Consider the following 57,314-nt stretch of genomic DNA (forward strand, 5'->3'; position numbering starts at 1 on the left):
CAGGACGCTGCGGAGGTCATGGCGAAGGAAGCCATCGACGCCGTGCTGGACCTTGAGAAGATGGGCCTGCCGTTCAACCGCACGCCTGAAGGCCGCATTGACCAGCGCCGTTTCGGCGGCCACACCCGCGATCACGGCAAGGCTCCGGTCCGCCGCGCCTGCTACGCCGCCGACCGTACCGGCCACATGATCCTGCAGACGCTGTACCAAAACTGCGTCAAGCACAATGTGGAGTTCTACAACGAGTACTACGTCCTGGACCTGCTGACGGTCGAGGAAGACGCTGTCCGCGAAGACGGCACGCCGTACAAGCAGAAGCGCGTTGCCGGCGTCGTGTCCTATGACCTCGCCTCCGGTGAACTGCACGTCTTCCAGGCCAAGTCCGTGGTGTTCGCGTCCGGCGGCGCGGGCAAGGTCTTCAAGACCACTTCCAACGCCCACACCCTCACCGGTGACGGCATGGGAATCGCCTTCCGCCGCGGAATCCCGCTGGAGGACATGGAATTTTTCCAGTTCCACCCGACAGGCCTTGCCGGCCTGGGCATCCTGCTGTCCGAAGCAGCCCGCGGTGAGGGCGCCATCCTGCGCAACTCCGAGGGTGAGCGCTTCATGGAGCGCTACGCCCCCACCATTAAGGACCTCGCACCGCGTGACATCGTGGCCCGTTCCATGGCCAACGAAGTCCGCGAAGGCCGCGGTTGTGGCCCGAACAAGGACTATGTCCTCCTGGACCTGACCCACCTGGAGCCGGCGCACATCGACGCCAAGCTGCCGGACATCACCGAGTTCGCCCGCACCTACCTTGGTGTGGAGCCGTACACGGAGCCGGTGCCCGTGTTCCCGACGGCGCACTACGCCATGGGCGGCATTCCCACCAACATCAGCGCCGAGGTCCTGCAGGACAACGACACCGTGATTCCTGGCCTTTACGCCGCCGGTGAAGTGGCCTGCGTTTCCGTCCACGGCTCCAACCGACTGGGCACCAACTCCCTGCTGGACATCAACGTGTTCGGCAAGCGCGCCGGCATTGCAGCGGCCGAGTACTCCAAGACCGCCGACTTCGTGGAACTCCCCGAAGACCCGGAGGCATACACCATCGATCTGCTGAACATTGCCCGCAACGGCACCGGCGACGAAAAGGTGGCCCTGATCCGCAAGGACCTGCAGGACACCATGGACGCCAACATGCAGGTGTTCCGCACCGCGGACACGCTGAACCAGGTCCTGCGCGACATCGAGTCCTTCGAAGCGCGCTACAAGAACATCAGTGTCCAGGACAAGGGCAAGCGCTTCAACCTGGACCTGCTTGAGGCCGTTGAGCTCGGCTTCCTGCTGGAGCTGGCGAAGGTCATGACGGTAGCGGCACTGCACCGTGAGGAATCCCGCGGCGGACACTTCCGCGAGGACTTCCCGGACCGGAACGACGAGAAATTCATGAAGCACTCCATGGCGTACAAGGACGACCACGCACCGGCGGACGGTTCCGCTGAGTCGATCGCGGGCATCCGACTTGCCACCAAACCGGTGGTCTTTACGCGCTACGAGCCGATGGTGAGGAAGTACTAAGATGAGCGCTGAACTCGCTGAGCCAGCATCCAAGATCGAACTGCCCGCCGGCGTCGGCGGGGGCGGGGACATCCCTTCCTTCGACGTCACGCTGCGTGTGCGCCGCTACAACCCCGAGGTGTCCGAGGACGCCACCTGGGATGACTTCAAGGTGACCATGTACGGCACCGACCGCGTGCTGGATGCCCTGCACAAGGTCAAATGGGAAATCGACGGCAGCGTCTCCTTCCGACGTTCCTGCGCCCACGGCGTCTGCGGTTCCGATGCCATGCGCATCAACGGCCGCAACCGCCTCGCCTGCAAGACCCTCCTGAAGGACCTGGACACGTCCAAGCCCATCACCGTTGAGCCCATCAAGGGCCTGCCGGTGGAAAAGGACCTGATCGTGGACATGGAACCGTTCTTCCAGTCCTTCCGCGAAGTCATGCCGTTCCTGATCAACAAGGGCCACGAGCCCACCAAGGAACGCCTGCAGTCCGCCGAGGACCGTGAGCGGTTCGACGACACCACCAAGTGCATCCTGTGCGCCGCGTGCACGTCGTCCTGCCCCGTGTTCTGGACTGACGGCCAGTACTTCGGCCCCGCCGCGATCGTCAACGCACACCGCTTCATCTTCGATTCCCGCGATGATGCCGGCGACATGCGCCTGGAGATCCTCAACGACAAGGAAGGCGTGTGGCGCTGCCGCACCACCTTCAACTGCTCCGAAGCGTGCCCCCGCGGCATCCAGGTGACCCAGGCCATCGCCGAGGTCAAGCAGGCAATCCTCTCCCGCAAGATCTAATTTCAGTTTTTTGCGTACGACGGCGTCCCTCACCTTTATGGTGATAGGCGCCGTCGTTGTTTAACCCCCTGACGGCACCCACGAAAGCAGCACGCGATGTCCCGTTCCGAAAAAGTCAGCTTCGAAGGCTCCACCGGCGAAATCCTGTCCGGCATCATCGACGTGCCGGAGGGACCGGTGCGGGGCTGGGGTTTGTTCTCGCACGGCTTCACGCTGGGCAAGGACAGCCCCTCGGCCTCGCGGATGTGCAAGGCCCTGGCTGACACCGGGATAGGCATGCTGCGCTTCGACAACCTGGGGCTGGGCGAATCCGCAGGCCACTGGTCCGAGGGCTCCTTCAGCCACAAGGTGGCGGACACGGTCAAGGCAGCAGAGTTCATGCGCGCCCAGGGCAAGGCCATTTCCCTGCTGGTGGGCCACTCCTTTGGCGGGGCGGCCGTGCTGTCCGCCGCCAGGCAGATACCCGAGCTCGACGCCGTCGCTACCGTGGGTGCGCCGTTCTCGCCCAAGCACGTGGCGCACGTGTTCGACGCTGCCCTCGACAAGATCCTCAGCGAAGGCAGCGCGGAGGTGGACCTCGGCGGGAAGCGGGTGGAAATCCGCAAGCATTTTGTGGAGGACCTTGAGAACGCGGACCTCACGGACTGCATCCGCCAGCTGCACAAGCCGCTGATGGTGCTGCACTCCCCCACGGACAACACGGTGGGCATCGAAAACGCCAGCACCATCTTCCAAACCGCACGCCACCCGCGGAATTTCATCTCGCTCGAAGGCAGCGACCACCTCCTGACCGGCAAAGGCCAGGCGGCCCGCGCCGCCCGGATTATTTCTGCCTGGGCCGACCAGTACCTCGACGCCGGGCACTAGTCCGAAGACCGCCATCGTGCTCCACGGGAGTCTTGCCGGGCTGGATGTGGCGGGCGCCCCACAGCCCCTTCTCGTGGCCGGCAGGCGCGCTCTTGAGGTCCTCATCGCGGATTGCTGACCAGGCTGCCGATACCAGGTAGACCTGGCTGACCAGGTTGAACCAGATCAGCAGCCCGATGATGATGGCGAACGGTGCCAGGATGGGGTTACGGCCGGCGCCGGCGAGCAGTTCGGTGCTGAACACCTGCAGGATGGTGGTGCCCACCGCCGCCAGGACGGTCCCCTCAAGCAGGGCCCGCCGGGACAGCTTGAGCCCGCCCGCGAGCCGGAACATCACGACGGCGGTCACCCAGCTCAGGACCAGCGGCACACCAATCTTGATCAGCGTGGTCAGCGGACCGGCGACGGCAGGGTCCAGCCGCAGGAAGTCACTGACCCAGCCAGCTGCCGTGCCGAACACCAGGGACGCTCCGGCACTGATGACCAGGGCCACTCCCAGGAGCAGCAGGGTGCCGGCGTCCCGCAGCTTCATCAGGATGATGTTCATTTTCAGCGGCGGCAGTTCCACCACGCCGCGAAGCCCGTCGCGGAGCCCGGCGATCCACCCCAGGGACGTGATGATAGTAACCACAGCCGCAATCACGGCTGTCCACCCCAGGCCGTCCGGGTTCAGCAGGTCCTTGGGATCAACCAGGCCCGCCCCGCCGTTGACTTTCAGCAGGCCGGGCGCGCTTTGTGCCACGCTGCTGATGATGGTGTCCAGCAGGGCAGGCTGGCCGCGCAGCACCAGGCCGGCGATGGAGAACCCGGTGGCCAGCAGGCCGGTGATGGAGAAGAACATGTTGAAGCCGATGCCGGCGCTCATCAGGGGGCCGTGCTGGAGCGTGTAGTGCTGAAACGCGCGCATCGGCCGGAAGGCATTGAGCCGGGCGAGCAGCCACTGGACCATGGCCAGGAGGCTGGCCAGCGGGCCGCCGTCGGATCTTCTGGCTTTGCCCCAATCGATCCTCTTTTGGATGACGGCCAGCTTCAGGCGGGCCTGTTCAGTGGGAAGCGGTGGCTCCGTTTGCGTCGGCGTCCGTTTTGGTGCCGCGGGTCCCGCCGTCGTCGTCAGTTTCGGTCCCAAAGTCCAACTCTTCCCGTAGCTGCCAGATGCCGTCAGCATCGTGCTCGTAGAGTCCCATGCTAACCACAGGGAAGGTGGCCTTGTAGCTTTCGAGCACCGTTTCGGCCTCATCGAGGCTCTCCGGGGCAACATCGTGGGCGATGGTGACATGGGGGTGGTAGGAGAACGGCAGTTCCCGTTGGAGTGGACCGGTTTGGAGTTTCTCGTGCAGGTCCACGCAGGCGTCGAAGCCCTCTTCAACCTTGATGTAGACCACCGGGGAGACTGGCCGGAAGGTCCCCGTGCCGGAGATGGTCACCATGAACGGGGCCTGGTTGCGCGCCACCTCGTGGACGTGGGCGCGGGTGGCTTCCCAGTCGTCGGTGGGGGTGGTGGTGACCAGCGTGATGTGGGCAGGGACCACCCCGGCCATCGGATCACCGAACGAAGCCCGCCACCGCTGCAGTTCCGCCGCGATGGCAGGCGGGAACCCCAGAATGACACCGACGCTCATTCCTTCGCTGACAGTCCTCGCGGCCCGCATCGCTCTAACGGACTCCGGCAAGGCGCAGCGAGGGCAGGAAACCCATCCGCTCGTAGACCTGGCTGAGCGTCACCGAGGCGATCTCGCGGGCACGTTCTGCGCCCCGGGCCAGCAGCCGGTCCAGCTCGGCCGGATCCGCCATCAGCTCGTTGGTGCGGTTCCGCAACGGCGTGATGAAGTCCACCATCACCTCGGCGAGGTCCACCTTCAGGTGGCCATACATCTTGCCCTGGTATTCGGCCTCGAGCTCCGCCACCGACTTGCCGGTCAGGGAGGAGTAGATGGTCAGCAGGTTGGAGACGCCCGGCTTCTGTTCGAGATCAAAGCGGATCTCCGTCCCGGTATCCGTCACCGCCGACTTGATGCGCTTGGCAGCGATCTTGGGGTCCTCCAGGAGCTGGATGGAGCCGTTGGGCGATTCCCCCGTTTTCGACATCTTGGCGGTGGGGTTCTGCAGGTCGTAGATCTTCGCGCTTTCCTTGAGGATGGTGGCCTCGGGCACGGTGAAGGTCTCGCCGAAGCGGGTGTTGAACCGCTGGGCCAGGTTCCGGGTCAGCTCCAGGTGCTGGCGCTGGTCCTCACCCACCGGCACCAGGTCGGTCTGGTACAACAGGATATCGGCGGCCATCAGGGTGGGGTACGCGAACAGTCCCAGTGTGGCGGCGTCGGCGCCGGCCTTCTGGGTCTTGTCCTTGAACTGGGTCATGCGGGAGGCTTCGCCGAACCCCGTGATGCAGTTCAGCGCCCACGCCAGCTGCGCATGCTCCGGGACGTGGGACTGGACGAAGAAAATGCTTTTGTCCGGGTCAATGCCCGCGGCGATGTACTGCGCCGCCACCACACGGGTGCGGTTGCTCAGTTCCGCCGGGTCGAAGTCCACGGTGATGGCGTGGAGGTCGGGGATGAAGAAGACGGCGTCGTAGGCGGACTGCATGTCCACCCAGTTGCGGACCGCGCCGATGTAGTTGCCCAGGTGCAGGGAGTCCGCTGTGGGCTTGGCGCCGGACAGGATGCGCTTGCGGCCGTGTGAGGGTGAGCTGGTCATTCGTTCGAACCTTAAGATTTAGAGCCGGTAGTCCACTACCAGCGGGGCATGGTCAGAGAAGCGCGTGTCCCACGAGGGCGCCCGGTCCACAACTGCCGAGAACGCGGCAGCGGCGAGGTCCGGGGTGGCCAGGTGGTAATCAATGCGCCAGCCGGTGTCGTTGTCGAACGCCTGGCCACGCTGTGACCACCAGGTGTAGGGGCCGTCCACGTCGCCTGCCAGGCCCCGGTGGACATCCTTCCAACCGATGTCCTCGCCGAAGAAGCGGTCAAAATAGGCGCGTTCGTCCGGCAGGAAGCCTGCCTTCTTGACGTTGCCCTTCCAGTTCCTGATGTCCCGTTCGGTGTGGCCAACGTTGAGGTCGCCAACCACCAGGGCGTGATCGCTGTGCTTGGTGAGCTCCGGCAGGCGGGTGCTCATGACATCCAGGAACCGGTACTTGTCCACCTGCTTGGGGGTTCCGACTTCGCCGGAGTGCACGTAGGCGCTGGCAACGGTCAGCTGGACGGGTTCTCCGCTGGCGTCCGTCAGCCGGAAATCGGCTTCCACCCAGCGGCCGGCGGTGGCGAAATAGTCATCGCCGATGCCGTTGCGGGTGTACAGGGGTTCTTCGCGGGACGCAATGGCGACGCCGGCGCGGCCTTTGGCTTCCGCCTCGGCGTGCAGGATGTGCCAGCCGTCGCCGAGCAACTGGCGGACAATCGCGTCAGGTGCCCGGACCTCCTGGAGGCAGAGAATGTCCACGTCGCGAGGCTCCAGCCAGGCCGCCATGCCGTTCTTATAGGCAGCCCGGAGGCCGTTGACGTTGACTGATGCGATGCGAAGGTGATCCTTCTTCAATGCCGAACTCACCCGCACCACTCTAGTCGATGATGGTTCCGCTGACCGGGTCCCCGGTGCTCCCGGCGGAGCGGATCATGTCCCGGGCGTTCGTTGCGGTGATTTCGATGGTCTCCAGCGCCCGGCGGATCGTGTCCTGGTCCGCGGCCTCCCCCTTGGCCCGTTCCTGCTCCACCACCCGGATCTGCACCTGCACGATCTTGAAGGAGTGGTCCAGCTTGAGGTCCCGGACCTCGTCCGCCCCGGTCCGCTCGGACACCACCCGGGTGCCGCCGTGGTCAGCAGAGGCCGACGACGGTGCGCGGCCGGCGGCGCTGTTAAAGGCGTTCTGGGCTTCCGTCAGTTTGGCGCCAGCCTTTTTGGCGGCCTTCTGGATGCTGAACACCACAAAGGCTGCCAGCGCGAGCCAGAAGCCGGCGATGACCGCCACAACCCAGCCCACGACGTCGTTCTGGTTGGCGGCGAAAATCACGGCAACCAGGAAGGCGATGATAAAAACCATCATCCCCGGGCCGCTGATCCGGAGCATGGAGAAGCCGCCCTTGGACCGGCCGGACGGAGAGTGAGGGTTACCCAGAGATCGCATGGGTCCATTGTCTCAAACGCCGCGGCACCCTTTGCGCACCTTCCACCCCCGGCGAACACCTCCCCTCCCCCAACTAAGTAGCAGCAGATGTCGTTTTGGGCGCTCAAAACGACATCTACTGCTACCCAGTTGGGCAGGGGCTACTTCAGGAACAGCTTCCGCAGCCGCACGGTGGTGAGCAGCATGCCCAGTGCGATCATCAGCAGGTAGTAGCCGACATGGATCGCGGTGGCCGGGGTAAACACGCCCACGCTGATCTGGCGCAGCAGCTCCACGCCGTGCCAGAGCGGCATGGCCTGGATGAGCCACTGGATGTACTGCGGGTAGACGCTGAGCGGGTAGAAGGTGGCGCTGAAGAGGAACATCGGCAGCATGATGAAGTTGATCCAGTCCATCTGCTGGAAGGTCTTCAGGAAGCTGGTGATGCCCATCCCCAGGCTGGCGAATCCGAAGGCGATGAGTAAGGATGCCGGAATCATCAGGATGGCCCAGGGCGTGGTGATCAAACCCATCAGCCCCATCACCGCGGTGAACCCGGCGGCATACATCAGGCCGCGCAGGAGCGCCAGGAAGATCTCGCCAAGTGCCACGTCGAGCGGGCCCAGGGACGTGTACAGCATGCCCTGGTAGAGCTTGGCGAAATTCATCTTGAAGAACACGTTCCAGGTGGAGTCGTACACCGCACCGTTCATGGCCGAGACGGCCAGCAGCGCCGGCGCGATGTAGGCGGCGTAGCTGATTTCCGTTCCGTCGGGCCCCTGTACGGCGCCCACAATGGCGCCCAGGCCCACGCCCATGGAGATCAGGAACAGCACAGGCTCAAAGAAGCCGGACAGCATGACCAGCCAGTTGGTGCTCCTGGTGGCCATCAGCCCGCGCGAGATCACGGCTTGGGCGTTGCGGGAATACAGCGGCCCGAACCTCCTGTTCCGCGCCTCCTCCGTGACGCTGTGGCCGGTGACGGTGCTCATTGGCCCAGCCTCCGGATGAACTGGCGCTTCGTGAGGACCCAGCCGAGTACCGTGAGGGCCACGAGCACCACAATGTGCACCAGGGTGAGGACCGGCGGTTCCTGGTAGCCGTAGCTGAAGACCCGGCCCAGTTCGGTGCCGTGCCAGATGGGTGAGATCCAGCCGATCCAGCGGACGGCCAGGGGCAGCGTGTCCAGCGGGAAGAACGTTCCGGAGAAGAGGAAGAGCGGCATCACGATGAAGCGCATCACCAGCGCGAACTGGCCCTTCTCATCCTTGATCGACGCCGAGTAGGCCATCAGCGGCAGGCCGAAGGCCAGCCCGGCGAGAGTGGCCACCGCGATGCCCACCCAGCCCCAGCCGGACGGCGAGGCGCCGAACCATGCCACGGCCGCGAAGTAGACGGCGGACTGCAGCAGCAGGCGGAGCGTCACAGCGATGATCTGCCCGGCGGCAATCTGTTGCGGGGTGAGCGGGGACGCGTGCGGCCCGTAATAGGTCCGGCGCCATTTGAACCCGTCCATCACGGGGAAGGTGAACTCGTTGGCAGCGGACATGACCGCGGCTGAAACCAGCAACGCCGGCGCAATGAAGGCCAGATAGCTGACCCCGCCGAAGGCTCCCGCATCCTCCGCGTCCACCAGCGCGGCCAGCCCCACACCCATGGCAAAGAGGTAGGCCACGGGTTGACCCACGCTGTACATGAGGATTGACCAGCCGTAGCCCTTCATGACGCGGAGGACCTGTTCGGCGTAGTAGAACGCACCCCAGCGGCGCGCCCTCGCCGCGGAGACCTCCGGTGCGTGAGCCCGCTCAGTCAACCAGGCTCCGGCCGGTAAGGCGCAGGAACACGTCCTCCAAAGACGACCGGCGCACCAAGGATGTCACCGGCCGGAGGCCACGGGAGGAAACCTGCTCAAGGGCGGCCTCGCCGTCGTGCGCGTAAATCAGCACCCGGTCCGGGAGTGCCTCGAGGCGTTCGCCGATCCCCTGGAGCTCCGGGCCGATGATGGCGTTTCGTTCGGAGCCGAACCGCAGCTCGAGCACTTCCCTGGTGGAGTGCTCGCGGATGAGCTGGGCGGGTGATCCCTCGGCCATGATCCTGCCCTTGTCCACCACGATCAGCCGATCGCACAGCTGCTCGGCTTCATCCATGTAGTGCGTGGTCAGGATCAGCGTGACGCCCTGCTCCTTGAGGCGGAACAGGCGGTCCCACAGGGTGTGCCGGGCCTGCGGGTCCAACCCGGTGGTGGGTTCGTCCAGCAGCAGGATGCGCGGTTCGTTGATGAGCGACCGCGCAATGGTCAGGCGCCGTTTCATGCCGCCGGACAGCGCGTCCACCTTGGACTTGGCCTTGTCCGTGAGCTGGGCGAACTCCAGCAGCTCGTCGGCCTTCGGCCGGAGATAGCTCATGGGCAGGCCGAAGTAACGGCCATAGACCAGCAGGTTGTCGCGGACCCTGAGCTCCTCGTCCAGGTTGTCCTGCTGCGGCACCACGCCCAGGAGCGCGCGGACTTCCGGCCCATGGCTGTCCGGGTCCAAACCCATGATGCTGAGTTTCCCGGACGTGCGCTGCGTGACCGCGCCGATCATCTTCATGGTGGTGGATTTGCCGGCCCCGTTCGGGCCGAGCAGGCCGAAGGACTCCCCTGCCGGCACGCTGAACGAAATCCCGTCGACGGCGGCGACGTCGCCGTAGGTCTTGCGCAGGTCCTCCGCGGCGATGACCGTTGCCTGCCGGGCGGGGAGGCCGTCGGAAGGTGTGGAGGACACGATGGCTTTGTTGCGCACCCTCCGCAGACTAGTCCGTCGTCGGATTCTGCGCCATCATTCCCGGCCGCACGCCCCGAAGCCGTGTGGTTCCGCGGCCCAGGGGTTTTTCCAGCCGAATGGTGGCGAAGAATCCGTCGGGCTGCTTGTCACCGCTGCTTGTCACCGCTGACTGTCACCGCTGCGCAGGACCTCAAGGCGCTGGCGGAACTCGGTTTCGTCGATCTCGCCGCGCGCGTACCGCTCCCGCACCACGCTTTCGGCTCCCTGGGTGGCAGTCCATTGGTGGTTCCGCCGCCAGGTCCGGCGGGCCACAAATATGAGCAGTCCGATGACCAGGAGCCAGAACAGCGGGAACAGCAGGAACCACGGCGAAAAACCGCCGTGCCACGGGCCATACACCACGGTGTCCGCCGGGACCTGTACGGCCGCGGTGGCCATCACACTGGTAAAGGAAGTCAACATCTCGATACTCCAGACTCTTCGTCGGAGCCGTCCTTCGGCTCCTTATCGAGTCTCGCTTCGCCGCCCCCGGAATGCGTCCGACGGCGGGAGTCACCTGGGTTGGGTTCCGTACTCCCCCGGGAGACCGGCGGATGCGCCGGAGGCGGCTTTCAGCCCGCCCAGCCCGGCCGCACCAGGCCGGACTCGTACGCCAGCACCACCAGCTGCACGCGGTCCCTGACCATCAGTTTGGTCATGATCCGCGATACGTGGGTTTTGGCGGTCAGCGGCGTGATGAAAAGGCGGTCCGCTATTTCGGCGTTGTTCAGGCCCTCGCCCACCAGTTGCAGCACTTCCCGTTCCCGCCCGGTGATGCCGTCCAGCACGGCGGGCCGCTCGGCCGCCCGTGAATGAACTGCCAGCTGGGCCATGATCCGCCGGGTGACGGACGGGGACAGGAGGGCGTCGCCGTCGTGCACCACACGGACGGCGCGCAGCAACTCGGCCGGCTCGGTGTCCTTGACCAGGAACCCGGCGGCGCCCGCCCGGACGGCCTCGGCAATGTATTCATCGAGCTCAAAAGTGGTGAGGATGACCACCCGCGTCCCCGCCAGCGAGGGATTGGCCAGGATCTGCCGTGTTGCCGCGAGGCCGTCGCCACCGGGCATGCGGATGTCCATCAGGACCACGTCCGGCCGGTGCTGCCCGGCGAGGCGAACGGCATCCTGGCCAGTGCCGCATTCGGCCACGACCTCCATGTCCGGTTCGGCGTCCAGCAGGGCCCGGAAGCCGGCGCGGATGAGTGTCTGGTCGTCGGCCAGCAGGACGTTGATCATACCGGTCCGCCGTTACCCCCGGCAGGGAGCGGGAAAACCGCGCGGACCCGCCAGCCCGCCCCGGCCGCACGCCCCGCTTCCAGCCTGCCCAGTTCCAGCCTGCCGCCCAACGCCGCCGCCCTCTCCCGCATCCCCGTGATGCCGTTGCCTTCCGGCACTCCGGCTGCGCCCGCACCGTCGTCGTCGATTGTCACTGACAGTTCCCCCTCCCCTAAGCGGATCACGACGGCGGCTGTCACCGCCCCGGAATGCCTCACCACATTCGTCAGCGCCTCCTGCACAATCCTGTACGCGGCCTCCTGGAGCTGGGGCGGCGCTTCCTCCGCGGCGGGGTCTATATCCAGGCGGACGTCCGGCCCTGCCCGGCGGGCGTTATCGGCCAGGGCCGGCATGCGGGAAATGGTGGGCCGCTGGGTAGGGCTGAGTGGAACATCCTCCCGGAGGACGCCGAGCAGCTGGCGGACCTCCGCCAGCGACTCCTTGCTCGCGGCTTTGATGGTTTCCAGGGCAGGCCGGAACTGCCCTGGGTCCTTCTCCCCCAGGTGCAGCGCGACAGAAGCCCGGACGTTGATCAGGGACAGCGAATGCGCCACCACGTCATGGATATCCCGGGCAAGGCCCAGCCGGTATTCGTCACGGGCAGCCTGTTCGGCGGCCTCACGCTGGCGGTGCCGTTCGGCCACCCGCTCACTTCGCAGACGGATGCCCTCACCGAACAGGACCAGGATGGCGAGCCAGGCGGCACCGGCGAAGGCCCGCAGCAGGCTGGCTTCATCGCCACTCAGGACCGCACCCAGCGTCACGGCACCAGCGCCCAGGCCAACAACTGTCCAGGCGAGTATCCGCTGTCCCGCCGATGCAGTGAGGACCAGGGCGACGGCGAAGGACAGGACCACCGGGCCCCACGCGTAGCCAAGGGCCAGGTACACCGCGGCGGCCGCCAGCGCGACCGGAAGCATTACCAGCGGCGCACGCCGGCGGAGGGTCAGGGAGGCCGGTCCCAGCAGCAGCAAGGCGAAGGCGAGGAGATCCAGGGGCCGGTGGTCCGGCTGACGGGCCGACGCAAAGACGGTGCCCACCACCTGGATCATGGCCACCAACACCACAATGACGGCGGTGGGTGGCCCCCGGAAACGGCGCTGCATGCTCCGAGCTTATGCCCCCGGCTGAGGAACGTCGTCTGCCTGACGACGTAGGGCGCCTACTCCTGGTGGAGTAGGCGCCCTACGGTGTACGCAACGGAGATCAGGCGATGCCCGGGCCGTCTTTCTGGGCCAATTGGCGTTCCGCGGCCTCGACCACGTTGGTCATCAGCAGCGCCACAGTCATGGGACCGACGCCGCCCGGGTTCGGCGAAATCCAGCCGGCCACCTCGGCGGCAGCAGGTTCGATGTCGCCGTGGACCTTGCTCTTGCCCGTCTCAGAATCGGTTTCACGCGTGACACCAACGTCGAGCAGGGCAGCACCCGGCTTGACGTCCGCGGCCTTGACGATGTGCTTGACACCCGCGGCGCCCACAATGACGTCCGCCTGCCGCAGCAGCTCGGAAAGGTTCTTGGTACCCGTGTGCGTCAGCGTTACGGTGGCGTTCACGGACCGGCGGGTGAGCAGCAGGCCGATGGTCCGGCCGACCGTGACACCGCGCCCGACCACCACGACGTGCTTGCCGGCGAGGCTGTAGCCATTGCGTTCCAGGAGCTCGATGACGCCGCGGGGCGTGCACGGCAACGGCGAGGTGATCTCGCCGCTGACGTTGAGAACCAGCCGGCCAAGGTTGGTCGGGTGCAGGCCGTCGGCATCCTTGGCGGGGTCAATCCGCTCCAGGATGGCGTCCGTATCCAGATGCTTGGGCAGCGGCAGCTGCACAATGTATCCGTGGCAGGCAGGGTCCGCATTGAGTTCGTCAATGAGCGCCTCAACCTGGGCCTGGGTGGCATCCGCGGGCAGCTCACGCTGGATCGAGTTCATCCCGATCGCCACGGATTGCTTGTGCTTCATGGACACGTACAGCTGGGAAGCCGGGTCCGCGCCCACAAGCACGGTAGCTATGCCGGGAGTAACGCCACGGGCATTCAGTACGGCGACACGCTCGGCGAGCTCGGACTTGATGGCGGCGGCGGCCGCCTTGCCGTCAAGGATCTTGGCGGTCTCAGTCGCTTTTGCAGTCACGGATCACCACTGCTCGTGCTGCGGGTACAGCGGGAAGTCGGCGGCGAGCTTGTCCACGCGGGACTGCAGGGCCTCTACGTCCGTGGCGGAACCGGCCTTCAGGGCGGTGGCGATGATCTCGGCCACCTCGGTGAATTCCGCTGCGCCGAAGCCGCGGGTGGCCAGGGCGGGGGTGCCGATGCGCAGGCCGGAGGTGACCATCGGCGGACGCGGGTCGAACGGAACGGCGTTGCGGTTGACCGTGATGCCCACGGAGTGCAGGAGGTCTTCTGCCTGCTGGCCGTCGAGCTGCGAGTTGCGCAGGTCAACCAGGACCAGGTGGACGTCGGTTCCGCCGGTGAGGACCGAGACGCCGGCTTCGGCGACGTCGGCCTGGTTGAGCCGGTCCGCGATGATCTTGGCGCCTTCGAGGACGCGCTCCTGGCGTTCCCTGAACTCCTCGGTGCCCGCAATCTTGAACGCCACGGCCTTGGCTGCGATGACGTGCATCAGCGGGCCGCCCTGCTGGCCCGGGAAGACGTTGGAGTTGATCTTCTTGGCCCACTCCTGCTTCGCCAGGATCACACCGGAGCGCGGACCGGCGAGGGTCTTGTGCACGGTGGAGGTGACGACGTCGGAGTGCGGCACCGGGCTCGGGTGCAGGCCTGCTGCGACCAGGCCGGCGAAGTGCGCCATATCGGTCCAGAGCAGCGCACCCACCTCGTCGGCGATGGAGCGGAAGGCTGCGAAGTCCAGGTGGCGGGGGTACGCTGACCAGCCGGCGATGATGACCTGCGGCTTCTCGGCGATGGCCTGCTCGCGCAGCTTGTCCATGTCCACGCGGAAGTTGTCTTCCTCCACCTGGTAGGCAGCCACGTTGTACAGCTTGCCGGAGAAGTTCAGCTTCATGCCGTGGGTCAGGTGGCCGCCGTGGGCCAGGGACAGGCCCAGGATCTTGTCGCCCGGGGTGATCATGGCGGACAGTGCTGCGGCGTTGGCCTGCGCACCGGAGTGCGGCTGGACGTTGGCGTATTCGGCACCGAACAGTGCCTTGACGCGGTCGATGGCCAACTGCTCGGCGATGTCCACATATTCGCAGCCACCGTAGTAGCGGCGGCCCGGGTAACCCTCGGCGTACTTGTTGGTCAGGACCGAGCCCTGGGCTTCCATCACGGCGCGCGGCGCGAAGTTTTCGGAGGCGATCATTTCCAGGGTGCCGCGCTGGCGGCCAAGTTCCTGGTCGAGGACTGCAGCGATTTCGGGATCCAGCTCGGCCAGCGACTGGTTGCTGACGGCGGCTGTTGTGGTGGCGGTAGTAGTCACGAAAACTCCTGGCTAGGGATACGGGCACTGCTAAGGTCAGGCTACCGGCTGGCGCGCACAACCGCCCCTAAATGACAGGGCGTGAAAGTGCGGGAAAGTGGCTGTTTCCCTCAGGGTTGCAGCACTTGTCCGGCAAGACATGACCCTCGGCCCAGGCGTACGATCCGTGGTCTTCGTGATTGCCGCTCCCTGGTGGTTAAGCCACCCAACGCCAGTTGCGACCTGCCAAGACTACCAAAACCTTCGGTGGCGCGCGGGTAGGCTGGTAAGCGTGAGTGATGAGCAGCTGAACCAGTCGTATGTTGTAACCCTGTCCTGCCCGGACCGCCCCGGAATCGTCCACGCCGTGGCCGGCGCCCTGCTGGTAGCCGGCTGTAATATTTTGGACTCACAGCAGTACGGCAGCCCCGCCACCGGCAACTTCTTTATGCGCGTGGAAGCCACGACGACGGCCTCCCGGGCCGAGCTCAAGGCCGCCCTTGAACCGGTGGTGGCGGCCTTCGGCATGCAGTGGAGCCTGAACGCCGTCGGCCAGAAAGTGCGGACCCTGCTGATGGCCAGCACCTCGGCGCACTGCCTCAACGACATCCTCTTCCAGCAGCGCTCCGGCACCCTGCCGATCGAAATCCCCGCCATCGTCTCGAACCACCGGGACCTCGCCGGCCTTGCCGAGTTCTACCGCATTCCGTTCCACTACATCCCGGTCACGCCGCAGACCAAGGCGGAAGCCGAGGACAAACTTCGTGCCCTCATGGCCGAACACGACATCGAACTCACCGTGCTGGCCCGCTACATGCAGATCATTTCCGATGACCTCTGCGCGGAGCTGACCGGCAAGGCCATCAACATTCACCACTCGTTCCTGCCCTCCTTCAAGGGCGCCAAGCCGTACCACCAGGCCCATGCGCGCGGGGTGAAGCTGATAGGCGCCACCGCCCATTACGTCACGGCCGCCCTGGACGAGGGCCCCATCATTGAGCAGGAAGTCATCCGGGTGGACCACGCCCGGACCCCGGAACAGTTTGTGCAAATGGGCCGGGACGTCGAGGGCCGGACACTGACCCAGGCAGTCCAGTGGCACGCCGAGCACCGGGTGCTGCTGGATGGCAACCGGACCGTGGTCTTCAACTAGCAGCCACCTCCTGACCCGGTGCGGCGCAACGACATGGAGCATCCGGCGGCACCCGGGCGGGACGCGGAGCGCGGCCGGTTCATCAGCCTCCTCAAGGCGGAAGGCCGGCACAACGTCCTGGAAGTCGACGCCGGCCAGGGCCTTGACGGTGTGCAGTTTGTCCGCGCCGGCATCCATTACACGGGAGTGGACCCCTCCGAAGAGAACGTCCATCTGGCCCGCGCCAGGGACCTGGACGTCACCGTGGCAGATGCGCGGGACCTGCCCTTCGCGGACGGAACGTTCTCTTCCGCCTGGACCACAAGCACGCTGCTGCACAGTCCCGGTACCGACATCGACGCCGTCCTGCGCGAACTGGTTCGCGTGACGGCACCCGGGGCGCCCATCGCCGTCGTACTTTCGTCAGGTGGGGATGACGACCCTGCCCGGACGCCGCACCACCACTTCCTGCTTCTCCGCACCCCCTCCTCCCCAACGTAGCTCGATGTCCTAGGCTTGGCCGTATGGCTCCTCTTCACACTTTCGCCGGCCATGCTCCGGCCGTCCACGAAACCGCGTTCATCGCCCCCACCGCGTCCATCATCGGCAACGCCTCCCTCGCCCAGGACTCCAGCGCCTTCTACGGGGTATCCGTCCGGGCCGACACGGCGGCGATCATGGTGGGCCGGGGCAGCAACCTGCAGGACAACGTGGTGCTGCATGCTGACCCGGGATTCCCCTGCACCATCGGCGCCGGGGTCAGCGTGGGGCACGCGGCGGTGGTGCATGGCTGCACCGTGGAGGATGACTGCCTGATCGGCATGGGCGCCACGGTACTGAACGGCGCGATCATCGGCACCGGCTCGCTGGTGGCGGCCGGCGCCGTGGTTCTGGAGGGGACTGTTGTGCCGCCCCGCTCGCTGGTGGCAGGTGTCCCGGCCAAGGTGCGGCGCGAACTCACCGACGAGGAGTTCGAGGGCGTGAAACAGAACGCCGCGCGCTACGTGGAACTGGCCCGCGCTCACCGGGACCTGCATGGCTAGGTTACTCCTACTTGCGTTAACTTCTTGACCGCAACTGCCAGAGTAGGGCAATCTTCTTTCTATGTCCCCCACACCGCGCTCGACGAAGAGCAGGCCAAAAAATCCGGGGTCCCAGTCCGCCCTCAGGCAGCTGAACCAGCAGCGGATCATCGAGACCCTGATGAGCGGCCCGTCAACCCAGGCCGAGCTAGCCCGGCAGACCGGGCTGTCCACCGCCACGGTCTCCAACATCGTCAAAATCATGCAGGACGCAGGTCTGGCGTCCACCGAGCCGACCACCAGCTCCGGCCGCCGGGCGCTCAACGTCCGGCTCAACAGCAACGGCGCCGTGGCGGTGGGGATCGACTTCGGGCGGCGACATCTCCGGGTAGTCCTTGCATCGCTGAGCTACCACGTCATCGCGGAAGAATCAGTACTGCTTCCCCTCGGCCACCAATCTGATGAAGGCATCCGGGCTGCTGTCCTGCTGCTGGACAAACTCCTGGCGGAAAGCGGCGTGGACCGCACCGCCGTGGTGGGTGCCGGCGTCGGGATCCCTGGCCCCATCGACCGCCGGACGGGCACCGTGGCCCAGGGTGCCATCCTCCCGGAATGGGTGGGCATCAACATCCTCCAGCACCTGGAGGAAACTCTTGAGATGCCCGTATTCGTTGACAACGACGCCAATCTGGGCGCCTGGTCCGAGGTGACGTGGGGACCCCATACGGGGATCAGCAACCTAATGTTCCTCAAGATCGGATCGGGCATCGGCGCGGGCCTGATCCTCAACGGGGCCCCCTATTACGGCACGGTGGGAATCACCGGCGAAATAGGCCACGCCACCATCCACGAGCACGGCCTCGTCTGCCGGTGCGGTAACCGCGGCTGCCTGGAGACCATCGCCTCCACCACCACAATGATCGAACTGCTGGGCCGTGGGGAGGACCCGCCCCTGAGCCCTGCGGACATCGTGCGGAAGGCCCTTGCACGGGACTCCGCCACACTGCGCGTGGTGGACGACGCCGGCCTGGCCGTGGGGCGCGCCCTGGGCAACGTGGCCAACCTGATCAACCCGGAAGTGATCGTGGTGGGTGGCCCACTCGCGGGGCTTGGCGAGTTGCTGCTTGATCCGATCAGGCGGGGCCTGATCCGGCACGCCGTGCCCGTGGTCGGTGAGACCACCACCTTGACAATGTCCTCACTGGGGGACCGTGCGGAAGCCCTGGGTGCCGCCGCACTGGTGTTCCAACACGCGGGGATCCGCCGCAGCTAGACCAATCTGTTATCCATCCAATTGCGTTAAAGACTTGACGACAACCGCCGTGATCAAGTTTACTTTTTCATCAGACGCCCCTGCGTTTTGCCGGGCGGACAAAGAAGTCATGCATTGGAGGCGTAAGGGCAAATGACGTCCCACACCACGCAAACTGACCCGCCGGTTATTCTGGAGATGCGTTCCATCACCAAGGAATTTCCCGGCGTCAAAGCACTGTCCGAAGTAAGCCTCCTGGTCAAGGCCGGTGAGATCCACGCCATCTGCGGCGAAAACGGTGCCGGCAAGTCCACACTGATGAAGGTGCTCTCCGGGGTCTACCCCTATGGCACCTACGACGGCGACATCATCTATCAGAATGAGGTCCAGCAGTTTAAGGACATCCGGGCCAGCGAGGCCGCCGGAATCGTGATCATCCACCAGGAGCTGGCACTGATCCCGGAGCTGTCCATCATGGAGAACATCTTCCTGGGCAACGAACCCACCAAACGCGGCGTCATCAACTGGGGCGAGGCGCGCCTGAGGTCCACCGAGCTGCTGGCGAGGGTGGGTCTCCGCGAGGATCCGGACACCCCCATCAAGGAAATCGGCGTCGGCAAGCAGCAGCTCGTGGAAATCGCCAAAGCGCTGAACAAGTCCGTGAAGTTGCTCATCTTGGACGAGCCCACTGCCGCCCTGAACGAATCCGACTCGCAGCACCTGCTGGATTTGATGCTCGGCCTGAAAGGCAAGGGCATCACCTCGATCATCATTTCCCACAAACTCAATGAGATCGAACAGATCGCGGACGAGATCACCATCATCCGCGATGGAAAATCCGTTGAAACGCTCAACATCGTCAAGGACGGTGTGGACGAGGACCGGATCATTAAGGGGATGGTCGGCCGCTCGCTCGAGTCGCGCTTCCCCGAGCACGTCCCAGAGATCGGCGACGTGCTTTTCGAAGTCCGAAACTGGACAGTCGGGCACCCCCAGGTCGCAGACCGGCTGGTCTGCAAGAACTCGAACTTCACGGTCCGGCGTGGTGAGATTGTCGGTTTCGCCGGGCTGATGGGCGCAGGCCGGACGGAACTGGCCCGCTCACTGTTTGGGCGCTCCTACGGGAACTTCATTTCCGGCCAGGTCTTCAAGAACGGCAAGGAAATCCACATCCGGAACGTTCCCCAAGCCATCAAAGCCGGACTGGCCTACGTCACCGAAGACCGCAAGAGCCTGGGCTTGAACCTCCTGGACGACATCAAGACCACCACAGTCTCGGCCAATCTTAAGGCCATCACCAAGGGCCTCGTGGTGGACAAACGCAAGGAATTCACGGTGGCCGAGGGGTACCGCAAGAGCCTGCGCACCAAGGCACCCACGGTCAACGAAGGCGTGGCCAAGCTCTCCGGCGGAAACCAGCAGAAAGTAGTGCTGGCCAAATGGATGTTTACGGATCCTGACCTGCTGATCCTGGACGAACCCACTCGTGGAATTGACGTCGGCGCCAAGTACGAGATCTACGGCATCATCCAGCAGCTGGCCCAGCAAGGAAAGGGAGTCATCGTGATCTCCTCCGAGCTGCCCGAGCTGCTCGGGCTTTCGGACCGGATCTACACCATCTTCGAAGGTGCCATAACTGGCGTGCTGGACAAAGAACACGCAAGCCAGGAAAGCCTGATGCGCCTGATGACTTCAGCCAACCGCAACGGCACCCCTGCCGCCCCCACTGCACAAACCGCATAAGCCCGAGGACGGAACACTATGAATGCACTCAAAAGGATTTTCGGCGGTGACACCCGCCAGTTCGGCATGATCATTGCCCTCGTGGCACTTGTGCTGTTCTTCCAGCTATTTACGGGCGGCAAGGTCCTGACGCCGACCAACATGATCAACCTGTTCAACGGCAACTCCTACATCCTGGTCCTGGCCATTGGCATGGTGCTGGTCATTATCGCCGGCCACATCGACCTTTCCGTGGGCTCCGTCGCGGCGGCGGTGGGCATCGTGGTGGCAATCGCCATGCGGGACTGGGGAATCCCTTGGTACCTGGGCATCGTCCTAGGCTTGGTATTGGGCGCCGTGATCGGAGCCTGGCAAGGCTTCTGGGTTGCCTACGTAGGAATTCCCGCCTTCATCGTCACCCTGGCCGGCATGCTGCTGTTCCGTGGGGCCAACCAGTTTGTGGGCAAGTCCCTCACCGTTCCCGTGCCGGAGGAATTCCGTGCCATGGGTGCAGGCTTCCTGCCGGAAATTGGCGATTTCGCCCGCTACAACGCCCCCACGGTCATTCTCGGCTTCCTGTTGATCGCGTTCGTGGTCTTCTCTGAGTTCCGCAACCGCCGCATCGAGGCGCGCACAGGTGCGACGCCGGATCCGATCTGGGTGCCAATCACCCGGCTCGTACTGCTGGCAGGCGCCGTCCTCTATGTCACGTGGCTCTTCTCGACCGGCCGCTACGGAACCTCGTTCCCTGTCTCCGGCCTGATCCTGGTGGGGCTGGTGGCGATCTACGTCTTCATTACCACCAAAACCGTCCTTGGCCGCCACGTCTATGCCGTGGGTGGCAATCGCCATGCCGCAGAACTCTCTGGCGTGCAATCCAAGAAGGTCAACTTCCTGGTCATGATGAACATGTCCATCCTCGCGGCACTGGCCGGCATGATGTTCGTTGCCCGGTCCACCAGTTCCGGCCCGGCCGACGGTGTTGGCTGGGAGCTTGACGCCATTGCTGCCGTCTTCATTGGTGGCGCCGCCGTCAGCGGCGGCGTCGGCACCGTCATCGGCTCCATTGTGGGTGGCCTCGTGATGGCCGTCCTGAACAACGGTCTCCAGCTGCTCAGTGTCGGAGCTGACATGCAGTCGATCATCAAGGGCCTGGTCCTCCTGATCGCGGTCGCCATCGACGTCTACAACAAGAGCCAGGGACGCCGGTCCCTCATCGGGATGATGATGAACGGACTCCGTACCAACCAGCCGCCCACCACGGACAAGGAAATCTCCAAAACCTCCGAGATCATCACGCCGGCAGAACCTGCCGAAACCTCCAAATAGACCGCGACGGCGGCCGGCTCCCCCGGCCGCCTAGGACCCAGAAAGAGAAAATCACATGCGAAAAATCGCAAAGACCCTGACCGTCCTCGCGGCCGTCGCAACACTCTCCCTGACAGGGTGCGGCAGGTCCGACGTCGACGCTGAAGCGGCCAAGGCGGGCACGGCCCTGTCTGGCTTCCCACAGGACTCCGTGATCGGCGTTGCCCTCCCCAAGAAAACCAGCGAAAACTGGACGCTAGCAGAGAAACTGTTCAACGATGGCCTCACCGCCTCGGGATTCAAGGCAAACGTGCAGTTCGCCAACAACGGTGTTTCAGAGCAGCAGAACCAGATCTCCACGATGATCACCTCCGGTGCCAAGGTGATTGTGGTGGGCGCGGTGGACGGTGCCCAGCTGGGCACGCAGCTCCAGCAGGCCAAGGACGCCGGTGCGGTCATCATCGCGTACGACCGCATGTTGACCAATACCAAGGCCATTGACTATTACGTCGCCTACGACAACTTCAAGGTTGGCGAGCTGCAAGGCCAGGCATTGCTGGAAGGAATGCAGGCGAAGAAGGCAGGTCCGTACAACGTGGAACTCTTCGCAGGTTCGCCGGACGATGCCAACTCGAAGGTGTTCTTTGACGGCGCCATGAGCGTCCTGCAGCCGAAGATCGACGACGGCACGCTGAAGGTTGTTTCAGGCCAGGCTGACTTCCAGAGGGCGGTAACGCAGGACTGGAAGCCGGAAAACGCCCAGCGCCGCATGGATGCCCTGCTCTCCGGCAGCTACGCGTCCTCTGAACTGGACGGCGTCCTGTCCCCGAACGACACGCTGGCGCGGGCCGTCATCACCTCCATCAAGAGTGCCGGCAAGTCCGTCCCTGTTGTAACCGGGCAGGACTCCGAGGTGGAATCCGTGAAGTCCATCATGGCCGGTGAGCAGTACTCCACCATCAACAAGGACACCCGCAAGATCGTTGAGCACACCATCACCATGGTTAAGGACCTCCAGCAGGGCCTTGCTCTGGAAATCAACGACAACCGCAACTACAAGAACGAGTTCAAGCGGGTTCCGGCGTACCTGTTGCCGCCGGCCATCGTCACCGCGGCCAATGTGAAGACGGCCTACGTGGACGATCCGGTCCTCGGCCCGATCACCAAGTAGGCCCGTTCACCAAGTAGGACCGTTCACCAAGTAACCTGCACCAAGTAACCTGCACCACCGGGCCCCGGCCCGCCGGCAACGGCGGACCGGGGCCTTTTGCTGTCCCCTCCAGACGCTCTCTCACTTAATGCACGTTTTCCGGCAACGCTCTCTCACTTAATGCGGGAAATTTTCGAACGCTCTCGCACTCGTGGATTCACAGCCCACGCATAGGAACGCCACCGCAGGTGCACAGCAGCGCTCAGCAGTGTGGGAGCAGAGGCCCGCACCAGGCAGGCCATGTCCCGAGGAGTACAGTGAGCGTCCTTGCCCGGAGTGTTGGCAACGCCTTTAGAAACAAAGTCCGAACAGCTGCGGTGGTAGCGGTCCTGGCCGTTGCCATCGGACTTGCGCTGTCCATGCTGGTGGCCAATCAGGCCGTCGGCGCGAAAGTCCAGGAGCTGAATGCCTCCGTGGGAACCGTCCTGACCGTCAACCCCGCTGGCGGCCAGGGCTTCGAAGGCGGCGGCGAACCGCTGACGGCCGGGCAGGCCGCAACCGCAGCCGCCGTCCCCAACGTGAGCTCCGTCGTCGGGACCAGCTCCCTGCGGCTGCGGAACGGCACCGAGGCGGCGGCGCAGGCAGCCGCGCAGGCGGCAACCGGCACGCAGACCGGCCCCGGCGGCGGGCAGGGAGGCGCGGGCGGCCCCGGCGGCGCATCCGCGGCCACCCTGACCACCAGCCTCACCGCCGCCATTGATGCCGGCACGCTGGGCGGCCGGAACCAGGCCGCCAACGGCACCACGGGGTCCACCGGCACCACCGCGGCGCAGCCGGCCCGCTCGCTTCCCATCACCGCCACCGGCACCGGCGGCGAAGTGGACAGCACCGGCAAGGCCCTGACCATCACCGAGGGCACCGGCCTGGGCGACTACACGGCTGAATCCGCCAACGCCCTCCTGGGCACCACCCTGGCCGAGAAGAACAGCCTCACCGTCGGGTCCACTTTCACCATCAATAACCAGACGTTTACCGTGGCTGGCCTGTTCGACGCCGGAACCACGTTTGGCAACAACGCCCTCTACGTCACCCTGCCCACGGCCCAGACCCTCGCGGAACTCCCCGGCGAACTGTCCTCCATGATCGTCACGGTCAACAGCCTGGACAACGTCGAATCCGCCAAAACCGCGCTCCAGTCGGCACTTGGCACGGACACCGCCGACGTCACCCAGGGCCAGAACCTCGAATCCGCCGTCAGCTCCCTCGGCAGTGTCAAGAACATCTCATTCATCGCCTTCGTCGCGGCCCTCGGCACCGCCGGACTGATCATCCTGCTGATCATGGTGATGCTGGTCCGCGAGCGCCGGCGCGAAATCGGCGTCCTGAAGGCGATCGGCGCACCCAACCGCACCATCGGCCTGCAGTTTGTGCTGGAAGCGCTGGTACTCGTGGCCATGGGCAGCGTGGTGGGTGCCGCCGTCGCGTCCTTTGCCAGCGGTGGCATCGCTTCCGCGCTGATCAGCACCAACACGAGTACGACGACGGCGACCACCGTCGGTCGCGCGGCTGGCGGTCCGGGCGGAGCCGGCTTCCCCGCCGGCGGAGCGGGAATGCCTGGCGGCGGCGGGTTCCCCGGCGGGAATCCGCTGGGCGGGGCGTCACAGTTGCTGACCTCGGTCACGGCGAGCGTCTCCCCCGGCGTCATCGCCGCCGGCATCGCCGCGGTGTTCGGTGTGGCCATCATCGGCGCGCTGGTCCCGGCGCTGCTCACCGCGCGCATCCGTCCCATCGAAGTCCTGCGAGGAGAATAACCATGATTGAAGTCAAGAACCTGGTCCGCACTTTCAACTCCGGCGACCGCACCATCAAACCCGTCAACGACGTCAGTTTTGTCCTTGAGCAGGGCACCCTGGCGTCCATTGTGGGCAAGAGCGGCAGCGGCAAAAGCACCCTGTTGTCCCTCCTCGGTGCGCTGGACAAACCCACCAGCGGAGACGTCGTCGTAAACGGCGTAAGCCTGGCCCGAATGCCGGACGGCAAGCTGACCGAGTACCGGCGCCGGGACATTGGTTTTGTGTTCCAGCAGTTCAACCTCATCCCGAACCTCTCCGCGGTGGACAACGTGATGCTCCCCATGGAGTTCGCCGGCGTCCGCAAGGCCGAGCGGCTGCAGCGGGCAAAGGATCTGCTGGAGCAGGTCCAGCTGGACCCGGAGAAGCAGGCGCGGCGCATCAACCGGCTCTCCGGCGGCGAGCAGCAGCGCGTGGCGATTGCCCGTGCGCTGGCCAACGAACCGAAGCTGATCCTCGCGGACGAGCCCACCGGCAACCTCGATGAGCAGACGGGTGACCACATCATCGCGCTGCTCAGCGCGCTCAGCCGTGACCACAACACCACCATCCTGGTGGTGACGCACGACAGGGCACTGGCCAACAAGACGGACCGTCGCTTCAGGCTCCAGCAAGGCAGGCTCACGGAAGAACCGGTCCGGGCCATGGTCTGACGTATGGGCTGTTCGGGGTGAGAGGATGGGCACCATGAGCGCGCCAATTGCCACGCCGTGGTTGTCCAGCCAGCCTGACCAGGACCCCCGGTCCGCCACCGGAAAGCCGTTGCGCTGGGGCGTCATCGCCACCGGCGGTATTGCCCGTTCGGTGTCGCGGGACCTGGCGCTGCTGGCGGACGCCGAGCTCTACGCCGTCAGTTCCCGCGGCCGGGACACGGCGGAGAGCTTCGCCGCCGCTTACGATTTCGCCCGGGCCTACTGGGACGACGGCGGCGTCTCCGGCTACCATCATTTGCTGGCCGACGATACGGTGGACGTCGTCTACGTCGCCACGCCGCACGCACAGCACCACCAGATCGTGCTTGCGGCGCTGAATGCCGGCAAGCACGTCCTGTGCGAAAAGGCCTTCACCATCAACGCACGTGAGGCCAGCGAGCTTGTGGCCGTGGCGCGTGAGCGGAAGCTCTTCCTGATGGAGGCCATCTGGAGCCGGTTCCTGCCGGGGATGCAGCGGGTCTTCGAGATCGCCGCATCCGGCGAACTGGGTGATGTTCACTGGGTGACTGCCGACCTGGGCTTCCCCGCCCCGTACTCCCCGACCTCACGGCTGTGGGCGCGGCAGGACGGCGGCGGTGCCCTCCTGGACATCTCGGTGTACCCGTTGCTGTGGGCCGTGGGGACGCTGGGGTTCCCCCAAACGGTCAGTGCCACAGGGTTCATTAACGACGACGGCGTGGACGCCCAGAATGCGTTGACGCTCGGCTACAACCACGGTGCCCAGGCCCAGCTGACGTCCTCGCTCCTGGCGTTTGGCCCCCGGACTGCCACAGTGGCGGGAGGCCTGGGCTACCTGCAGAGCGTGGGCTCCATCAACAATCCGCGGGAACTGGTGATCGGCGTCGGCCTTGGCGAGCTGCGCACGGAACCGTTCGACGTCGTGGGCCTCGGCTACACCTACGAGCTCCGCGAGGTGACGCGCTGCATCCAGCACGGCCTCACTGAAAGTCCGGTCATGCCGTTGGAGGATTCGCTCAAGACCATGCGTCTCTTTGACGGGGTCCGCGGGCAGCTGGGGGTCAGCTACCCGAACGATGCCCACTAACCGAGGGTCAGCTGGCAACACGGCAGATTAGTAAGTTTGCTTTATTTATTTTCCGGTTTCCCTAGACTCGCTGCAAGGTGCGGTCTTAGGCTGTAGCCATCGTTCGGTCTCAACGGTATGTACTGGGGGTGGTACGCGTGGCAAAGGTTCGTTCGCCATGGCGTCTGCTCCGGCCGCTTTTCCTCGCAGGAGCGGTCACCGCCACCTGGCTGACACTTTCTTCGTCCGCGGCAATGGCGGACACTTCCACGGAATCCGGCTCCGTGCTGGGCGGGGTCACGTCCTCCGTCTCATCGCTGACGGCCCCGCTGACCGGTGTCACTCCCCCCGTCGACGCCAAGTCCCCCGTTGCCTTTGCTGCTCCCGCCGCGCCGGCGGCCACGCCCACCGGACTCCTGCAGCCGTTGGCTGGCAGCCTGGCAAACACCACTGATCAGGTCGCGGCAGCCGTCCCCGTTGTGGGAAGCATTGTTCCTTCAGGAACAGTCTCCACTGTGGCCGTTCCCCTTGCCGCCGCTGCCGATGGCGCCGTGACCGGCCTTGTCGACGTGGCCGTGCCTCCGCTCGTCGAAGCCGTTCCCGTTCTTGAACCCGTTGTGCAGCCTGTTGCCGACCTCGTAACGGGCGCAACTCCCCTGCCTGCTGTGCTGCCCGGTGTTCCGGATGCTTCAGGCGATCTGCCCGAGGCGTTGGCGTTGGACACGGCAGCGCCAACTACGGGCTCTGCTGTGACGCGCTCTGCTGTATCGGCGCACGCCGTTCCGGACCATGCCGCAACTGCCGTCGATGCGGTCATAGGTTCTTCACGAGCATCGCTGGCCCATACAGGTTCCCCCGCCGCAGGAACACCCGGCGCATCTCTTCATCAAGCTGCCACGCATGCACCGGTGACTGAGGACCCGTCGCCCTCGAGGGTTCCGGCACCGGCAGCTCCTGGTTCGGGCGCGGGAGGCGGCGCATCGCCGTCCGGCCCGTCAGGCGCTGCCGCCTGGCTCAATGACTTTGAACTTAACCTGCCGTTCTCGGGCACCCACCCGATCACTGGAACATCCGAGCATGCCCCCGCACCGGTGTCATTCGACCCCGGTTCCTCTCCTGACTAGTTGAGCCCCTCTGCCTTCTTCATGGCAGAACACGGCCATCGGGTTGCTGCAATGCCGCCCACATCAACTTTTCAGGAGACAACCATCATGCATTCCAACCTTCGCAGAGGGCTGCTTGGCACCCTCTTTGCCGGCGGGCTCTTAGCCTTCGGCGCCACCGCAGCCAGCGCAGCGGACACAACCAGCGGACAGGACCTTACGGCCTCCGCACTGGTCTCAGCGGCGACATCCGCAAACACGACGACGTTGGGCCTGCTGGGTGGCTCAACGCAGTCGGACACCACGGATGTCGCCGCTGCGCTCGACGTCAACCTGAACCTCGGGGACGGCCTCCTCGGTGGCACCAACGGCACCACCACTGACAACGGCGGCACCACCGCCGATGTCGCAGCCGCAGCCGACGTCAGCATTGGCGGCACCGACGGCACCACTGACGGCGGCACCACCGCCGACGTCGCGGCCGCAGTCGACGTCAACCTCGGCGGCACCAACGGCCTCCTCGGCAACAGTGATACCGCTGCCGACGTCGCAGCCGCAGTCGACGTCAACCTCGGCGGCACCAACGGCCTCCTCGGCAACAGTGATACCGCTGCCGACGTCACGGCCGCAGTCGACGTCAACCTCGGCGGCACCAACGGCCTCGCCAGCGGCACCAGCAGCACCACCGACGGCGGCACCACCGCCGTCGTCGCGGCCGCAGTCGACGTCAACCTCGGCGGCACCAACGGCACAACCGACGGTGGAACCACCACCGACGGCGGCACCACCGCCGACGTCGCGGCCGCAGTCGACGTCAACCTCGGCGGCCCCAACAGCACCACCGACGGCGGCACCACCGCGGACGTCGCGGCCGCAGTCGACGTCAACCTCGGCGGCACCAACGGCCTCCTCGGCAACACCAACAGCACCACCGACGGCGGAACCACCACCGACGTCGCGGCCGCAGTCGACGTCAACCTCGGCGGCACCAACGGCCTCCTCGGCAACACCGATGGCGGCTTGGATGCCGCAGTCGATCTCGGTCTGGGCCTGGACGCCTCCGGGCCTTTGAATGACTCTGGCGTGGGTGTCGGTGGTTCGGTAATCATCGGCGGATCCACGGATGGCGCCGAGACTCCGGGCACGACGGATCCGGGCACCACAGACCCGGGCACCACGGATCCCGGCACAGGCACGACGGGTGGCACGGACACCCCGGCTGACGGAACGGATACCCCGGGCAACGGAACGAACACAGCTGACACTTCAGGGTCGGCAACAACGGGCATCACCGTAGCTCCTGCCGGAACCATCACCGGTGTCGCAACAACGGGAGAAGCAGCAGCCGCAGGTGCTGCGGCAGCAAGCTCACCCACGCAGGGTGGCAGCGAAACGCTGGCCAAGACAGGTCTTGACGCCTCACTGATCCCGGTCGCGCTGATCCTCCTGGTGGCCGGCGTGCTGCTGCTGCTCAGGCGCCGCCGGACCTCCTAAGGTCCTTCCCCCAGAGGAACCTGGGACACACGAACCGATCCCTTCGCCGAATGACCGTTCGCGCTACACGTGAGCGGCCCTGAAAGGAGGTGGGCCACCGCAGAGCCCCATTACCAGCACTCATCCTTGTTACCGAGGGTCCGGCTGGGAAGTCCCTACAACTTCCCAACCGGGCCGTCGGTGTGCGCCGCGAGCAATGCACAGTAGCCTTAGCTTCACGGTTCGCCGGTATAATTTGTCGTACAACAGTGCCGCAGCGCACACCGGGAGGAACGGGTCATGGGGGCGGAATCGCCTAGCTCCATCAAGGATGAAGTGGTCGGCGGACGGTACCGTTTGGGTGAGGTGATTGGCCGCGGCGGCATGTCCACCGTCTACTGTGCCCATGACGAAAACCTAGGCCGGGACGTGGCCCTGAAGCTTTTTGCTCCGCAAGCCCCCGATGCAGACGAGCTGAAACGCCAGGAAGCGGAAGTCCAACTTCTCGCCACGCTCAACCATCCAAGCCTGGTCACCCTGTTCGACGCCGGAATCGACACCCGGCTGCCGGACGAACCGAGGCCGTTCCTGACCATGGAACTGGTGGACGGGCAGGACCTTCGCAGCCGCATCAGGCATAGCCCCGTCCCCCTCGATGAGCTCGCCGTGATCGGGGCCGGCATTGCCGACGCACTGGCCTACGTTCACGGCTTGGGCATCATCCACCGCGACATCAAGCCCGGCAACATCCTGTTGGTACAGATCCGACCGGGCGAACCCCTGCGGCCCAAGCTGACAGACTTCGGCATAGCCAGGATCGAGGACTCAACACGACTCACCGCCACCGGAACCATGGTGGGCACCGCGGCGTACCTCAGCCCGGAGCAGGCCCTGGGCTCGCCGCTGACTCCCGCCACGGACATCTACTCCTTCGGGCTCGTCCTGCTGGAGTGCATCAAGCAAACAGTGGAGTTCCCGGGCAACGCTGTCGAGTCTGCCGTGGCAAGGCTGCACCGAGCGCCCGAAATACCGGACGATCTCCCTTCCGAATGGGCTGACCTGATCCGCTCCATGACGGCAATCGAACCCCTGGAGCGTCCTGCCGCTGCCGACGTCGAAACTGTGCTCCGCCAGGCATTGGTCTCGCCGGCATCCACTCCCGGGGAACTCGCGCCGGAGACCACCCGCGTGCTCCCGGCCATGCCTTTCAGGCCGCCCTCCATCGCCGTCACCGCCGAATCTGAGCTGCCCCGCGTGCACAGCCGGGGAAGGCGTTTCTGGCTCGCCGTTATTGTGGGGCTTCTCGCCGTCGTGGCTGCCGCGACGGCACTGACCGTCAGCCTCGCCGCACAGCAAACGCCCGACGTCGTCCCCTACCGCACAGTCACCGGCAGCTTGGGCGACCATCTCCAGGAACTGCAGAAAAGCGTGGAACCATGACAGTAGAGCGGAACCCCGGCCGGGGCCGCGGCGCCTTCCGCTGCATGTCAGCGGCAGCGGCGGCCCTCATGCTGTCGGGCTCCCTGGCAGCATGCGGCCCTGCGGACTCGGGCCTGAAACAGGACACCGCGGCGCAACTCCAGCAGCGCGTCCTCACCGTCAGCCAGGCGGCCGCGGGCAATGACCCCACCGGCGCCCTGACCGCTTTGGCAGCCCTCGAGGCGGACCTGGCAGCAGCGACCAGCAACGGGAAGGTGTCCGACGACCGCCGGCGGTCGATAGTAACCGCGGTTGCGGCCGTCCGCGCAGACCTGAATGAAGCCGTGGCAACGGCCGCAGCCGCCGCGAAAAGTGCCGAAGATGCCGCCGCGGCGCAACGGCAGGCCGAAGCGGATGCCGCCGCTGCAGAGGCCAACAGCGTCGCCCCGGCCCCCGTGGCACCTGCCCCGGCGCCCGCCGACAACAAAGACAACAAAGGCAACAACGGAAAGGGCAAGGGCAAGGACGGCTAGGGTCACCATGCTTGATCCTGCACCCGCATCCTGGACCCGCCAACAACAAAGCGCGGCGCCCCGGTTTCCCGGGGCGCCGCGCTTGTGTTCCGCGCCTCTGGGGCGCGGTGCCTCTTAGTTCAGGGTCGCGATGACCTTGTTCAGCGTGGCCGAGGGGCGCATGACTGCCGAGGCCTTGGCCTCGTCCGGACGGTAGTAACCGCCGATGTCCACCGGTGAACCCTGGACCGCGGCGAGTTCGCCAACGATGGTCTCCTCGTTGGACACCAGCTCGCCGGCCACAGCGGAGAACGATGCTGCAAGCTCAGCGTCCTCGGTCTGCTGTGCCAGTTCCTCGGCCCAGTAGCGGGCCAGGAAGTAGTGGCTGCCGCGGTTGTCCAGCTCGCCTGCGCGGCGGCTAGGGGACTTGTTTTCCAGCAGGAAGGTTCCCGTTGCCTTGTCCAGGGTGTCAGCCAGCACTTGGGCGCGGGCGTTGTCCGTGGTGGTGGCCAGGTGCTCGAAGCTCACTGCGAGGGCGAGGAACTCGCCCAGGCTGTCCCAGCGGAGGTGGTTTTCCTTGAGCAGCTGCTGGACGTGCTTGGGGGCGGATCCGCCGGCGCCGGTCTCGAAGAGTCCGCCGCCGTTCATCAGGGGAACAACGGAGAGCATCTTGGCACTGGTGCCCAGTTCCAGGATGGGGAACAGGTCCGTCAGGTAGTCACGGAGCACGTTGCCGGACACGGAGATGGTGTCCTCACCCTTGCGGATGCGCTCCAGGGTGAAGGCCGTTGCCTTCTCCGGGGACATGATCTCGATCTGCAGGCCCTCGGTGTCGTGGTCCTTGAGGTACTCGTTGACCTTGGCGATGAGGTTGGCGTCGTGGGCGCGGGTCTCGTCAAGCCAGAACACGGCGGGGGTCTTGGAGGCACGCGCGCGGGTCACGGCCAGCTTGACCCAGTCGCGGATGGGAGCGTCCTTGGTCTGGCAGGCCCGCCAGATGTCACCGGGGGCAACGTCGTGTTCGATCAGCACCTTGCCGGAACCGTCTACGATCTGCACCGTGCCGGCTTCCTGGATTTCGAACGTCTTGTCGTGGCTGCCGTATTCCTCGGCCGCCTGGGCCATCAGGCCAACGTTGGGAACTGTGCCCATGGTGGTGGGATCGAAGGCTCCGTTGGCGCGGCAGTCGTCCACCACAACCTGGTAGATGCCGGCGTAGGAGCTGTCCGGGAGCACTGCCAGCGTGTCGGCTTCCTTGCCGTCCGGACCCCACATGTGGCCGGAGGAGCGGATCATGGCCGGCATGGAGGCGTCCACGATGATATCGGACGGCACGTTGAGGCTGGTGATGCCCTTGTCAGAGTCCACCATGGCCAGGGCGGGACCTTCTTCGAGGCCCTTCTTGATGAGGTTCTGCACGCCGTCGCGCACGTCCTCGGGAAGGTCCTCCAAACTGCTGAGGATGGCGGCCAGGCCGTTATTGGGGCTGATGCCCGCGGCGGCGAGCTGCTTGCCGTAGGTCTCGAAAAGCTCGGAGAAGTAGGCCTTCACCACGTGGCCGAAGATGATGGGGTCCGAGACCTTCATCATGGTGGCCTTCAGGTGTGCGGAGAAGAGGACGCCTTCTTCCTTGGCGCGTGCAACCTGGGCCGTCAGGAACTCGTCAAGGGCAGCCGCGCGCATGACGGTGCCGTCGATGACCTCGCCGGCCAGGACCGGGAAGGCCTTCTTCAGGACCTTCACGGAACCGTCTTCGCGGACCAGCTGGATGGCGATGGTGCCCTCGGACTCGATGACAACGGACTTCTCGTTGGAGCGGAAGTCGTCCTTGCCCATGGTGGCCACGTTGGTTTTGGAGTCCGCGGACCAGGCGCCCATGGAGTGCGGGTTCTGGCGGGCGTAGTTCTTCACGGACAGCGGCGCACGGCGGTCCGAGTTGCCTTCACGCAGGACCGGGTTCACTGCGGAGCCCTTGATCTTGTCGTAGCGGGAGCGGACGGCGGTCTCTTCGTCGGAGGAGGGGTTGTCCGGGTAATCCGGCAGGTTGTAGCCCTGGCCCTGAAGCTCGGCAATGGCGGCCTTCAGCTGCGGGATGGATGCGCTGATGTTCGGCAGCTTGATGATGTTGGCTTCCGGCGTCTTCGCCAGTTCACCGAGTTCGGCAAGGGCGTCACCGGTCTGCTGCTCCGGGGTGAGGTAGTCACCGAAGACGGAGATGATGCGGCCTGCGAGCGAAATGTCACGGGTCTCCACCTCCACACCTGCAGTCGAAGCGAACGCCTCGATGATCGGCAAGAACGAATAAGTAGCCAGCATCGGCGCTTCGTCGGTGTGGGTATAGATAATCTTGGACATGCGCGGGCGTCTCCCTAGAGGTCGGCTGTGGAAATTTGGTCTATTTCACCACGCCTAACTTACCCGAGGACACGGCTTTGAGCCCTACCCGGGACGGCCGAAGGCCCCGTATTACCGCAGGTTTGGGGAGTACCGGACAGGGCACGACGGCGGCAGGCACCTCGGTGGGGCCCGTCGCCGTCGTGCATTACTTCCGGCAGCAGCCGCCGAAGGTGACTGTTAGTCAGCGCCGCTTGTGGGGAATGTCACTCGGCCAGAGCGGCACGTATTTGGGGTCCTGGCGGCGCAGCTCTTCGGTGGCGGTGAACGTATGGACCGGGTCGACGTCCCGCAGCTGGAGAGCCGCGGTGAAGGCCTCCATATCGGGAACAGCGGCCACTGCTCGCTGTTCGGCAGCAAGCTGCCTGCCGTTGGCTGCGGTTTTTTTGGCGGACTTCCAGAAAGCAAGCACGATGGGGCCCCAACTTCGCTCGGAGTCCGGAGCCCAGATCGGACAAGTCATTGATAAGAGAAAAGTACCCGCTGACCTCAGCTTTTACCAGAGTGACGCGCCACTCGAGACGGTACTACTATTTACAAAAGTCGTGTTGCATCGGTAGGTTCTACTGGTCACGGGCGGGCTCTCCGAGGCCGCCCTCTACCCGTTCAGACAGGACAATCATGACGCGTACCAGGTCCCTGGCGGCCAGTCTCCTTAGCCTTTCGGCGGCTGCCGCGTTGGCGCTGGTTGGCGCCGGTACCGCGACTGCTGCTCCGGCGGCGTCGGAAGATAATTCATCCCCCGTGGTTGCCAGCGCCAGGGTGGACAGCACAGGTGCAGCGGAATACTGGACGGCGGACCGCATGCGCGCCGCGCTTCCCGGCGATGCCCTGGCGGGCGCCACGCCCGAACGCCTTACTACTGCCAGTGACACCGTGGAGAAGGGGAACAACACCAAGGTCAAGCCCAGCAAGGCAAAAAAAGCCAACAGCAGCGGCCCTAAGTTAGCCCGTGAGGCGGACACGGTGGACCACATCGGCAAGGTCTTCTTCACGATGGGCGGGTTCAACTATGTGTGTTCCGGCAACGCGGTCACCTCTGTGAATGAAAGCACCGTGGCCACAGCAGGCCACTGCGTCAACGAAGGTCCGGGCGCGTACGCCACCAACTTCATCTTTGTTCCCGGCTATGACAATGGCGACGAACCCAACGGCAAGTGGACGGCCAAGGCCCTGCACACCACCCCGCAGTGGAAGGACCGGGGAGACATCGCCTTTGACACCGGCTTTGCGGTCATGAACCTTAATGCGGCGGGCGAGACCCTCACCGACGTGGTTGGGGGCTCCGGCGTTGAATTCGGTGCCGCCCGCGGCGTGCAGTACACCGCTTATGGCTACCCTGCCTCCTTGCCCTATAACGGCGAACAGCTGTGGAGTTGCAAGGGCAAGGCATCGAATGACAACACACACCCTGAGTTCAATACTCAGGGAATCCCGTGCACCATGAACGGCGGCTCCTCGGGCGGCCCGTGGCTCCTCGGCAACGGCCTGCAGAACTCGATCAACAGCTATGGCTACACCGGCTCCAACGTGATGTACGGCCCATACTGGGGCGCTGACATCCAGAACACTTACAACATTGCCCAGGCAGCCTAAAAAGTCGCCTGCCCCGGCGCCCCGCCCTGGCAAGGAGCCGGCCAAAGGTTCCGCCAGCCACAGCGAATCGGACCAGACGCAGGAGGAGATCCTCGCGTACTGGACCCCGCAGCGGATGGCGGAGGCAAAGCCCCGGGAGATCCGGCTTCCGGAACCCGCTTCAAGTCCGAAGGACGACAACGACCCGGCACCGAATAATTCCTGAATACCCGATAACGAACGACGGCGCCTCTCCCCTCTGCGGGGACAGGCGCCGTCGGGCGTTCCAAGACTCATCGACTGATCCCCACCGGCCCCCTCGCCTCGCAAGCTCGGCCAGGGAACCCTGCCGGAGTGGGCCCTGCGCCGTTTTCAGTCATGAAAAGGGCCCTGCTGGAGCAATCGATGAAAGGGTCAGTGGAAGAAGTGGCGGGCACCCGTGAAGTACATGGTGATGCCGGCCGCGTTGGCTGCGGCGATGACTTCCTCGTCCCGGACGGAGCCGCCCGGCTGGACCACGGCGCGCACGCCGGCGTCGATCAGGATCTGCAGGCCGTCGGCGAACGGGAAGAACGCGTCTGAAGAAGCCACGGCGCCGCGTGCACGCTGGGGTGCGCCGCTCACGCCTGATTCTGTTGTTCCGACGTTGGACGCACCGCCGGCGCCGTCGACGTCGGACTCCACCGTGACGCCGAGGGTGTTGGCCCGCTCCACGGCGAGGCGGCAGGAGTCCAGGCGGTTGACCTGGCCCATGCCGATGCCCACGGCAGCGCCGTTGTCGGCGAGCAGGATGGCGTTGGACTTGGCGGCGCGGCAGGCGGTCCAGGCGAAGGAGAGGTCCGCGAGGGTCTTTTCGTCCGCGGCCTCACCGGCGGCGAGGGTCCAGTTGGCGGGGTTGTCGCCGTCGGCGTCCACCTTGTCGGTCGCCTGGACCAGCATGCCGCCGGAGACCTGGCGGAACTCCGTGGGGTACCGGCCGTAGCCCTCGGGGAGGGCCAGCAGGCGGATGTTTTTCTTCTTGGAGAGGATTTCCACGGCTTCGGGTTCGAAGGCCGGGGCGATGACCACCTCGGTGAAGATGCCGGCGACGGTGCGGGCCATGCCGGCCGTCACGGTGCTGTTGGCAGCGATGACGCCACCGAATGCGGAGACCGGATCGCAGGCATGGGCTTTGGCGTGGGCGTCGGCGATCGGGTCTTCAGCATCGGCCGACCCCACGGCCACACCGCACGGGTTGGCGTGCTTGATGATGGCGACGGCGGGCTCGGCGAAGTCGAACGCGGCGCGCAGGGCGGCGTCGGCGTCGACGAAGTTGTTGTAGCTCATGGCCTTGCCGTGCAGCTGGTCGGCCTGGGCGATGCCGGCGGGAGCGGCCTTGTCCACGTAGAGTGCGGCCTGCTGGTGCGGGTTTTCGCCGTAGCGGAGGACCTCGGAGCGTTCCAGGGACAGCCCGGCGTAGGCGGGCCAGTCGATGATGCCGTCGCCGTCCTCATCCTTGAACTGGCTGGCCGTCCACGTGGCAACCGCGTTGTCGTACGCGGCGGTGTGTGCGAACGCCTTGGCGGCCAGCCGGCGTCGGGTCTTCAGGTCAAAGCCGCCTTCAGCCGCGGCGGTGACCACCTGGCCGTAGAAGCCGGGGTCCACCACAATGGCGACGGCGGCGTGGTTCTTCGCTGCCGAACGCACCATGGCGGGGCCGCCGATGTCGATCTGCTCCACCACGTCATCCTGCGCGGCGCCGGACTTGACCGTCTCCACGAACGGGTAGAGGTTCACCACCACGAGGTCGAAGGTCTCGATCTCCATGCCGGCGAGGGTTTCCATGTGTGCCGGGACGCGGCGGTCCGCCAGGATGCCGCCGTGGACGCGGGGGTGCAGGGTCTTGACGCGGCCGTCGAGCATCTCCGGGGAGCCGGTGACTTCCTCGACTCCCTGGACGGGGATGCCGGCCGCGGCGATCTTCTTGGCTGTTGAGCCGGTGGAGACAATCTTCACGCCTGCTGCGTGCAGCCCTTTGGCGAGCTCCTCCAGACCGGTCTTGTCGTAGACCGAGATCAGGGCCCGGCGGATGGGAACACGGTCGATGGATACACGTTCAGGCTGCGTGAAGCTCACAAAAAGTCTCCGTCTTATGTCGCGGACCAGTGCCGCGGGTGGGCCGCGGGTGGTGGGGATAGGGTCAGTTTATCGTGTTGTACCTTGCCTCCGTTTGCGCGGCGGCTTCTTCCGGCCGCAGACGCACGAATCGGTTCAAAGCGGGCCGCCCGCAACTTCGCATGCCTCTAAGATTTAGGCAGGAGGCTGCGATGAATATCTACACCACTGTGCCCAGCGGCGAACAGGTGGTCCAGGAACTGCCGTGGCGGTGGAAGGTCCAGGGCCGGATCTTCGTGATCGGCGGCCTCGGCTTTATGTTTGACGCGTGGGACGTGACGCTCAACGGCATCCTCATCCCGTTACTCTCCACCCACTGGGCCCTGTCGGCCGGTGAAGTCGCCTGGGTTGGTGCGGCCAACCTGATCGGCATGGCGCTGGGCGCTTTTGTGTGGGGAACCATTGCGGACACCATCGGGCGGAAAAAGGCGTTTACGGCCACGCTGCTGATCTTCTCGCTGTTCACCGTGCTGGGCGCCTTCTCCCCCGACTTCGTCTGGTTCTGCGTGTTCCGGTTTATGGCCGGCTTTGGTTTGGGCGGCTGCATTCCCGTGGACTATGCGCTGGTCGGCGAGTTCACTCCCCGGAAGCAGCGCGGCAAGGTCCTCACCGCGATGGACGGCTGGTGGCCGGTGGGCGCTGCCCTGGCCGGCTTTGTATCCGCTGCCTTGGTGGGCATTTTCGGGGACTGGCGGCTGACCATGCTGGTGATGGTGCTGCCGGCGCTCCTGGTGTTCTGGATCCGGCGCAGCGTTCCGGAGTCTCCGCTGTTCCTGATCCGGAAGGGCCGCCGGGAGGAAGCCGCCAAGGTCATTGACGACCTCGTGGCAGCCACCGGCGCCGAACCCCGCGCGTACAGCCTGCCCGACGCGCAGGATGTTCCGCGGCTGTCCGCCGGCAGCGCGTGGCATCAGCTGCGGCTGGTGTGGCAGTTCAACTGGAGGATCACGACGACCGCGTGGGCCCTGTTCTTCAGCATCCTGCTGGTCTACTACCTGTCCCTGACGTGGATGCCGAGGATCCTGATCGGTGCCGGGTTCGCCGAGTACAAGGCCTTTGTGACCACGGCGTCCATGTCGGCTGTGGGCCTGTTGGGCGTAGTGGTGGCGGCCCTGTTGGTGGAGCGTGTCGGCCGCAAGTGGATCCTGGCCATCACGGGCCCGCTCGCCGCCCTGACCCTGGTGATCGTGGCGTTTGTGGTGGATATCCCGTCGGCTGCGATCTTCTGGCTGCTCGTGTTCGGCTTTGTGGTCCAGGTGGCCATCCCGGTGCTCTACGCCTATGTGTCCGAGCTGTACCCCACGGAATTGCGCGGCACGGGCTTCGGCTGGGCATCCACGTTCTCCCGGCTGGGCGCAGGCTTCGGGCCGCTCATCTTCGCGAACTACTTCTGGCCGGAGCTGGGCCTGGCCACATCCTTCGCCCTGGCCGGCGGCCTGGTCCTGGTGGCAGTGCTCTGGATGGCGTTCTTCTCCCCCGAAACGAAGCTGCGCCGCCTCGACTAAGTGGCCCGCCCCACTCCCCAGCTCCCCCACCCAACTAAGTAGCAGCAGATGCCGTTTTGAGGGCTCAGAACGGCATCTGCTGCTACTTACTTGGGCAGCCAGCCGCGGCTGAGCAGCGCTGAGCGGACCTTGGCGACGGCGGCCCGCGCTTCGTTCTGCATGTGGCGTTTGGAGATCCTGACCAGCAGCCAGCCAGCTCGCGCGAAGTCCTCTTCACGGGCTATGTCCTTGACGATCTGTGCCACGTCCGAATGGCCCTCGCCCTCATACTCAACCCCAACCTTTTGTTCCGGATAGGCAAGATCCGGTTGACGTACGACGCCGGCGCCCAGTTCCGTGCGCACATTCAGTTGCGGTTCCGGCAGCCCTGCATACTCCAGTGCCAGCCGCAGTTTCGTTTCCGGGGCGGAGTCGGATCCGATCCGCGCCTGTTCAAGGGCAAGCCGGGCTTTCCGGATTCCAGGAGTTCCCTTATGTCGGTCAAGCATGCCGGCAAGGTCGTCCGGAGTTGCATACGGTTCAGACCGCCCCTCGAACTCCGGCCTAGGAATCCGCAGCAGGTGGTCGGCCACCACAGTCAGCTCGTCGATGCTCATCCTCCGGGAACAGTCCAGCCAGGTGCGGGTCCGCGAAGTGATCAGCAGGCCATTTACGCTGACAATCTCGTCGCCAAAGAACTGCCCTCGATGCCCCCGCACTCCCGCCCGACGCGGCATTGCCATGGTATCGGGCCGGGAAATGTGAGTGATGGAAGCATCTGTGCCCGGGAGGAAGCCCGGGAACGACCATAACTTGAAGGCCGTCGCATGGGACGCGGCCGAGAATTCCGTGACCAGGGTCAGCGGCCGGACCACGGCCGGTTGTCCGCTGGACGTCTCGCCCAGCAGCTGCCTGATCCCCCTGCTCGGAGTAATCAACGAAGGGTGACGCAGCCGCCGAACTGTTGCACCGGCGTCGGCCGCTTCTTGGAAGGTAAACGCTGCGGAAGGCAGCCGTTCCGGCAGTGGCTGCGGAGTCTTCATGGGCATATCGTGGCAAATTTTGCGCCGCGCCGTGAAAGTTATCCACAGGTGCGCCCCACCGGCCCAACCAGGTAGCAGCAGATGCCGTTTTGAAGGCTCAAAACGGCATCTGCTGCTACTTACTTGGGTGGGTACTCACTTGGGTGGGGTGGCGGCGAGGGCTGCCAGGGTCTGGACGAGGAGGCGGCGCTCGACCACCTTGATGCGCTCGTGCAGGGTTTCTTCGCTGTCGGCCGGCTCAATGGTGACGGCTTCCTGGGCAATGATGGGGCCCGTGTCCACGCCGGCGTCGGCCCAGTGCACCGTACAGCCGGTGACCTTCACGCCGTAGGCCATGGCATCGCGGACGCCGTGAGCACCGGGGAACGCGGGCAGCAGGGCGGGGTGGGTGTTGAGGTACTTGCCGTCGAAGGCATCGATGAAGTCCGGGCTCACAATCCGCATGAACCCGGAGGAGACCACCACGTCCGGGGCGTAGGAAGCCACTTTCGCCGTCAGCGCGGCATCCCATTCGTCGCGCGTGGGGAATGAGTTGAAGTTGACCACGAAGGTGTCCAGCCCGGCTTCGGAGGAGCGCTCGACGCCGTAGGTCCCCTCGCGGTCGGCACCCACCGCCGCGATCTCCACGTCCAGCTCCCCTGACTTAACGGCGTCGATGACGGCCTGGAGGTTGGAGCCGGTACCGGAAACGAGGACTACGATGCGCATGGGTCTAGCTTATGGGTAGGCTCGCGTAGGCTGGAATCCATGACTACTCCCCCGGAACCAGCTGGCCAGCAGCGGACAAAACCGCAGCTCAGCGAGGCCGCAAAGACCTCACTCAGCAAGACCCGCAACCTGTTCCGGATCTTCATCCTCACCGTTCTCGGCGCCTATTTCGTCTACCAGCTGGACGTCAGCTACCTCTGGCTCACCGGCATCCTGACCGCCGCGAGCTTTGTCCTGGGAATCATGCTGCTGGTCCGGTCGGCGAAGCTGAAGGAGTCCAAGCTGGTCCTTGTCGGCACCATCGCGGGCCTGGTGGTTTCCCTCATCATGCTGCTGGTCATCCTGGCTTCGGCGGTGTTCTTCAGCCAGGTCCAGGAATTCCAGGCCTGCCAGCGGCAGGCCCTGACGGACCGGGCGCTGTCCAGCTGCCGCGTCCAGTTGGAGCAGTCACTGCCCAGCCTGCGCTAGGGGCTTGAACCCGCGCGGGTACTCCGCTACCGGTACCAGCCCACCGCACGGTCGTAACGGCACTCAAGCGATCCAGTGCCGGGTTCGACGCCGCCGCCGGCAGGGAAGTAGATGGCACCGAAGTCGGCCCCCTCAGCCTCGATCCGCCCCTTCGCCCAGATCTGAGCCTGCTCAAGATCCTTTTCCGGGATGGCCTCCCGGGTGCTGTGGTCCGCGCTGAGGTGGATGTCCAACTGGTACTCCCCCGGCTGGGAAGTTCCGGCATGGCTTTCGGGGTCACCCTCATCGCGTCTGCTGATCAGGACCTGCGCAGAAGCGTGAAGACTGGACGGCTTGCTGGCAGGGGTGCCCTGCTGCTGCTGTTTGATCCGCAGACCCGACGCTACGCTCTCGACGGTATCGTCGTCGGTGACAGCGTAGGCGGATCCACTGACGTCGGCTTCTGAACCCCCGACGCTGATCAAGTGCTGGCCGAACTGCTCTGAGCTGGATTGGCTGGAGCTGGATTGGCTGGAGCTGGATTGGTTGGAGCTGGATTGGCTGGAGCTCATGCACCCTCCCTGAGGGTATTCGCGGCGGTTGCCGACCTCTGCAACACTAGCCCCAAAACACCCGGCGTAACCGGTTGGCCCTGGATAACTTTCGCCGCCGAAACGCGAGTCTCCAGGCGGTGACCGCCTGCCAACCCTGCGGATCACGCGCCAGCTAGGCGACCAGTTCCGTGTCCTCTTCCACCTGCTGCTGGCGTTCCAGCCACGGCCCCGCCGCGTAACCGATCACGACGCCGATCCCCACTTCCGCGGCCAGCCAGAGTCCCAGCCACAAGGGGTCGGGTCCGATGTCGGTGAGGCGTCCCAGCCCGGCAGAGCCGCGGGTCAGCCAGGCCAGTCCGGCCGCGAGCAGCCCCGATACGGCACCGATCAGGACCCCGAGCGCCAGCGTGGATGCGGTGGCGGTGAACCAGCGGGCGTGCACTTTGATGGACAGCCATTCATCGAAGTGGTTCTCGCCTTCGCGCAGGAACCACCAGCCAGCGAGCACACCGGCCAGGACCGGAACCACCAGCGCAACAAATCCGTAGTCGAGCGGGCCCGACGGGATCGCGGCGAAGACCGGGATGGCGGGCAGGGGTCCGGTGGCGGTGCCCAGCGGCCCCACCTGGGAGCCGATGCCCATGGCGAAACCGGATCCGGAGACCCACGCCAGCGCAAAAACCGCGAGGTTGGGCAGGTAGCCGAGCTGCGCGACGGTGAGCGCCGCACCCCCTACGGCGCCGGCGTCGACCGCTTCATACACTGCCAGCACCAGGTTCCAGTGGACGAAGACGTCCACGGCCAGGAGCGCACAGGCTAGCGCCAGTGCGGACATCAGGGCCAGGACGCCGGCCTTCGCGGCGGACCCGAGGTAGGATCCGGCCCAGCGCGAATGCTGGCTGGTGCGCGAAATCCAGTCCACGGCGTCCACGCCGATCAGGCGGCTCCACGAACCGGCCTCGCGGCGCGCCCCGATGGCCATGCCCAGCGCGAACGGGATCAGGGGGATCACCATGGCGTGCCAGATGTTAATGACGACGTCGGGCGTGCGGCACACAAAACCGGTGGCCGCGCCGAAGGCCGAATAGACCAGCCAGGAACCGAGCAGTGCCTGCCACAGCTGGTCCGTATAGGAGGCCCGGGCCAGCCGCCGCCCCGCACGCCAGGCGAGCAGGAACGGGATCAGGGTGAGCCCCAGCGGAATGAGGGTGAGTACGCCTGAGCTCGCGCTGCTGGCCGCACCGGTTCCCACCTCGGCCAGTTCCAGCGGAACGCCGTGGACCAGGAGCCAGGCCTGGCCGGCGAGCCGGGCCAGAGCGTCGAAAGCGGTGTTCTGGAAGCCGCCCGTCGCCCAGACGGCGACGATCGGAACGAGCACCAGAAGCGCCGAGATGATGGCCGCCTGCGCCGTTTCGAGGGCGCCCTGCAGCCATAAGGGCATGGGAAGGCCACGGTCTCCGGTCTGATCAGCGCGCAGTTTCATCGTGTCCCATGGTGTCACGGCCGGACCCGCCAGCCGCTCTGCGACAGGCTCATTCGGCGAGGAGACGCGCCTGACCAGAGTTCACAGCCCGTGGCGGCGGGTGTCCCATGGGTGCCCTTCCGGCGCTTTTTCCACAGCTCCGCCGTAAAATTGGATTGTCCGCAATCAGTGGTTGGAGGCAGAAAAATGACTACCGCATCCCCACATGCACACGGCATTCATTTCGGGCGCGCAGACGTCCAGAATGCGGGCATGGGTGTAGGTATCCTCATGTTGGCGGTGGGTGTCCTGGGCTTTATCCCCGGCATCACCACCCGGTACAGCGAATTGATGTTCCTTGGGCCTGATTCCCACGCCATGTTCCTCGGTGTGTTCCAGGTGTCCATGCTGCTCAATATTGTGCAGCTGGCCATCGGCGCCACAGGCTGGGCGATGTCCCGGACCGAACACGGTGCGCGTAATTTCCTTATGGGCGCCGGTGCGCTGTACATCATCCTCAGCATTTTCGGTCTCAGTGTCGGTGTCGGGTCGGCGGCCAATTTCCTGTCGCTGAACATGACGGACAACTGGACCCACCTGGTGCTGGGCGTAGCGATGATCGCCTGCGGCTGGCTGCTGTCCCGCAACAGGACCGGGGACAGGGCATAGCCCGGAAAGACAAGCCGGGACACAGGAGCCGCGCATGAGGAATGATCCGTAAATTCTGAATATTCGTCCTACTCGCCGGTGCAGTTGGCGCGGTTCCGCGAACGCTGCACCGGCTTCTTTGTGCCCGGAAATCCATCCCCAGGCCGCCCAGGCCGCCGGAACGGCACAGGCTCGCGGGGGCGCCGGGCGAGCCAGCAGCGTTCGGGCGTCCCCGCGACATTCCGGCGATCCCGCCGCCCATGACTCCCACAGCCACCGACGTCGGCCCTGCAGTCCTCGAGGTCCCGGACTACGAGGCCGGGCTCGCCGCCATCCCCTTTTGCTTGTCCGGGCCTTCCTGCTGCTGCCCGGGCCGCCCCGCTGGAACAATGGGCCCATGAGCGCCGTCATCCTGGGCTGGGACCCTGCCCGCTGGAACCATTGGAACTACCCCGCTGTTGTTCAACAGGTCGGCGTTTCAGGGCTCCACCTGGAGCCCTGGAGCATGACCCGGGATCTTGCCGCCGGCACTGATGTGTGGTTGCTTCTGCTGGGGGTGCACGGTCCGGGCCTTCTCGGCCATGGCGTCGTCCTTTCGGACCGGCAAGAGTCCGCAGCCCACCGGGACGCCACGAAGATCACTGTGCAGGTGGCGTTCGATGCGCTCCTGCCCCTGGGCGACCAGGTACCTGCCGGCCTTCTCACCGAGGCGGTGCCTGGCTTGGCGTGGCACCACGCCGGCACCGAAAGCGTGGAGCTGGGGCCTGGCGATGAGCTCAACATCCGGGACCTCTGGGCCCGCCTCGGGCCGGGCCAGGAGGCCGATCCGACCCAACCAGCACCCGGCACCTACCCGGGGAGCGCCGTCGCCCGCGTTGCCGTCAACCGGTACGAACGGGACCCCGAAGCGCGGCGGGCCTGCATCGCGCACCGCGGCATCAACTGCGCGGTCTGCGGGTTCTCCTTCGAAGTGGCTTACGGCGAAATCGGCGCGGACTTCATCCACGTCCACCACACGGTACCCGCGTCGCAGCTCGGCACCAACTACCAGCTGGACCCACTCACCGATCTGGTCCCGCTCTGCGCCAATTGCCACGCCATGGCCCACTACGGGGTGAGCACCGCGAGGACTGAGGTGGAACTCCGGCGGGCCATCGCCAGCGCAGGACACCTGACCGGAGCAGTGGTGACCCCCACGGAACTTGAGGCACAGCGCGTGGCCCGGGAACTGCTGGGCCCTGGCCAACCGGATTAGCAGGCTAAAGCGAGCGACGCCGGGAACCCCCAAGGCTTCATGCGCCGTACTTGCGCAGCCCACCGCGGTTGCCCGTGTCCCCTGGATCCGAGTCGCCGCGGGCTTCGGAGTAGGTCCGGGCGCCCCTCTCGTAGTGGGTGTACAGGCGGTCCTCCTCCTCGGGTTCGAGGTGTCCGTCCGTATCCACCCGCGGAGCATCCTTGACTTGGTCCTTGGTGTACGGAACCACAAGGTCGCCGCCGTCGATCCTGGCTCCTTCAACCGGGACAAAGGACTGCGAGGTGCCGAACAGCCCCGTTGTGACCGTGACCCAGGTGGGCTCACCCGTGTCGTCATCGGCGTAGAGCTGGCCGATCGACCCAATCTTCCCGCCGTCGGACCCGACAATGTTGCCGCCCTTCCGGAGCAGCTCTTCAATGTTTTCCCTCGTAAGCATGACGTCTCCTTTGATGTGTTGGGATGTGTGCTTGCGGTGGCCGGACGTGCGGGAAGGCTCCTTGCCGCCGGCTGCGGCCTGGCCCCGACTGCTTGAGGCTCAGGTGCTGCCGCCCCCTTACCGTAGGCAGGCCTGCCAGTTAAAAGAAAGGGTGCTTACTAAATTTCTCACCTTGCATCCTCCCCCTGTTCACCCAACCTTTCCCTCCGCTCAACCCGCGTGACCCCGCATCGTCAAGCGGCGGGCGCACCGTGGAGGGGTGAGGATCGCAATTGTTGCCGAATCATTCCTGCCATTGATGAACGGGGTGACCCACTCCATCCTGCGGGTGCTTGAGCACCTGGAGGGCCAGGGCCACGACGTCCTGGTCATCGCCCCGTCAACCCACGCGGTCGCCGATGCCATGGCCGAGTTCGTGGGGCCGGCCGAGGTGGTTCACGGCGCGAAGGTGCACCGCGTTCCCGCGGTTCCGTTGGCGGGTTACACGAACGTCAGGGTGGCGATGGGCGGTGTGTATCGGGTCAAGCGAATCCTTGCCGACTACGCTCCGGACGTCGTCCACCTCGCCTCGCCGTTTATCCTCGGCTGGCGGGCAGTGCAGGCAGCGCATCAGCTGCGGATCCCCACCGTAGCCATCTACCAGACCGAGGTGCCCAGCTACGCCGCCCGGTATGGCGTGCCGTTCCTGGAGAACTGGGCGTGGAACCGGGTGGAGAACATCCACCTGCTGGCCACCCGGACCCTGGTGCCCTCCACGTTCGCGCTGAACCAGTTGCGCGGCCGCGGAATCCCGCGGGTGGGCATGTGGCGGCGAGGGGTGGATACCGCCCGGTTCTCGCCGGAAAAGCGCGACGCCGGGTGGCGGGCTGTTGTGGCGCCCGGCGGTGAGTGGATCATCGGCTACGTCGGCCGGCTGGCCGTCGAAAAGCAGGTGGAGGACCTCGCCGCGCTCGCAGGCGTCCCCAACTCCAAGGTGGTGATAGTGGGCGACGGCCCGCAGCGGGCGGCCCTGCAGGGAGCACTGCCGGACGCCCATTTCACGGGGTTCCTCGGCGGCGAGGAGCTGGCGAAGGCGGTAGCGTCCTTCGATCTCTTTGTCCATCCCGGCGAGTTTGAGACGTTCTGCCAGACCATCCAGGAGGCCATGGCCTCGGGCGTTCCCGTGGTTGCCACCGGCCGCGGCGGGCCCCTGGACCTGGTGGAGAACTCCCGCACCGGCTGGCTGTACCAGCCCGGGGACCTGGCAGGTTTCCGCGCCCGCGTGATGGACCTGATGGGCGACGACGCCAAGCGCCGCGCGTTCGCCGAAGCGGCCCATGCCTCGGTCCAGGACCGGACCTGGCCCGCGCTGTGCGCCCAGCTTGAGGAGCAGTACGGCGAAGTTGTTTCAAGCCATCCGGTCATCCGGCCGGCCGCGTACAAACGAGGAGTGTCCCTGTGAAAATATCCGTGATCGGCTGCGGCTACCTTGGCGCCGTGCACGCTGCCACGCTCGCGTCCATGGGCCATACCGTGGTGGGCATCGATGTGGACGCCGCCAAAGTGGACCAGCTGGGCCGCGGCGCGGCGCCCTTCTTCGAGCCGGGCCTGGACGAACTCCTCCGCGACGGACAAACCACCGGCCGCCTGACCTTCTCCACGGACTTCGCCGCCGCCGCGGGTGCCCAGGTCCACTTCCTGTGCGTCGGGACGCCGCAGTCCAAGACGTCCGACGGCGCCGACCTCACCTTCCTGGTGGCCGCCACCGAGGCGCTGCTCCCGCACCTGGCGAGGGGCGCCGTCGTCGTCGGCAAATCCACGGTGCCCGTGGGCACGGTGGACATGCTCGGCGGAGTCCTGGCGGGACGGCCGGACGTGCAGCTGGGCTGGAACCCGGAGTTCCTGCGCCAGGGCACGGCGGTGAAGGACACGCTGGTGCCGGACCGGCTGGTGTACGGCGTCGAGGGCGGGCGGGCCGCCGCCTTCAACCCCGGCACGGGTGCGCCGGGCGGGGTGACGGCTGCCCTGGATGCCGTCTACGAGCCCCTGCTGAACGCCGGCATTCCCCGCCTGGTGTGCAACTTCGCCACGGCGGAGCTGATCAAGTCGGCAGCCAACGCGTACCTGGCCACCAAGGTCAGCTTCATCAACGCCATCGCCGAACTCTGCGACGCGTCCGGGGCGGACGTGGCCGAACTCAGCGAGGCGATGGGCATGGACCCGCGGATCGGGAACCGCTACATGCATGCCGGGCTGGGCTTCGGCGGCGGGTGCCTGCCCAAGGACATCCGCAGCCTCCGCAGCCAGGCGGCCGCGCTGGGTGTGGGCCCGGTGGATGACTGGATGGGCGTGGTGGACGCGATCAACGTCCGCCAGCGCACCCGGACCGTGTCCCTGGCCGCAGAACTGTGCGGCGGAGCGGTTTCCGGCCGGGCGATCACCATTCTCGGGGCCGCCTTCAAGCCGGAGACCGATGACATCCGTGACTCCCCCGCGTTGGACGTCGCCGCCCGGCTGGCAGCAGCGGGCGCGCACGTGACGGTGACCGATCCGAAAGCCGTGAACCACGCCTGGCTGCGCTACCCCCAGCTACGGTTCGAGGCCTCCACGCCGCGGGCTTTGGACGGCGCCGAACTGGTGCTGCTGCTCACCGAGTGGGACGAATACCGGCGGCTGTGCCCTGCCGCTGCGGGCGGACTCGTCCGACGCCGGGTGGTCCTGGATGCGCGGAACGTGCTGGATGCTGTGGCCTGGCAGGCCGAGGGCTGGGTGGTCCGCGGGCTGGGCACCTCCGCGCCGGCAGCGCCGGCCACGCTGCCGGTCTGACTGCCGGCCACGCTGCCGGCATGGCTGCCGGGCTGACTGCAGGCAGGGCTGGCGGGCTGACTGCCAGGCTGACCAAAATGCGTCAGTCTTCGCCCCCCTGCCTGCGCCGCGGGCGAGGAAAAGCGCGGAATCCCGGGACCGCGTTTTCCGTAACCGGCGCGAAAGTCACGCATTTTCGTTCAGATATGACGGCCCGCACTTTATGATGTGCACGGGGGTGGTTGGGCATGGGGAGATCCCGGCGGCAAAACAACGAATTCGCGGCACCGGCCTTCGACGTGTTCCTTGAGGCCAGCCCGGACGCGCTCCTGGCCTTGGATGAGGACGGCGCCATCCTGATCGCGAACGCGTCGGCCAGCCGGCTTTTCGGCTATTCCCGTGATGAGCTGATCGGCAGCAACCACTGGATGCTCCTGTCGGAGGGGTTCCGCAACGAGACAGATCTGCTCCATGCGCGTCTGGTGGCTCAGCCCGACGAACCGCAGCCGCCGCGCGAGGTGTATGGCCGGCACCGGGACGGCACCGAGTTCGCTGCCGAAATTGCCGGTTCCCTGCTCGACGACGTCGGCTCGCCAGTCCTGCTGCTCTCGGTCCGAAGCACCGCGCACCGGACAGGCCCGGACGCTGACCTCAATGAAGCGATGTCGCTTCTGGCCGCCACGCTGGAATCGACGGCGGACGGAATTCTGGTCATCAGCTCGGAAGGCAAGATCGCCGGCCTGAACGAGCAGTTCCTCACGATGTGGAGCATACCGCCGGAGCTGATGAAGGCCGCGTCCGACGAACCCGCCATGAGGGTGATCCTTGGCCAGGTGAAGGACCCCGAGTCCTTTCTGGCCCGCGTGATGGACCTGACCAAGGACGCCGACGCGGAAAGCCACGACACCATCGATTTCCTGGATGGCCGGACGTTTGAGCGGTATTCGCGTCCGCAGAAAGTGGGCGACCGGATAGTGGGCCGGGTCTGGAGTTTCCGCGATGTCACCCCGCGCCGGATGGCCCAGGAGCAGGCCGAGCAGGCACTGGCTGACCTGGCGGCGCAGGCCGAGCAGCTGCGGGCCATGGCGTTCAAGGACCCGTTGACCGGCCTGGCGAACCGGGCGGTGTTCAACGCTGAACTCGTCCGTGCCCTGAAGGAACCGCGGCTCAAATCCGTGGACGTCCTCCTGCTGGATCTGGACGACTTCAAGGAGGTCAACGACATTCTCGGCCACCAGGCCGGTGATGACATGCTGGTGGAAGTTTCACGCCGGCTCCGCGGCTGCCTCCCCAACGCAGATGTGGTGGCCAGGCTGGGCGGTGATGAGTTTGTGGTGCTGCTGACGGCGTGCCCGGATGTGGAAGCCATCGCCGAGTGCATTGTCCGTTGCCTGCACGTGCCGTTCTCCATCGAGGGCACCGTGCTGCGCCCCAGCCTGAGCATGGGACTGGCCTCCATCGGAAAGGATGCCCGGGGCGCTTCCGAACTGCTGCGCGAGGCGGATGTCGCCATGTATGCGGCCAAGGCTGCGGGAAAGAACCGTTTCCTGCGGTTCCACCCTGACATGATGACGGCCCTGGTCCGGCGGACCGATCTGGAGGCGGGCCTCCAGCTGGCAATTGCCCGCGGTGAGATCTCCGTGGACTTCCAACCCATCGTCTCGCCGCGGATGGGCCGGGTGGTCGAGTTTGAAGCACTGGCGCGGTGGAACCGCGAGAACCACCGTGTCCCGCCGGCCGTGTTCATTCCGCTGGCCGAGCGCAGCGGCCTCATCAACGAAATCGGCACCGAAGTGATGGCGCAAAGCCTGCAGCATCTGGCCTCCTGGCTGAGTGAGGATCCGTCGCGGTCACTGTCCATGAACGTCTCCGGAGTCCAGCTGCAGGAACTCGACTTCGCGGAGAATGTCCTGCGGCTTGCGGAAACCAGCGGCGTGGGCGCCTACCAGCTGGTGATGGAGGTCACCGAGAGCGTCTTCTTCGACGCCGACTGCAACGTGATCAAACAGCTGAGCCGGCTGCGGGCGGCCGGGGCACGGGTGGCGCTGGACGATTTTGGTACCGGTTACTCCTCGCTGGGGCGGCTCCAGGACCTGCCGGTGGACATCGTCAAGATCGACAAAACCTTTGTGTCCATGGTGCGCACCGGTGCCGAGCGCCTTCCCATCCTGAGCTCCATGATCAACATGGCGCACAGCCTGGGGTTGACCGTCACGGCTGAAGGCATCGAAACCGAGGAGCAGGCGAACTACCTCATCGCCCTCGAGTGCGACTCGCTGCAGGGCTACCTGTTCTCGCACCCGGAACCTGCCGACCGGTTCGAGCATGCGCTGAAGAACGCAGGAGAGTCGCTCGACGTACTGGCAAGCCGCTCCGGGCCCAGCTAAGCAATCACTGGCCACGTGGGAATCCGGGCGGGGACAATGACCTTATGGAGGTTGTTGTCATTGAAACCCGGCCGCTCGGCGACCGCAGCTACGTGGTCCACGACGGCGGTGTGGCCCTGGTCATCGATCCGCAGCGGGACACGGACCGGGTGGAGGCCGCGGCGGCCCAAGCGCACGTCCGGATCACCCATGTTGCCGAGACGCACCTGCACAACGACTACCTCAGCGGCGGTCTCATCCTGGCCCGCGCCCATGGCGCCGTGTATCTCGTGAACGGGGCGGACGCCGTCGGGTTCGAGCGCACGCCCATAGCCGACGGCGGCACGGTCCGGGTGGGCCGGCTCACCGTGAAGGCGATAGCCACGCCGGGCCACACCCACCACCACCTCAGCTACGTGGTGACTGACGGGCAGGACCAGGCGGTGTTTTCCGGCGGCAGCCTTCTGTATGGGTCGGTGGGCAGGACGGACCTGGTTTCCCCGGCGGACACCGTCCCGCTCACCCACGCACAGTATTCCTCGGTGCGCCGGCTCACCGCCGAGGCCCGGCCGGAGGCCGCCCTCTACCCTACCCACGGGTTCGGCTCCTTCTGTTCGTCCGGGCCGGCGTCGAGCGCGCACGCGTCCACTATCGGCGAGCAGCAGCAGAGCAACCATGCCTTCACGGACCCGGATGAGGACCACTTTGTGCAGGAGCTCATCAGCAACCTGAGCGCCTACCCTTCGTACTACGCACACATGGCCCCGGCCAACATGACGGGGCCGGGGCCGGCTGACCTCGCCGTGCCCGAATCCGTTGATCCGGACGAACTCAGCCGCCGGCTCGCGGCCGGCGAGTGGGTGGTGGACCTGCGCCGGCGGGTGGCGTTCGCGGCCAGCCACCTGAAGGGATCCGTGAGTTTCGAGTACGGCCGCGGGTCCAGCTTCACCGCCTACCTCGGGTGGGTCCTCCCCTGGAACCGGCAGCTCACCCTGCTCGGAGCGGAAGGCGACGTTGAGAATGCCATCCGCGACCTGTCCCGCATCGGCATCGACTCCCCCGACGCCGCGCTCGGAACCGACCCGTCGGCACTCGCGCCGGGCACCGCCGTCGTGCATTATCCGCGGGTGGACTGGCACGGGCTGAGGCAGGGCAGTCTCAGGGATGTGGTGCTGGACGTGCGCCGGACGGACGAGTACGACGCCGGCCATCTCGCCGGGGCGGTGAACATTCCGCTGCATGAGCTGCTGCTGAGGATGCCTGAGATCCCGGCCGGAAAAGTGTGGGTGCACTGCGCCTCGGGATACCGGTCCGGGGTGGCGGCCAGCCTGCTTCAGCGCGCAGGCCGCGACGTTGTTCATGTTGACGCGAAGTACCCTCCGTCCTGAGGTGTGAGCGATACCATAGGTAAGCGTCTTCGCCCAGGTCTCGGGCGGGCCCAAGTCTCAGAATTTCAGGGTTTGCGGCGCACCGATGGGGAGGACACCGCGTGTCTCAGAATGGTCTCCTGGAGCAACGTCCCGCCAGGGTGAGAGGCACAGCCAAACGGGGTTGGCTGATGGTGCTTGCTGCCGTGGCACTGGGGTTGTTCGGATTGTTCCTTGCTGCCAACAGCGGCACTCCGGCGGCCATGGTGGCGGGTGACTTCTCCATTCTTGCGGCCGCCGCGCTGGCAGGCCACAGCTGCGCCCGGGCCGCCCGCCGCGGCGGGGTGAACGCGCGGGCCTGGACGCTGATGTCGTTCGCCGCGTATGTCTGGGGCGCGGGCATGGCCGTGTGGACATACTTCGGGCTCGCGAACAACCATGCGTACCCCTTCCCGTCCCTCGCGGATGCGGGTTTCGTGGGCTATTCGGTGCCCGCCGCCATCGCGCTTTTCAGCTTTAGGCGCCCGGGCGGCACCACCCGGGTGGGACTGCTCCGGTCAGCACTGGATGCCGCAGTGATTGCCGGCTCGGTCCTGGCGGTCAGCTGGTACGTGGCGCTGGGCCCGGCCATCAGCTCCGCGGGCGACCTCCTGACCCGGCTCACCACCATGGCCTACCCGGTGGTGGACGTGATCATCACGTCCCTGGTGCTGGTCCTGGGGATGCGCCGGCAGCCCGGCGAACGGCTGCCGTGGCTGTGCTTCGGCGGCGGCCTGCTGGTCCTCACCATCACGGACAGCACCTACGTGCGGCTGACGCACGACGGCGTCACCGGAGTCACCGGTTCGCCGCTCGCCCTGGGCTGGATCATCGCCTTCCTCCTGATTGCGCTGGCACCACTGCTCCCCTATGCAGAGAACCCGAGACCGGACCGCAGGGCGTTTGCGCTCGCCCTGGAACTGCTCCCCTATGCGCCCATCCTGGCTGCCGTGGTGGTTGTTGCCGCCCCGCACGTGCACGAGATGAGTCTTTTCCTGCTGGTGGTGGCCAGGCTCACCGTGGCGCTCATCCTGGTCCGCCAGGTGCTCATCATCATTGAGAACCTCACCCTGACCACCGGCCTGGAACAGGAAGTGGCGGCCCGCACCGCGGAACTCGAGGGGCTGGGCGCCATCGTCAATTCCTCCAAGGACGCCATCCTCGGCACCACTCCTGAAGGCATCATCACCAGCTGGAATCCAGGAGCCGAACAGCAGTACGGCTACACGGCCGCGGAAGCCGTGGGCCGCGATGTGCGCTTCCTCCTGCCGCCGGGCAGCACCGAAGGCGACGAAGTGTTCGAGCAGCTGCGCCACGGCGGCGAGGCCCTGAGCTTCGAAACCGAACACCTGCGCCGGGACGGTGTGGTCATTCCCGTGTCCGTGACCATCTCCCCCATCCGTGAAGGCGGGAATATCCGCGGGATCGCCGCCATTGCCCGGGACATCACCCTGCGCCGGGCCCAGGAACAGGAGCTGCAGGCGGCCCGGGAAGCCGCGCTGGAGTCCAGCCGGCTGAAGTCCGAGTTCCTGGCCACCATGAGCCACGAGATCCGCACGCCCATGAACGGTGTGGTGGGGCTGACCGCGCTGCTCCTGGAAACTGAACTGGACCAGACGCAGCAGCAGTACGCGCAGGGCGTCAAGGGTGCCGGCGAAGCGCTGCTGTCCCTGATCAACGACATCCTGGACTTCTCCAAGCTCGAAGCGGGCAAGGTGGACCTTGATGTCCGGCCCTTCGACCCACGCGGCCTCGTGGAGGAAGTGGCGGGCCTGCTGACCGAACCGGCGCAGGCCAAGAACCTTGAACTCATCGCCTACTGCGAGCCCGATGTTCCCGCCAGGCTGCTGGGTGACTCCGGCCGGATCCGCCAGGTCCTGCTGAACCTGGCCTCGAACGCGGTGAAGTTCACGGCGTCCGGCGAGGTGTCCATCCGGGTGACCACCGCGCCGGGTGCTGCCGTGGGCAGTACCGCGACGGTCTCCTTTGAAGTCCGGGACACCGGGATCGGCATTGATCCGTCCCATCATGCGCGGCTGTTCGAATCGTTCTCGCAGGCGGACGCCTCCACCACCCGGCGCTACGGCGGGACGGGACTGGGCCTGGCCATCTGCCTGCGCCTTACCGAGGCCATGGACGGCGAGATCGGGCTCCACAGCGTCCCCGATGAGGGCAGCACCTTCTGGTTCAGGATCCCGCTGCCGGTAGCACCGCCGACCACCGATCCGGTGCCTGCACCGGGGTTCCTCGCGGGCTTGAAGGTGCTGGTGGTGGACGACAACGCCACCAACCGCCTGGTCCTCGAGTCCCAGCTGCGGGGCTGGAAGCTGCGGCCGGAGGCGGTTCCCGATGCCGACGCCGCCCTGATCCTGGCCCGGGAAGCAACCGCGGCCGGGGAACCGTTCGACCTCGCCGTGCTGGACCTGTGCATGCCGGATGTTGACGGGCTGGACCTTGCCCGCGCCATCAAAGCCGACGCCGGGCTGGCGGAGATCGAGCTGATCATGCTCACCTCCACCATGCAGGTCAACGCCGCGGAGATTGCCGACGCCGGGGTCCGGGAGTGGCTGATGAAACCGGTCCGCAGCTCCGAGTTCTACAACCGCCTGATCCGGCTGATGTCCACCCGTGAACACGCGACGCCGTCCGCTCCCTCGGAGTCGTCCAGTGCGGGGCCGGCCGTGGTGGGGACGGCCGTGGTGCGGCCCGCCGCGAACCCGGGGCCAGCCGTGGTGGGGCCGGCCGCGAACCCGGGGCCGGCCCGCGGCCGCATCCTGGTGGTGGAGGACAACGAGGTCAACCAGCTGGTGGCCCGCGCCACGGTGACCAAGTTCGGCTTTGACGTCGACGTGGTGGCCAACGGTGCGGAGGCCGTGGACGCCACGCGCGCAACCCCCTACGCCGCCGTCCTGATGGACTGCCACATGCCGGTGATGGACGGGTTCGAGGCCACCCGCGCCATCCGGAGCAGGGACGGACAACACCGCCACCTGCCCATCATCGCCATGACCGCCGGCGCCCTGGACGGGGACCGGGAACGCTGCCTCGCCGCCGGCATGGACGACTACCTGTCCAAGCCGGTGGACGCCGCGGAGCTTGATGCCGCACTCACCCGCTGGGTTCCCGAGCAGGCGGCCCAACTGCTCGCCGTGACTGGTTCGGCACCGGGTTCCGCCACGGGTAACGCCCCCGCCGGGGTCCCGGATGCCGTCACGGAAGTCCGGCAGCCGTCGGTGGATCCGGACCGGCTGGCCATCCTGCGCAGCCTCGGCCCTGAGGACGGGCTGGGCCTGCTGCCCGCGGCCACGGCGGCCTTCCGGAAGGACGTTCCGGCACGGCTCGCGGCCCTGCACGAAGCGGTGACCAACGGCGGCGGCCCGGCCCTCGCGCGGGCCGCCCACGCGCTGAGGGGCGCGGCGGCGAACATCGGAGCCACCGCCGTCGCAACTCTGTGCGGCGAACTGGAGGACATGGGACGCAGCGGAAAGCACGACGGCGGCCCGCACCTCGTGAGCCGGCTCAAGGCTGAGCTGGTGCTCGCGGATGTGGAACTGGACGCAGCACTGGAGGTGACCGGGTGAAAGTCCTGGTGGCAGATGACGATCCGGGCTCACTCATGGTGGCCAGGGCCGCCGTCGAACGTTCCGGGCATGACTGCCTGACGGCGGCGGACGGCGACGAGGCGTGGGCGCTGTACCTCGAGCACCAGCCGGACGTGGTGGTCACGGACTGGATGATGCCGGGGATGGACGGGCTGGCGCTGTGCCGGGCCATCCGGGCGCGCGAGGCGGACCTGTACACGTACATCGTGATGCTGACGTCGCAGGGGTCACGGGACGACGTGCTCGCGGGACTCGAGGCCGGCGCAGACGACTACGTCACCAAGCCCCTGGATCCGTTTGTCCTGCACGCGCGGCTGCTCGTGGCCCTCCGGATCACCACGCTGCACGCTGATCTGGCGCACTACCGGAAAGTGCTGTCGCAGCAGGCGCGGACCGATCCGCTGACCGGCCTGAACAACCGGCTCAAGCTGTCGGAGGACCTGGAGCAGCTGCATGGCCGGAGCCATCGGTACACGGAAGGGTACTGCGTGGCCATGTGCGATGTGGACAACTTCAAGAGCTACAACGACATCTACGGGCACCAGGCTGGCGATCTTGCGCTGCGGACGGTGGCTGCGGCATTGGTGGGTGCCGCCCGGAAGACCGATGGTGTGTACCGGTACGGCGGCGAGGAGTTCCTGCTGGTGCTGCCCAACCAGTCGCAGGTCGGCGCCAAGGCGTCCATGGAACGGGCCCTTGATGCGGTGCGGGAGCTGAACATTCCGCATTCCGGGGATCCCACGGGACGGCTGACGCTGAGCGCCGGGATTTCCGCGTTCACCGCTGAGCACAGGGCCGACGCCGATACTCTCCTGGGCGAGGCGGACGCCGCACTCTACGCGGCCAAGGCGGCCGGGCGGAACCGGGTGGAGCTGGCGCTGTAGGCGGGGGCGCTAAGTGGCCGGGGTGCGGCCGCCGGGGACGGCCCTCTGGCCGCTACGCGGCGGTCTTGCGCTGATTGGTCTGCTTTTTGGCGGGCTGGTGCGTGGCCGGGCGGTACTGAACCTGCTGCGTCGTTGGGGTGGACTGTCCGGGGGCTTCCGGAGCGGACTGCCCTGGAGTCTCAGGGGCGGCCTTCTCGGGTGCTTCGGGGGTGGCCTGCGGGTCCTGCGCCAGTTCGGTTTCGGCGACCTCGTCTGGCGACCCTTCCTGGTCCGCCAGTTCGGTTTCGGCGACCTCGTCCGGCGACAGTTCGTCGTTGGCCCATTCATAGTCGGCCAATTCGTCCTGCGCGTACTGGCGGTTGCGGCGCCAGCGTCGGACCAGGTCTGCGGCGGCGATGATGCCTGCCAGCGGGGTCAGGACTGCCGCGCCGTAGACAAACAGCATCCAGGTCAGGGTGGCCATGGGCGGCTGATTGTTGTGCAGGAGGGAGAGGCCGCCAAACATGGCGATGGTCCAGAACAGCACCACGACCGTCAGCACAGCCGCCGCCGGAAAATACTGGTTGCTCACGATTTTTTTCAGGGTTTCCACGCACTTCCTCCTGCCTGGCCGGGGCGCAGCGCAAGGCCGCATAGAGACAAGTATGAGCCTGCAGGGCCGTGGATTCGCGCAACACGCAGGCAGTGGTGACGAACATAACTTGACCAGCCGCCCTTTGACGCCCTTCCCCATTGGCGGGCTGCAGAATACCGTGGACTTGTCCGGCGCGTCCGCCGGCCTGCACTGCAGCCAGAACCCTTGGAGGTCCTCATGCGTAAAGTCACGTCCGGCCTGTTCCACTCCGTTGACGGTGTGGTGTCAGATCCGAATCTCTGGCAGTTCGACAGCTTCGATGACGATCTGGGCAAGGGCCTCACCGGTGTAATGGAGCGGGTGGATACCGTCGTGTTGGGACGGGTGAGCTACCAGGAGTGGGCAGGTTACTGGCCCACCGCGTCCGCCGATCAGGATTTCGCCGGCTTCATCAACTCCGTGGACAAGTTTGTGGCCTCCCGGACGCTCAAGGAACCGCTGGAGTGGCAGAACTCGCACGTGATCGAGGGTCCGCTGGAGGAATTCGTGACCGGCCTGAAAGAGAGCGACGGCGGCGAGATCGCCGTCATGGGCAGCATCTCGGTGGTGCGCCAACTGCTGTTCGCCGGACTGCTGGACGAGCTGACCCTCATGACCCACCCGGTGGTGGCAGGCAGCGGCCGTCGCCTGTTCGAAGCCGGCGACCCCACCACCCGGCTCAGCCTGACGGACCAGTACCGCACCGCCAAGGGCAACGTGGTCAGCACCTACAGCCTGCTCGGCGAATAGGGCGCCGGCCTGGCGATCAGCCCCCGTTCCGCTCCAGCATCCGGCCGATAATCCGGGCGCCCTCGGGGAAGGCGCCCGGATTCGTGCCCGAGTAGTTGAGCCGGATGAACGGGCCAGCCGGCTCGGCGGGGAACCATTCCCGCCCCGCGGCAATGATCACCCCGGCGGTCTCGCAGTCGCGGGCCAGCCTGTCCAGGTCCGTCCCGTCCGGCAGCCGAGCCCAGAGGTTCAGCCCTCCCTTGGGAATCTGTTCGAGGTGGG

Annotated in this window: 52 protein-coding genes and 1 riboswitch (2 of these 53 cut by a window edge); of the genes, 29 read left to right on the top strand and 23 right to left on the bottom strand. The window is 66.0% G+C overall.

Annotated features, from left to right (window positions below; all coding sequences use genetic code 11):
* The 3 genes from sdhA to IAQ70_RS02600 form a co-directional block, all read left to right on the top strand.
* A protein-coding gene (sdhA, locus tag IAQ70_RS02590) for a succinate dehydrogenase flavoprotein subunit (RefSeq protein WP_190987750.1) crosses the window boundary here: on the top strand, window positions 1–1,566 show its 3' portion. 234 nt of this gene lie to the left of the window's left edge; only the last 1,566 of its 1,800 coding nucleotides appear in the window; its start codon lies off the left edge, out of view; its stop codon occupies window positions 1,564–1,566.
* 1 nt (window position 1,567) lies between these two features.
* Entirely contained in the window at window positions 1,568–2,350 is a 783-nt protein-coding gene (locus IAQ70_RS02595) for a succinate dehydrogenase iron-sulfur subunit (RefSeq protein ID WP_190987751.1), read from the top strand.
* Window positions 2,351–2,446: 96 nt separating this feature from the next.
* The gene (locus tag IAQ70_RS02600; protein WP_190987752.1) at window positions 2,447–3,217 is read left to right on the top strand and encodes an alpha/beta hydrolase family protein; all 771 of its coding nucleotides are present in this window, start codon (window positions 2,447–2,449) and stop codon (window positions 3,215–3,217) included.
* On the opposite strand, the gene IAQ70_RS02605 is transcribed toward IAQ70_RS02600, so the two are convergent.
* The 13 genes from IAQ70_RS02605 to glyA form a co-directional block, all read right to left on the bottom strand.
* Window positions 3,174–4,223 carry a YihY/virulence factor BrkB family protein gene (locus tag IAQ70_RS02605; protein ID WP_190988080.1) on the bottom strand — a complete coding sequence of 350 codons (1,050 nt, stop codon included), beginning with the start codon at window positions 4,221–4,223 and terminating at the stop codon, window positions 3,174–3,176. The genes IAQ70_RS02600 and IAQ70_RS02605 overlap by 44 nt on opposite strands.
* A 37-nt stretch (window positions 4,224–4,260) precedes the next feature.
* Window positions 4,261–4,866: a 2'-5' RNA ligase family protein gene (locus tag IAQ70_RS02610; protein WP_190987753.1), complete on the bottom strand. Its 606-nt coding sequence runs from the start codon at window positions 4,864–4,866 to the stop codon at window positions 4,261–4,263.
* Window positions 4,867–4,870: 4 nt separating this feature from the next.
* Window positions 4,871–5,911 (bottom strand): tryptophan--tRNA ligase, encoded by a 1,041-nt coding sequence (trpS, locus tag IAQ70_RS02615; protein WP_190987754.1) that lies wholly within the window; start codon window positions 5,909–5,911, stop codon window positions 4,871–4,873.
* Between the two features lie 18 nt (window positions 5,912–5,929).
* The gene (locus IAQ70_RS02620) at window positions 5,930–6,763 is read right to left on the bottom strand and encodes an exodeoxyribonuclease III (RefSeq protein WP_190987755.1); all 834 of its coding nucleotides are present in this window, start codon (window positions 6,761–6,763) and stop codon (window positions 5,930–5,932) included.
* Between the two features lie 10 nt (window positions 6,764–6,773).
* Window positions 6,774–7,337 (bottom strand): hypothetical protein, encoded by a 564-nt coding sequence (locus tag IAQ70_RS02625; RefSeq protein ID WP_190987756.1) that lies wholly within the window; start codon window positions 7,335–7,337, stop codon window positions 6,774–6,776.
* 140 nt (window positions 7,338–7,477) lie between these two features.
* On the bottom strand, window positions 7,478–8,308 hold the full coding sequence (locus tag IAQ70_RS02630; RefSeq protein WP_190987757.1) for an ABC transporter permease: 831 nt from the start codon (window positions 8,306–8,308) through the stop codon (window positions 7,478–7,480).
* Window positions 8,305–9,129 carry an ABC transporter permease gene (locus IAQ70_RS02635; RefSeq protein WP_190987758.1) on the bottom strand — a complete coding sequence of 275 codons (825 nt, stop codon included), beginning with the start codon at window positions 9,127–9,129 and terminating at the stop codon, window positions 8,305–8,307. Before IAQ70_RS02635 ends, IAQ70_RS02630 begins: the two co-directional genes overlap by 4 nt.
* Window positions 9,122–10,081: an ABC transporter ATP-binding protein gene (locus IAQ70_RS02640; protein ID WP_190987759.1), complete on the bottom strand. Its 960-nt coding sequence runs from the start codon at window positions 10,079–10,081 to the stop codon at window positions 9,122–9,124. Before IAQ70_RS02640 ends, IAQ70_RS02635 begins: the two co-directional genes overlap by 8 nt.
* 159 nt (window positions 10,082–10,240) lie before the next feature.
* On the bottom strand, window positions 10,241–10,543 hold the full coding sequence (locus IAQ70_RS02645) for an SHOCT domain-containing protein (protein WP_223858730.1): 303 nt from the start codon (window positions 10,541–10,543) through the stop codon (window positions 10,241–10,243).
* Window positions 10,544–10,692: 149 nt separating this feature from the next.
* Entirely contained in the window at window positions 10,693–11,358 is a 666-nt protein-coding gene (locus IAQ70_RS02650; protein WP_190987760.1) for a response regulator transcription factor, read from the bottom strand.
* Complete coding sequence (locus IAQ70_RS02655) at window positions 11,355–12,503, bottom strand: sensor histidine kinase (RefSeq protein WP_190987761.1); 1,149 nt, start codon at window positions 12,501–12,503, stop codon at window positions 11,355–11,357. The genes IAQ70_RS02650 and IAQ70_RS02655 overlap by 4 nt, the downstream gene beginning before the upstream one ends.
* Before the next feature lie 100 nt (window positions 12,504–12,603).
* Window positions 12,604–13,527 carry a bifunctional methylenetetrahydrofolate dehydrogenase/methenyltetrahydrofolate cyclohydrolase gene (locus IAQ70_RS02660; protein WP_190987762.1) on the bottom strand — a complete coding sequence of 308 codons (924 nt, stop codon included), beginning with the start codon at window positions 13,525–13,527 and terminating at the stop codon, window positions 12,604–12,606.
* Between the two features lie 3 nt (window positions 13,528–13,530).
* Window positions 13,531–14,829, bottom strand: a complete 1,299-nt coding sequence (gene glyA, locus IAQ70_RS02665) for a serine hydroxymethyltransferase (RefSeq protein ID WP_190987763.1) — start codon at window positions 14,827–14,829, stop codon at window positions 13,531–13,533.
* Between the two features lie 142 nt (window positions 14,830–14,971).
* A riboswitch (ZMP/ZTP riboswitch) is annotated at window positions 14,972–15,058 on the bottom strand.
* A gap of 42 nt (window positions 15,059–15,100) precedes the next feature.
* On the opposite strand from glyA, the gene purU reads away from it, so the two are divergent.
* The 14 genes from purU (at window position 15,101) to IAQ70_RS02735 (ending at window position 30,509) form a co-directional block, all read left to right on the top strand.
* The gene (gene purU, locus IAQ70_RS02670; protein WP_190987764.1) at window positions 15,101–15,961 is read left to right on the top strand and encodes a formyltetrahydrofolate deformylase; all 861 of its coding nucleotides are present in this window, start codon (window positions 15,101–15,103) and stop codon (window positions 15,959–15,961) included.
* 33 nt (window positions 15,962–15,994) lie between these two features.
* A complete protein-coding gene (locus tag IAQ70_RS02675; RefSeq protein ID WP_190987765.1) occupies window positions 15,995–16,441 on the top strand; it encodes a class I SAM-dependent methyltransferase in 447 nt (148 codons plus the stop codon).
* 23 nt (window positions 16,442–16,464) lie between these two features.
* A complete protein-coding gene (locus tag IAQ70_RS02680) occupies window positions 16,465–16,983 on the top strand; it encodes a gamma carbonic anhydrase family protein (protein WP_190987766.1) in 519 nt (172 codons plus the stop codon).
* A gap of 61 nt (window positions 16,984–17,044) precedes the next feature.
* Window positions 17,045–18,235: an ROK family transcriptional regulator gene (locus IAQ70_RS02685; RefSeq protein WP_190987767.1), complete on the top strand. Its 1,191-nt coding sequence runs from the start codon at window positions 17,045–17,047 to the stop codon at window positions 18,233–18,235.
* Between the two features lie 132 nt (window positions 18,236–18,367).
* On the top strand, window positions 18,368–19,957 hold the full coding sequence (mmsA, locus tag IAQ70_RS02690) for a multiple monosaccharide ABC transporter ATP-binding protein (RefSeq protein ID WP_190987768.1): 1,590 nt from the start codon (window positions 18,368–18,370) through the stop codon (window positions 19,955–19,957).
* A gap of 18 nt (window positions 19,958–19,975) precedes the next feature.
* Complete coding sequence (gene mmsB, locus IAQ70_RS02695; RefSeq protein ID WP_190987769.1) at window positions 19,976–21,265, top strand: multiple monosaccharide ABC transporter permease; 1,290 nt, start codon at window positions 19,976–19,978, stop codon at window positions 21,263–21,265.
* A gap of 55 nt (window positions 21,266–21,320) precedes the next feature.
* Complete coding sequence (locus tag IAQ70_RS02700) at window positions 21,321–22,415, top strand: substrate-binding domain-containing protein (protein WP_190987770.1); 1,095 nt, start codon at window positions 21,321–21,323, stop codon at window positions 22,413–22,415.
* A gap of 296 nt (window positions 22,416–22,711) precedes the next feature.
* Window positions 22,712–24,205, top strand: a complete 1,494-nt coding sequence (locus IAQ70_RS02705; protein WP_190987771.1) for an ABC transporter permease — start codon at window positions 22,712–22,714, stop codon at window positions 24,203–24,205.
* Window positions 24,206–24,207: 2 nt separating this feature from the next.
* Entirely contained in the window at window positions 24,208–24,897 is a 690-nt protein-coding gene (locus IAQ70_RS02710; protein ID WP_190987772.1) for an ABC transporter ATP-binding protein, read from the top strand.
* A gap of 34 nt (window positions 24,898–24,931) precedes the next feature.
* Window positions 24,932–26,002 carry a Gfo/Idh/MocA family protein gene (locus IAQ70_RS02715; protein WP_190987773.1) on the top strand — a complete coding sequence of 357 codons (1,071 nt, stop codon included), beginning with the start codon at window positions 24,932–24,934 and terminating at the stop codon, window positions 26,000–26,002.
* A gap of 137 nt (window positions 26,003–26,139) precedes the next feature.
* Window positions 26,140–27,105, top strand: coding sequence for a hypothetical protein (locus tag IAQ70_RS02720; RefSeq protein WP_190987774.1), 966 nt, complete (start codon window positions 26,140–26,142; stop codon window positions 27,103–27,105).
* Between the two features lie 87 nt (window positions 27,106–27,192).
* Window positions 27,193–28,578, top strand: a complete 1,386-nt coding sequence (locus IAQ70_RS02725) for a hypothetical protein (protein ID WP_190987775.1) — start codon at window positions 27,193–27,195, stop codon at window positions 28,576–28,578.
* A 279-nt stretch (window positions 28,579–28,857) separates the two neighbouring features.
* Window positions 28,858–29,997, top strand: coding sequence for a serine/threonine-protein kinase (locus IAQ70_RS02730; RefSeq protein WP_190987776.1), 1,140 nt, complete (start codon window positions 28,858–28,860; stop codon window positions 29,995–29,997).
* Entirely contained in the window at window positions 29,994–30,509 is a 516-nt protein-coding gene (locus IAQ70_RS02735; protein WP_223858732.1) for a hypothetical protein, read from the top strand. The genes IAQ70_RS02730 and IAQ70_RS02735 overlap by 4 nt, the downstream gene beginning before the upstream one ends.
* A 114-nt stretch (window positions 30,510–30,623) precedes the next feature.
* On the opposite strand, the gene IAQ70_RS02740 is transcribed toward IAQ70_RS02735, so the two are convergent.
* Complete coding sequence (locus IAQ70_RS02740) at window positions 30,624–32,843, bottom strand: NADP-dependent isocitrate dehydrogenase (RefSeq protein WP_190987777.1); 2,220 nt, start codon at window positions 32,841–32,843, stop codon at window positions 30,624–30,626.
* 223 nt (window positions 32,844–33,066) lie between these two features.
* A complete protein-coding gene (locus IAQ70_RS02745; RefSeq protein ID WP_190987778.1) occupies window positions 33,067–33,294 on the bottom strand; it encodes a hypothetical protein in 228 nt (75 codons plus the stop codon).
* A 209-nt stretch (window positions 33,295–33,503) separates the two neighbouring features.
* On the opposite strand from IAQ70_RS02745, the gene IAQ70_RS02750 reads away from it, so the two are divergent.
* Complete coding sequence (locus tag IAQ70_RS02750) at window positions 33,504–34,478, top strand: trypsin-like serine peptidase (RefSeq protein ID WP_190987779.1); 975 nt, start codon at window positions 33,504–33,506, stop codon at window positions 34,476–34,478.
* 393 nt (window positions 34,479–34,871) lie between these two features.
* Here IAQ70_RS02750 and purH read toward each other — a convergent pair whose 3' ends face one another.
* Window positions 34,872–36,572, bottom strand: coding sequence for a bifunctional phosphoribosylaminoimidazolecarboxamide formyltransferase/IMP cyclohydrolase (gene purH, locus IAQ70_RS02755; protein ID WP_190987780.1), 1,701 nt, complete (start codon window positions 36,570–36,572; stop codon window positions 34,872–34,874).
* Between the two features lie 191 nt (window positions 36,573–36,763).
* Between purH and IAQ70_RS02760 the strand changes: the two genes are divergently transcribed.
* The gene (locus IAQ70_RS02760; RefSeq protein WP_190987781.1) at window positions 36,764–38,116 is read left to right on the top strand and encodes an MFS transporter; all 1,353 of its coding nucleotides are present in this window, start codon (window positions 36,764–36,766) and stop codon (window positions 38,114–38,116) included.
* 86 nt (window positions 38,117–38,202) lie between these two features.
* On the opposite strand, the gene IAQ70_RS02765 is transcribed toward IAQ70_RS02760, so the two are convergent.
* A complete protein-coding gene (locus IAQ70_RS02765; protein ID WP_190987782.1) occupies window positions 38,203–39,138 on the bottom strand; it encodes an endonuclease domain-containing protein in 936 nt (311 codons plus the stop codon).
* Window positions 39,139–39,273: 135 nt separating this feature from the next.
* Entirely contained in the window at window positions 39,274–39,846 is a 573-nt protein-coding gene (gene purN / locus IAQ70_RS02770; RefSeq protein ID WP_190987783.1) for a phosphoribosylglycinamide formyltransferase, read from the bottom strand.
* Window positions 39,847–39,885: 39 nt separating this feature from the next.
* Here purN and IAQ70_RS02775 point away from each other — a divergent pair, with 39 nt between their 5' ends.
* Window positions 39,886–40,314 carry a hypothetical protein gene (locus tag IAQ70_RS02775; RefSeq protein ID WP_190987784.1) on the top strand — a complete coding sequence of 143 codons (429 nt, stop codon included), beginning with the start codon at window positions 39,886–39,888 and terminating at the stop codon, window positions 40,312–40,314.
* A 26-nt stretch (window positions 40,315–40,340) separates the two neighbouring features.
* On the opposite strand, the gene IAQ70_RS02780 is transcribed toward IAQ70_RS02775, so the two are convergent.
* Window positions 40,341–40,865 (bottom strand): hypothetical protein, encoded by a 525-nt coding sequence (locus IAQ70_RS02780; RefSeq protein ID WP_190987785.1) that lies wholly within the window; start codon window positions 40,863–40,865, stop codon window positions 40,341–40,343.
* Between the two features lie 154 nt (window positions 40,866–41,019).
* Window positions 41,020–42,330: a cell division protein PerM gene (locus IAQ70_RS02785; protein ID WP_190987786.1), complete on the bottom strand. Its 1,311-nt coding sequence runs from the start codon at window positions 42,328–42,330 to the stop codon at window positions 41,020–41,022.
* A 186-nt stretch (window positions 42,331–42,516) separates the two neighbouring features.
* Here IAQ70_RS02785 and IAQ70_RS02790 point away from each other — a divergent pair, with 186 nt between their 5' ends.
* Both IAQ70_RS02790 and IAQ70_RS02795 read left to right on the top strand, forming a co-directional pair.
* Window positions 42,517–42,978 carry a DUF4383 domain-containing protein gene (locus IAQ70_RS02790; RefSeq protein ID WP_190987787.1) on the top strand — a complete coding sequence of 154 codons (462 nt, stop codon included), beginning with the start codon at window positions 42,517–42,519 and terminating at the stop codon, window positions 42,976–42,978.
* A 376-nt stretch (window positions 42,979–43,354) separates the two neighbouring features.
* Window positions 43,355–44,212 carry an HNH endonuclease gene (locus IAQ70_RS02795; RefSeq protein WP_190987788.1) on the top strand — a complete coding sequence of 286 codons (858 nt, stop codon included), beginning with the start codon at window positions 43,355–43,357 and terminating at the stop codon, window positions 44,210–44,212.
* Window positions 44,213–44,249: 37 nt separating this feature from the next.
* Here IAQ70_RS02795 and IAQ70_RS02800 read toward each other — a convergent pair whose 3' ends face one another.
* Window positions 44,250–44,648 (bottom strand): PRC-barrel domain-containing protein, encoded by a 399-nt coding sequence (locus IAQ70_RS02800; RefSeq protein WP_190987789.1) that lies wholly within the window; start codon window positions 44,646–44,648, stop codon window positions 44,250–44,252.
* A gap of 259 nt (window positions 44,649–44,907) precedes the next feature.
* On the opposite strand from IAQ70_RS02800, the gene IAQ70_RS02805 reads away from it, so the two are divergent.
* From IAQ70_RS02805 to IAQ70_RS02830, 6 genes are all read left to right on the top strand, one after another.
* Window positions 44,908–46,089: a glycosyltransferase family 4 protein gene (locus tag IAQ70_RS02805; RefSeq protein WP_190987790.1), complete on the top strand. Its 1,182-nt coding sequence runs from the start codon at window positions 44,908–44,910 to the stop codon at window positions 46,087–46,089.
* The gene (locus IAQ70_RS02810; protein WP_190987791.1) at window positions 46,086–47,453 is read left to right on the top strand and encodes a UDP-glucose dehydrogenase family protein; all 1,368 of its coding nucleotides are present in this window, start codon (window positions 46,086–46,088) and stop codon (window positions 47,451–47,453) included. The genes IAQ70_RS02805 and IAQ70_RS02810 overlap by 4 nt, the downstream gene beginning before the upstream one ends.
* Window positions 47,454–47,680: 227 nt before the next feature.
* Window positions 47,681–49,819: a putative bifunctional diguanylate cyclase/phosphodiesterase gene (locus tag IAQ70_RS02815; protein WP_190987792.1), complete on the top strand. Its 2,139-nt coding sequence runs from the start codon at window positions 47,681–47,683 to the stop codon at window positions 49,817–49,819.
* A 44-nt stretch (window positions 49,820–49,863) separates the two neighbouring features.
* Window positions 49,864–51,186: an MBL fold metallo-hydrolase gene (locus IAQ70_RS02820; protein WP_190987793.1), complete on the top strand. Its 1,323-nt coding sequence runs from the start codon at window positions 49,864–49,866 to the stop codon at window positions 51,184–51,186.
* Between the two features lie 170 nt (window positions 51,187–51,356).
* Complete coding sequence (locus IAQ70_RS02825) at window positions 51,357–54,785, top strand: PAS domain-containing hybrid sensor histidine kinase/response regulator (RefSeq protein WP_190987794.1); 3,429 nt, start codon at window positions 51,357–51,359, stop codon at window positions 54,783–54,785.
* Window positions 54,782–55,690 (top strand): GGDEF domain-containing response regulator, encoded by a 909-nt coding sequence (locus IAQ70_RS02830; RefSeq protein ID WP_190987795.1) that lies wholly within the window; start codon window positions 54,782–54,784, stop codon window positions 55,688–55,690. Before IAQ70_RS02825 ends, IAQ70_RS02830 begins: the two co-directional genes overlap by 4 nt.
* Window positions 55,691–55,742: 52 nt before the next feature.
* On the opposite strand, the gene IAQ70_RS22575 is transcribed toward IAQ70_RS02830, so the two are convergent.
* Window positions 55,743–56,282 carry a hypothetical protein gene (locus IAQ70_RS22575; protein WP_317983561.1) on the bottom strand — a complete coding sequence of 180 codons (540 nt, stop codon included), beginning with the start codon at window positions 56,280–56,282 and terminating at the stop codon, window positions 55,743–55,745.
* Window positions 56,283–56,501: 219 nt separating this feature from the next.
* Between IAQ70_RS22575 and IAQ70_RS02840 the strand changes: the two genes are divergently transcribed.
* Entirely contained in the window at window positions 56,502–57,053 is a 552-nt protein-coding gene (locus IAQ70_RS02840; protein WP_190987796.1) for a dihydrofolate reductase family protein, read from the top strand.
* 16 nt (window positions 57,054–57,069) lie between these two features.
* Here the strand turns inward: IAQ70_RS02840 and IAQ70_RS02845 are convergent, their stop codons facing one another.
* On the bottom strand, window positions 57,070–57,314 hold the end of the coding sequence (locus tag IAQ70_RS02845) for an aminotransferase-like domain-containing protein (RefSeq protein ID WP_190987797.1). It continues 1,168 nt past the right edge of the window; the window shows 245 of its 1,413 coding nt (coding positions 1,169–1,413); its start codon lies beyond the right edge, outside the window; the stop codon is at window positions 57,070–57,072.

This window comes from Pseudarthrobacter sulfonivorans (genome assembly GCF_014712225.1).
Taxonomy (GTDB): domain Bacteria; phylum Actinomycetota; class Actinomycetes; order Actinomycetales; family Micrococcaceae; genus Arthrobacter; species Arthrobacter sulfonivorans.

What these genes read in the sequence shown, in the direction of transcription:
- IAQ70_RS02595 (WP_190987751.1), top strand. Translation starts at nt 1,568, where the DNA reads ATGAGCGCTGAACTCGCTGAGCCAGCATCCAAGATCGAACTGCCCGCC.
- IAQ70_RS02600 (WP_190987752.1), top strand. Translation starts at nt 2,447, where the DNA reads ATGTCCCGTTCCGAAAAAGTCAGCTTCGAAGGCTCCACCGGCGAAATC.
- IAQ70_RS02610 (WP_190987753.1), bottom strand. Translation starts at nt 4,866, where the DNA reads ATGCGGGCCGCGAGGACTGTCAGCGAAGGAATGAGCGTCGGTGTCATT.
- trpS (WP_190987754.1), bottom strand. Translation starts at nt 5,911, where the DNA reads ATGACCAGCTCACCCTCACACGGCCGCAAGCGCATCCTGTCCGGCGCC.
- IAQ70_RS02625 (WP_190987756.1), bottom strand. Translation starts at nt 7,337, where the DNA reads ATGCGATCTCTGGGTAACCCTCACTCTCCGTCCGGCCGGTCCAAGGGC.
- IAQ70_RS02630 (WP_190987757.1), bottom strand. Translation starts at nt 8,308, where the DNA reads ATGAGCACCGTCACCGGCCACAGCGTCACGGAGGAGGCGCGGAACAGG.
- IAQ70_RS02645 (WP_223858730.1), bottom strand. Translation starts at nt 10,543, where the DNA reads ATGTTGACTTCCTTTACCAGTGTGATGGCCACCGCGGCCGTACAGGTC.
- IAQ70_RS02650 (WP_190987760.1), bottom strand. Translation starts at nt 11,358, where the DNA reads ATGATCAACGTCCTGCTGGCCGACGACCAGACACTCATCCGCGCCGGC.
- IAQ70_RS02655 (WP_190987761.1), bottom strand. Translation starts at nt 12,503, where the DNA reads ATGCAGCGCCGTTTCCGGGGGCCACCCACCGCCGTCATTGTGGTGTTG.
- IAQ70_RS02675 (WP_190987765.1), top strand. Translation starts at nt 15,995, where the DNA reads ATGGAGCATCCGGCGGCACCCGGGCGGGACGCGGAGCGCGGCCGGTTC.
- IAQ70_RS02680 (WP_190987766.1), top strand. Translation starts at nt 16,465, where the DNA reads ATGGCTCCTCTTCACACTTTCGCCGGCCATGCTCCGGCCGTCCACGAA.
- IAQ70_RS02685 (WP_190987767.1), top strand. Translation starts at nt 17,045, where the DNA reads ATGTCCCCCACACCGCGCTCGACGAAGAGCAGGCCAAAAAATCCGGGG.
- mmsA (WP_190987768.1), top strand. Translation starts at nt 18,368, where the DNA reads ATGACGTCCCACACCACGCAAACTGACCCGCCGGTTATTCTGGAGATG.
- mmsB (WP_190987769.1), top strand. Translation starts at nt 19,976, where the DNA reads ATGAATGCACTCAAAAGGATTTTCGGCGGTGACACCCGCCAGTTCGGC.
- IAQ70_RS02700 (WP_190987770.1), top strand. Translation starts at nt 21,321, where the DNA reads ATGCGAAAAATCGCAAAGACCCTGACCGTCCTCGCGGCCGTCGCAACA.
- IAQ70_RS02710 (WP_190987772.1), top strand. Translation starts at nt 24,208, where the DNA reads ATGATTGAAGTCAAGAACCTGGTCCGCACTTTCAACTCCGGCGACCGC.
- IAQ70_RS02715 (WP_190987773.1), top strand. Translation starts at nt 24,932, where the DNA reads ATGAGCGCGCCAATTGCCACGCCGTGGTTGTCCAGCCAGCCTGACCAG.
- IAQ70_RS02725 (WP_190987775.1), top strand. Translation starts at nt 27,193, where the DNA reads ATGCATTCCAACCTTCGCAGAGGGCTGCTTGGCACCCTCTTTGCCGGC.
- IAQ70_RS02730 (WP_190987776.1), top strand. Translation starts at nt 28,858, where the DNA reads ATGGGGGCGGAATCGCCTAGCTCCATCAAGGATGAAGTGGTCGGCGGA.
- IAQ70_RS02735 (WP_223858732.1), top strand. Translation starts at nt 29,994, where the DNA reads ATGACAGTAGAGCGGAACCCCGGCCGGGGCCGCGGCGCCTTCCGCTGC.
- IAQ70_RS02740 (WP_190987777.1), bottom strand. Translation starts at nt 32,843, where the DNA reads ATGTCCAAGATTATCTATACCCACACCGACGAAGCGCCGATGCTGGCT.
- IAQ70_RS02750 (WP_190987779.1), top strand. Translation starts at nt 33,504, where the DNA reads ATGACGCGTACCAGGTCCCTGGCGGCCAGTCTCCTTAGCCTTTCGGCG.
- IAQ70_RS02760 (WP_190987781.1), top strand. Translation starts at nt 36,764, where the DNA reads ATGAATATCTACACCACTGTGCCCAGCGGCGAACAGGTGGTCCAGGAA.
- IAQ70_RS02765 (WP_190987782.1), bottom strand. Translation starts at nt 39,138, where the DNA reads ATGAAGACTCCGCAGCCACTGCCGGAACGGCTGCCTTCCGCAGCGTTT.
- purN (WP_190987783.1), bottom strand. Translation starts at nt 39,846, where the DNA reads ATGCGCATCGTAGTCCTCGTTTCCGGTACCGGCTCCAACCTCCAGGCC.
- IAQ70_RS02775 (WP_190987784.1), top strand. Translation starts at nt 39,886, where the DNA reads ATGACTACTCCCCCGGAACCAGCTGGCCAGCAGCGGACAAAACCGCAG.
- IAQ70_RS02780 (WP_190987785.1), bottom strand. Translation starts at nt 40,865, where the DNA reads ATGAGCTCCAGCCAATCCAGCTCCAACCAATCCAGCTCCAGCCAATCC.
- IAQ70_RS02785 (WP_190987786.1), bottom strand. Translation starts at nt 42,330, where the DNA reads ATGAAACTGCGCGCTGATCAGACCGGAGACCGTGGCCTTCCCATGCCC.
- IAQ70_RS02790 (WP_190987787.1), top strand. Translation starts at nt 42,517, where the DNA reads ATGACTACCGCATCCCCACATGCACACGGCATTCATTTCGGGCGCGCA.
- IAQ70_RS02795 (WP_190987788.1), top strand. Translation starts at nt 43,355, where the DNA reads ATGAGCGCCGTCATCCTGGGCTGGGACCCTGCCCGCTGGAACCATTGG.
- IAQ70_RS02800 (WP_190987789.1), bottom strand. Translation starts at nt 44,648, where the DNA reads ATGCTTACGAGGGAAAACATTGAAGAGCTGCTCCGGAAGGGCGGCAAC.
- IAQ70_RS02815 (WP_190987792.1), top strand. Translation starts at nt 47,681, where the DNA reads ATGGGGAGATCCCGGCGGCAAAACAACGAATTCGCGGCACCGGCCTTC.
- IAQ70_RS02820 (WP_190987793.1), top strand. Translation starts at nt 49,864, where the DNA reads ATGGAGGTTGTTGTCATTGAAACCCGGCCGCTCGGCGACCGCAGCTAC.
- IAQ70_RS02825 (WP_190987794.1), top strand. Translation starts at nt 51,357, where the DNA reads ATGGTGCTTGCTGCCGTGGCACTGGGGTTGTTCGGATTGTTCCTTGCT.
- IAQ70_RS02840 (WP_190987796.1), top strand. Translation starts at nt 56,502, where the DNA reads ATGCGTAAAGTCACGTCCGGCCTGTTCCACTCCGTTGACGGTGTGGTG.